This window comes from Streptomyces sp. NPDC051677 (assembly GCF_044453465.1).
Classification (GTDB): Bacteria; Actinomycetota; Actinomycetes; order Streptomycetales; family Streptomycetaceae; genus Streptomyces.
In genome coordinates this window covers 1-57,671 of the sequence record NZ_JBITCT010000050.1, presented here as the reverse complement: position 1 = coordinate 57,671, position 57,671 = coordinate 1, and the positions used below count along the sequence as shown (strand labels likewise).

20 protein-coding genes and 5 pseudogenes (1 of these 25 running past the window's edge) are annotated in these 57,671 nt (G+C 71.2%); 7 read left to right on the top strand and 18 right to left on the bottom strand.

The genetic code is table 11. The features are described 5' to 3' along the window. The 3 genes and pseudogenes from ACIBAF_RS39955 to ACIBAF_RS39945 all read left to right on the top strand — a co-directional run. Positions 1-511, top strand: partial view of an SDR family NAD(P)-dependent oxidoreductase gene (locus ACIBAF_RS39955; protein ID WP_399470076.1) — the final stretch only. It extends 6,995 nt beyond the left edge of the window; only the last 511 of its 7,506 coding nucleotides appear in the window; its start codon lies beyond the left edge, outside the window; the stop codon is at positions 509-511. A 225-nt stretch (positions 512-736) separates the two neighbouring features. Continuing rightward, positions 737-10,879: pseudogene (locus ACIBAF_RS39950) on the top strand (type I polyketide synthase); the annotation flags it as partial. A 73-nt stretch (positions 10,880-10,952) separates the two neighbouring features. Continuing rightward, positions 10,953-15,788 (top strand): annotated as a pseudogene (locus ACIBAF_RS39945) (type I polyketide synthase); the annotation flags it as partial. A 545-nt stretch (positions 15,789-16,333) separates the two neighbouring features. On the opposite strand, the gene ACIBAF_RS39940 reads toward ACIBAF_RS39945, so the two are convergent. The 16 genes from ACIBAF_RS39940 to aroA all read right to left on the bottom strand — a co-directional run bounded on the left by ACIBAF_RS39940 (position 16,334) and on the right by aroA (position 51,646). Beyond that, positions 16,334-16,909 (bottom strand): transposase, encoded by a 576-nt coding sequence (locus tag ACIBAF_RS39940; RefSeq protein ID WP_399470092.1) that lies wholly within the window; start codon positions 16,907-16,909, stop codon positions 16,334-16,336. A 305-nt stretch (positions 16,910-17,214) separates the two neighbouring features. Then, on the bottom strand, positions 17,215-18,318 hold the full coding sequence (locus ACIBAF_RS39935; RefSeq protein WP_399470074.1) for a hypothetical protein: 1,104 nt from the start codon (positions 18,316-18,318) through the stop codon (positions 17,215-17,217). A 140-nt stretch (positions 18,319-18,458) separates the two neighbouring features. Then, positions 18,459-20,549, bottom strand: coding sequence for an amino acid adenylation domain-containing protein (locus ACIBAF_RS39930; protein ID WP_399470072.1), 2,091 nt, complete (start codon positions 20,547-20,549; stop codon positions 18,459-18,461). Continuing rightward, positions 20,546-21,691 carry an acyl-CoA dehydrogenase family protein gene (locus ACIBAF_RS39925; protein WP_399470070.1) on the bottom strand — a complete coding sequence of 382 codons (1,146 nt, stop codon included), beginning with the start codon at positions 21,689-21,691 and terminating at the stop codon, positions 20,546-20,548. The genes ACIBAF_RS39930 and ACIBAF_RS39925 overlap by 4 nt, the downstream gene beginning before the upstream one ends. 34 nt (positions 21,692-21,725) lie before the next feature. Next, positions 21,726-21,992 carry an acyl carrier protein gene (locus ACIBAF_RS39920; RefSeq protein ID WP_399470068.1) on the bottom strand — a complete coding sequence of 89 codons (267 nt, stop codon included), beginning with the start codon at positions 21,990-21,992 and terminating at the stop codon, positions 21,726-21,728. Positions 21,993-21,994: 2 nt separating this feature from the next. Next, on the bottom strand, positions 21,995-22,888 hold the full coding sequence (locus ACIBAF_RS39915) for a 3-hydroxyacyl-CoA dehydrogenase family protein (protein WP_399470066.1): 894 nt from the start codon (positions 22,886-22,888) through the stop codon (positions 21,995-21,997). Between the two features lie 40 nt (positions 22,889-22,928). Beyond that, complete coding sequence (locus tag ACIBAF_RS39910) at positions 22,929-28,325, bottom strand: type I polyketide synthase (protein ID WP_399470064.1); 5,397 nt, start codon at positions 28,323-28,325, stop codon at positions 22,929-22,931. Between the two features lie 71 nt (positions 28,326-28,396). After that, the gene (locus ACIBAF_RS39905) at positions 28,397-33,262 is read right to left on the bottom strand and encodes a type I polyketide synthase (protein ID WP_399470062.1); all 4,866 of its coding nucleotides are present in this window, start codon (positions 33,260-33,262) and stop codon (positions 28,397-28,399) included. A gap of 73 nt (positions 33,263-33,335) precedes the next feature. Next, positions 33,336-39,032, bottom strand: a complete 5,697-nt coding sequence (locus ACIBAF_RS39900) for an SDR family NAD(P)-dependent oxidoreductase (protein WP_399470060.1) — start codon at positions 39,030-39,032, stop codon at positions 33,336-33,338. Positions 39,033-39,034: 2 nt separating this feature from the next. Next, positions 39,035-42,325 (bottom strand): type I polyketide synthase, encoded by a 3,291-nt coding sequence (locus tag ACIBAF_RS39895; RefSeq protein ID WP_399470058.1) that lies wholly within the window; start codon positions 42,323-42,325, stop codon positions 39,035-39,037. A 52-nt stretch (positions 42,326-42,377) separates the two neighbouring features. After that, positions 42,378-43,031 (bottom strand): NAD(P)H-binding protein, encoded by a 654-nt coding sequence (locus ACIBAF_RS39890; protein ID WP_399470056.1) that lies wholly within the window; start codon positions 43,029-43,031, stop codon positions 42,378-42,380. Between the two features lie 2 nt (positions 43,032-43,033). Next, positions 43,034-44,278, bottom strand: coding sequence for an MFS transporter (locus tag ACIBAF_RS39885; protein ID WP_399470054.1), 1,245 nt, complete (start codon positions 44,276-44,278; stop codon positions 43,034-43,036). Positions 44,279-44,477: 199 nt separating this feature from the next. Further along, positions 44,478-46,571, bottom strand: coding sequence for an FAD-dependent oxidoreductase (locus tag ACIBAF_RS39880; protein ID WP_399470052.1), 2,094 nt, complete (start codon positions 46,569-46,571; stop codon positions 44,478-44,480). A 17-nt stretch (positions 46,572-46,588) separates the two neighbouring features. Further along, a complete protein-coding gene (locus ACIBAF_RS39875) occupies positions 46,589-47,383 on the bottom strand; it encodes an SDR family oxidoreductase (protein WP_399470050.1) in 795 nt (264 codons plus the stop codon). A gap of 47 nt (positions 47,384-47,430) precedes the next feature. After that, the gene (locus tag ACIBAF_RS39870) at positions 47,431-48,594 is read right to left on the bottom strand and encodes an acyl-CoA dehydrogenase family protein (protein WP_399470048.1); all 1,164 of its coding nucleotides are present in this window, start codon (positions 48,592-48,594) and stop codon (positions 47,431-47,433) included. 43 nt (positions 48,595-48,637) lie between these two features. Then, a complete protein-coding gene (gene aroA / locus ACIBAF_RS39865; protein WP_399470046.1) occupies positions 48,638-51,646 on the bottom strand; it encodes a 3-phosphoshikimate 1-carboxyvinyltransferase in 3,009 nt (1,002 codons plus the stop codon). Positions 51,647-52,246: 600 nt separating this feature from the next. Here aroA and ACIBAF_RS39860 point away from each other — a divergent pair. From ACIBAF_RS39860 to ACIBAF_RS39845, 4 genes and pseudogenes are all read left to right on the top strand, one after another. Then, positions 52,247-53,575 carry a 3-deoxy-7-phosphoheptulonate synthase gene (locus ACIBAF_RS39860; protein ID WP_399470090.1) on the top strand — a complete coding sequence of 443 codons (1,329 nt, stop codon included), beginning with the start codon at positions 52,247-52,249 and terminating at the stop codon, positions 53,573-53,575. Positions 53,576-53,595: 20 nt separating this feature from the next. Continuing rightward, on the top strand, positions 53,596-54,375 hold the full coding sequence (locus ACIBAF_RS39855; protein WP_399470044.1) for a thioesterase II family protein: 780 nt from the start codon (positions 53,596-53,598) through the stop codon (positions 54,373-54,375). A 410-nt stretch (positions 54,376-54,785) separates the two neighbouring features. Further along, a pseudogene (locus ACIBAF_RS39850) lies at positions 54,786-55,024 on the top strand (radical SAM protein); the annotation flags it as partial. 216 nt (positions 55,025-55,240) lie between these two features. Further along, positions 55,241-55,932: pseudogene (locus ACIBAF_RS39845) on the top strand (alpha/beta fold hydrolase); the annotation flags it as partial. Between the two features lie 778 nt (positions 55,933-56,710). On the opposite strand, the gene ACIBAF_RS39840 reads toward ACIBAF_RS39845, so the two are convergent. Together ACIBAF_RS39840 and ACIBAF_RS39835 are read right to left on the bottom strand one after the other, a co-directional pair. Further along, the gene (locus ACIBAF_RS39840; RefSeq protein ID WP_399470042.1) at positions 56,711-56,842 is read right to left on the bottom strand and encodes a hypothetical protein; all 132 of its coding nucleotides are present in this window, start codon (positions 56,840-56,842) and stop codon (positions 56,711-56,713) included. Between the two features lie 245 nt (positions 56,843-57,087). Then, positions 57,088-57,576 (bottom strand): annotated as a pseudogene (locus ACIBAF_RS39835) (zinc-binding dehydrogenase); the annotation flags it as partial. Positions 57,577-57,671: the final 95 nt, after the last annotated feature.

Genomic DNA, 57,671 nt, shown 5'->3' with positions numbered 1-57,671 from the left:
GGGGACGGCTGGACCGTCACTGGCCGAGCGGCTCGTGGGGCTGCCCTCCCCCGACCGGGAGCGCGTGCTCCAGGACCTGGTGCGGACGCACGTCGCCGAGGTGCTCGGCCACGGCAACGACGGCGTCGAGACCGGACGGAGCTTCCAGGACCTGGGCTTCGACTCGCTCACCGCCGTCGAACTGCGCAACCGCCTCACCACCGCGACCGGACTGCGCCTGCCCGCCACACTCGTCTTCGACCACCCCAGCCCGGCAGCTCTCGCCACGCACCTGCACACGCGGTTCGCGGACGAGCTGTCGCCCGCCGGACCGGTGATCGCGGAGCTCGAGCGGCTCAGGACGGTCATCCCCTTGGTGGCCGCGGACCGCGGCGCGCAGCAGGAGATCACCGCGCGGTTGCATGATCTCCTCGACCTCCTCGGAGAGGCTGGCCGTGCCGCCGGACCCGACGACGACCTCGAATCGGCCAGCGACGAAGACCTGTTCGCCCTGGTCGACGAACTCGACTGACGACCGGCAGCGGACACCCACTCGTTCCCTCCGACCAACCCGGCCGGCAACGGACACCGGCTTGCCGCTGTCAACCAACCCGACCGACGACCGGCGGCGGGGACCGCTCGTTCCTCCGAACCCACCCCGACCACACGCACGCCCGCATCAGGGCACGCACTTCATCCCTGGGAGCTGACCCACGTGGCTGACGAGAAAGAACTCCGTGTATATCTCAAGCGGGCCATCGCCGACGCGCGTGACGCGCGCAGACGCCTGCGTGAGGTCGAGGCGAGGGCGCAGGAGCCGGTCGCGATCGTCGGCATGGCCTGCCGTTACCCGGGCGGCGTGGCCTCCCCCGAGGACCTGTGGCGGCTGGTCGCCGACGAAGTGGACGCCATCAGCGAGTTCCCCGACAACCGCGGCTGGGACCTGGACAAGCTCTACGATCCCGACCCCGACCAGCCGGGAACGTCGTACACCCGGCACGGAGGATTCCTCCACGACGCCGACCGGTTCGACCCCGGCTTCTTCGGCATGTCACCGCGCGAGGCCCTCGCCTCCGACGCCCAGCAGCGGCTGCTGCTGGAGACCGCCTGGGAAACCTTCGAGAACGCCGGGCTCAACCCCACCGTGTACCGGGGGAGCCGGACCGGGGTCTTCACCGGGCTGATGTACACCGACTACGGTTCCCGCCCGAATCTTCCGGTGGAGGGCCTGGAAGGCTACCTTTACAGCGGCAGCGCGGGCAGCATCGCGGCGGGTCGGCTGGCCTACACCTTCGGGCTGGAAGGCCCGGCCGTGAGTGTCGACACGGCCTGCTCCTCCTCCCTCGTGGCCCTGCACCTCGCGGTCAACGCCCTGCGCCAGGGCGAGTGCGACCTCGCTCTGGCCGGCGGTGCGGCGGTGATGTCCACCCCTGTCGGCTTCGTGGAGTTCTCCCGTCAGCGCGGGCTGGCGCCCGACGGCCGGATCAAGTCGTTCGCCGCAGCGGCGGACGGGACGGCCTGGTCGGAGGGCGTGGGACTGCTGCTGGTGGAACGGCTGTCGGATGCGCGGAGGGCGGGCCATCGGGTGCTGGCGGTGGTGCGGGGCAGCGCGGTGAACCAGGACGGGGCGTCCAACGGGCTGACGGCACCGAACGGTCCGTCGCAGGAGCGGGTGATCCGGCAGGCACTGGCGAACGCCGGGCTGAAGACTTCGGACGTGGACACTGTGGAGGCGCACGGAACCGGTACCCGGTTGGGGGATCCGATCGAGGTGCAGGCCCTGCAGGCCACGTACGGGCATCAGCGCACGGCTGAACAGCCGCTCTACCTGGGGTCGTTGAAGTCGAACATCGGGCACGCCCAGGCTGCCGCCGGGGTCGGCGGTGTGATCAAGATGGTGCAGGCGATGCGGTACGGGATGTTGCCGCGGACCCTGCACGTGGACGCTCCGACCCCCCTGGTGGACTGGGAGTCCGGTGAGGTGCAATTGCTGACCGAGGCCCGGGAGTGGCCCGCGGTGGAAGGGCGGCCGCGGCGGGCGGCCGTGTCGTCGTTCGGCCTGGGCGGCACGAACGCCCATGTCATCGTGGAGGAGGACACACAGGAGCAGCCCGCCGAAGAGTCCCGCGCCGTCGGAACGCCGCCGGTTGTGCCGTGGGTGCTGTCGGCGGCGACGCGGCAGGCACTGGCCGGGCAGGCGGGCCGGCTGCTGCAGCACCTGGAGCAGAACCCCGGACAGACGTCGCTGGACGTGGCGTACTCACTGGCCACCACACGGGCGGCGCTCGACCGGCGTGCCGTGATCGTGGCTCCCGACCGGGAGGAGGCACTGGAGCGGCTACGCGTCCTCGCCGACGGTGGTCATGGGGCCGGGCTGATCGAGGACGGCGCCGTAGCACCGTCGAGGACCGCGTTCGTGTTTCCCGGGCAGGGCTCCCAGTGGGCCGGCATGGGCGCGGAACTCCTGGACGCCTCCCCCGTGTTCGCGGAACGTATCGCCGCCTGCTCAGAAGCGTTCGCGCCCTTCGTGGACTGGTCCCTGGAGGACGTCCTGCGCCGCGCCGACGGCGCCCCGTCCCTGGACCGTGTCGACGTCGTCCAGCCCGTCCTGTTCGCCGTGATGGTGTCCCTCGCCGCGCTGTGGCAGTCGTACGGCGTACGCCCGGAAGGGGTGGTGGGCCACTCGCAGGGCGAGATCGCAGCGGCCTTCACGGCCGGTATCCTCACGCTGGAGGACGCCGCCCGTGTGGTGACGCTGCGCAGCCAGGCCATCAGGCGGGTGCTGGCGGGACTGGGCGGCATGGCGTCGGTGGCCCTGACCGCCGAACAGGTCCGCGAGCGCATCACCCCCTGGGGGGACGGCCTCCAGATCGCAGCCGTCAACGCCCCGTCCTCGGTAGTCGTATCGGGCGAGGCCGCGCCGCTCGAAGAGCTCCTGGAAACCCTGGCCGGCCAGGATGTACGGGCCAGGCGGATCCCTGTCGACTACGCCTCGCACTCGGCGCACGTGCAGCTCGTCGAGGACGAATTGAACGAGCTGCTGGCTCCGGTACGCCCCCGGGAGGCGAAGATCCCCTTCCTGTCCACCGTCACAGGTGAGTGGATGAAGGGCCCTGAACTCGACGCCTCCTACTGGTACCGCAACCTGCGGCAGACAGTGGAACTGCACGATGCGGTGCGCAGGCTCCTGGACGACGGGTTCGGGACGTTCGTGGAGCCCAGCGCCCACCCCGTGCTGACGGTCGCCGTGCAGGAGACCGCCGAGGCCGCCGGTGCGGACATCACCGTCCTGGGCTCGCTGCGCCGCGACGAGGGCGGTCCGCACCGCATGTGGACCTCCGTCGGACAGGCCTGGGCCCGAGGTGTCGGCCTGGACTGGGACGCCCTCTTCGAGGCAATGGGTGCCCGGCGGACCGATCTGCCGACGTACGCCTTCCAGCGGGCGCGGTACTGGCTGGAGGGCACGTTCGCTCCCCGTGACGCGTCGGGTCTCGGGCTGGTGACCGCGGATCATCCCCTGCTCCGCGCGGCCTTGGGTATCGCCGACCGCGACGAGACCGTGTTCACCGGGCGTATCTCCCTGAACTCCCACCCCTGGCTCGCCGCCCACCGAGTCTTCGACGCGGTGCTGCTGCCGGCCACGGGCTTCGTCGACCTGGTGCTTCGCGCCGGAGACCAGGTGGACTGCGACTGCGTGCAGGATCTGACAATCGCCACTCCCCTGGTGATGCCCGAGCGGGGTGACGTGCTGCTTCAGGTCGTGGTCGGCGAGTCCGACGGTTCGGGCCGCCGCACGTTCGGCGTGTACGCGCGACCGGACGAGGACGGTTCGGCCTGGACCCTGCACGCGAGCGGGGTGCTCGCCCCCGCCGGCGGGGACGAGGACGGCCCCGTCGGCCTCACGGTGTGGCCGCCGGCCGGCGCAGAGGAAGTCCCGGTCCCGGACGACCTCTACGACCGTCTCGCCCATCACGGCTACGGCTACGGCGGCGCCTTTCGCGGGCTGCGGCGCGTCTGGCGGGCGGACGGCGATCTCCACGCCGAGGTGTCGCTCGGTGAGGAGGAACGCGCGGACGCGGCCTCGTTCGTCGTGCACCCCGCCCTGCTGGACGCGGCGCTGCACCCGCTGCTGCCGGGCGTGACCGGTGCGGACGGCCCCGCGCTGCTGCCGTTCGCATGGTCCGGTGTACGGGTGTACGCCACCGGTGCCACCGAGTTGCGCGTCCGGCTGACGGCCAGGGACGCGCAGACCGTGAGCCTGATCGTCACCGACGCGGCGGGCGTCCCGGTCGCCACGGTGGAGAACCTGGATCTGCGACCGCTCACCCAGGACGCGCGGCCCGGATCCGGCAGGGGCGCACGGGGAAGCCTGCTCCGTGTGGAGTGGACGCCGCGCCACGCCGACGGGACGGCGGGAGCCATCGGCACCTGGGCCGTCCTGGGTGGCACACAACCCTTCACGGCCGCCGGTGTCGTCCACGCATACGCCAGTCTTGCCGAACTCGTACGCGCGGTGGAGAACGGCGATCCCGCACCGGACACGGTCCTGTTGCCGTTGTCACCCGAAGGCAACGGCGACGAGAGGACCGGTGCCCGCGCCCGCGCGGCGGTGCAGACCCTGCTGGAGACTGTCCGGACCTGGTCGCAGGACGAGCGGTTCGCCTCATCCCGGCTGGTGGTGGTCACCCGCGGGGCCGTGGGGGTGGACGACGACGTGCCGGACCTCGTGCACGCCGGTGTGTGGGGCCTGGTGCGTTCGGCGGTCGCGGAGAACCCGGGCCGTTTCGCTCTCGTGGACATCGACGCCGTGGGACATGAAGCGGGGCCGGTCGCGGCGGCGCTGGACGCCGGCGAGACCCAGCTGGCGCTGCGCGCCGGCCGGCTCCTGACACCGCGCCTGACCCGCACGACACCAACCGGCGCCGAGGAGGGCGTGCCGCGCTGGGACCACGGCACGATCCTGATCACCGGTGCCACCGGCACTCTGGGCGGCCTGCTGGCCCGGCACCTGGTCGAACGGCACGGCGCGCGGCATCTGTTGCTGCTCGGCCGGCGCGGGAACCAGACACCGGGCGCCGCCGAACTCGCCGCGGAGCTCACCGGGGCCGGTGCCGAGGTCACCTTCGCGTCCTGCGACGCCGCTGATCGGGACGCTCTCGGCCGGGTCCTGGCCGACATCCCCGCGGACCGTCCGCTCACCGCCGTGGTGCACGCCGCCGGTGTCGTGGACGACGGGGTTCTCCCGGCCCTCACACCTGAGCGGCTCGACACCGTCCTGCGGCCCAAGACCGACGCGGCCTGGAACCTGCACGACCTCACCCGCGATCTCGGCCTGGAAGCCTTCGTCGTCTACTCCTCCCTCGCCGGCCTCCTGGGCACGGCAGGACAGGCGAACTACGCCGCGGGCAACTCTTTCCTCGACGCGCTCGCCCACCACCGCCGTGCCCAGGGGCTGCCCGCCGTCTCCATCGCCTGGGGACTGTGGCGGGAGGCGAGCACCAGCACCAGTCACCTGGACGAGACCGACCTCAGAAGGATGGCCCGCTCCGGCCTGCCGCCGCTGTCCGCCGAAGACGGCGCCGCGCTGTTCGACGCCGCGCAGTGCGCCGGGGAGGCCGTACTGGCGGCGACCCGGGTGGACACCGTCGCTCTGTCGCGGCCCGGCGCCGAACCCCACGCGCTGCTGCGCGGCCTGGCACCCCGCGTACGGCGGCGCGCCGGCTCCGGCGACGGCGGTTCGGGGTCCGGCGGATCGTCGTGGGCTCAGCGGCTCGCGGAGCTGCCCGCCGCCGACCGGGAACGCGCGCTCCTCGACCTGGTGCGCACGCACGTCACCGAGGTGCTCGGATACTCGGGCGGCTCGGACGTCGACGACGACAGCGCGTTCAAGGCCCTCGGCTTCGACTCGCTCACCGCCGTCGAACTGCGCAACCGCCTCAACGCCGCGACCGGACTGCGCCTGCCTGCCACGCTCGTCTTCGACCATCCCAGCCCGGCGGCCCTCGCCGCGCACCTGTCGGCGGAGATCCGGGGTGCAGGGGACCACCGTGCGGGCGTCCCGGGCGTCCCGGGCGTTGCGGCCGACGCGGACACCAGCACCGAACCCATCGCGATCGTCGGCATGGCGTGCCGGTTCCCCGGCGGGGTGACCTCCCCTGAGGAGCTGTGGCGGCTGGTGGCCGACGGGGCGGACGCCATCACCGGGTTCCCCTCCGACCGCGGCTGGAACCTGGCCGGCCTCTACCACCCCGACCCGGACCGGGTCGGCAGGAGTTACGTGCGCGAGGGCGGGTTCATCGACGACCCCGCCGGATTCGACGCGGACTTCTTCGGCATTCCACCGCGCGAGGCACTGGCGATGGATCCCCAGCAGCGGATCTTCCTGGAGACCTCGTGGGAGGCCGTCGAACACGCCGGCATTGATCCGCAGTCGCTGCGCGGCAGCCGTACCGGCGTGTTCGCCGGAACGATGTACAACGACTACTACACCCGGCTGAACGGCATCCCGGACGGCCTCGAAGGCATCCTCGGCATCGCCAACAGCAACAGTGTCATGTCCGGCCGGCTCTCCTACCTGCTCGGCCTCGTGGGCCCAGCGGTCACAGTGGACACCGCCTGCTCGTCCTCGCTGGTCACGCTGCACCTCGCCTGCCAGGCGCTGCGGCAGGGGGAGTGCGACCTCGCGCTGGCGGGCGGGGCCACCGTGATGGCGTCGCCCAACATCTTCATCGAGTTCAGCCGCCAGGGCGGGCTGGCCCGGGACGGCCGCTCCAAGCCGTTCTCCGCCGACGCGGACGGCACCGGCTGGTCGGAGGGTGTCGGTGTGCTCCTCGTGGAGCGGCTCTCCGACGCCCGGCGTCTCGGGCACGAAGTGCTGGCCGTCGTACGCGGTTCCGCCGTCAATCAGGACGGCGCGTCCAACGGCCTGACCTCGCCGAACGGGCCTTCACAGCAGCGGGTCATCGAGGCCGCTCTCGGTCAGGCGCGTGTCCCGGCGTCCGCCGTCGACGCCGTCGAGGCGCACGGCACCGGTACCCGGCTCGGCGACCCGATCGAAGCCCAGGCGCTCATCGCCGTGTACGGCCGCGAACGCGAGCGGGACAGGCCGCTGTACTTGGGCTCGCTCAAGTCGAACCTGGGGCACTCCCAGGCGGCGGCCGGCGTGGGGGGTGTGATCAAGATGGTGCAGGCGATGCGGCACGAGGTGCTGCCGCGGACCCTGCACGCGGACACCCCGTCGCACGAGGTCGACTGGTCGGCGGGCACGGTGGCGCTGCTGACCGAGGAGCGGCCCTGGCCGCGCGGGCGGCGTCCGCGCCTGGCGGGGGTGTCCTCGTTCGGCATCAGCGGCACCAACGCGCACGTGATCCTGGAGGAAGGCAATCCGCTGCGCGGAACCGGACTCCCGTCCGACGCTAACACCAGGGCCCCATCCAGCCAGGATGAGCCGGGTGCGGACGCCGGGCACCTCCCGTTCGTCCTCTCGGCCAGGACCGCGGACGGCCTGCCTGCGCAGGCGCGGGCACTGCACGCGCACCTGCTGGCCAGTCCCGGACTAGCCCCGTCCGATGTGGCCTGGTCGCTCGCGTCGGCCCGTTCCGCTTTCGACCACCGTGCCGTGGTGGTCGCCGCGGACCGGGAGAAGCTGCTGTCCGGGCTCGAAGCGCTCGGCACCGCGGACGCCATCCGCCCTGCGTCGGTGGTCACCGACACGGTGCGGCGTGGCCGAGTGGTGCTGATGTTCCCGGGACAGGGTTCGCAGTGGCTCGGCATGGGCCGCCGCCTGCTCGCCGAGTCGGATGTGTTCGCCGCCGCGGTGCGGGAGTGCGAGCAGGCGCTGGCACCTCATATCGACTGGTCCCTGTCGGAGGTCCTGCGCGGCACGGACAGCGCGATTCCCGAGACCGTGGACGTGGTTCAGCCCGCCTTGTTCGGCGTCATGGTGTCCCTGGCCAGGATGTGGCAGCACTGGGGCGTTCCGGTGGAGGCCGTGGTGGGCCACTCGCAGGGGGAGATCGCCGCCGCCTGCGTCTCCGGTGCGCTGTCGCTGGCCGACGGGGCACGGGTGGTCACCACTCGGTCTCGGCTGCTGGGCGACCTCTCCGGGACCGGGGGAATGGTGTTCGTGGGCCTGTCCGCGCAGGAGGTGCGGGACCGGCTGGACGACCGGCTGTCGGTCGCCGCGGTGAACGGGCACCGGTCCGTGGTGGTGTCGGGTCCGGACGACGCGCTCGGAGAACTGATCGAGTCCGCGAGGGCGGACGGCGTCCAGGTCCGCCGGGTCGACGTGGACTACGCCTCGCACTCGCCGGCGGTGGAGGCGGTCCGCGAGCGGCTGCTGGCCGAGCTGGAGGGCATCGCCCCGCGGGCCGGCACCGTACCGCTGTACTCGACGGTGACCGGCACCCGGTTGTCGGGATCCGAACTGGACGCGGAGTACTGGTACCGCAACCTGCGGGAGACGGTGCTGCTGCAGAGCGCGGTCGAGGCTCTGACCGCCGACGGGTTCGCGTTCTTCGTCGAGTGCAGCCCGCACCCGGTGCTCGCGGTCGGCGTACGGGAGACGCTGGACTCGCTGGATGGCGGCGGTGTGGTGTGCGGCTCGCTGCGCCGGGACCACGGAGGCATGGACCGCATGTTCCTGTCGCTGGCCGAGGGGTACACACGCGGGCTCCCCGTGGACTGGGCCCGTGTGCTCCCGGCGGGCCGCCGCGCGGACCTGCCCACCTACGCGTTCCGGCACCGCCGCTTCTGGCTCGACGCCTCCGAAGGACGGCCGGTGTCGCACGGATCCGATACGGACGCCTGGTTCTGGGACGCGGTCGAGCGCGGGGACCTGGCAAAGCTGTCCGGTGGGATCGGCCGTGCGGAGGGGCTCGCCGAGGTGGTGCCAGCGCTCGCCGACTGGCGCCGCAGAAGCAGGCGGCGGTCCGATCTGGACTCCTGGCACTACGAGATCGCCTGGCGTGACTGCCCACTCGACGACGGCACTGCGCCCTTGGGCCGATGGCTGCTGCTGACGCCCGGTACGGCCGCGTCCGAGCGACTGCGGGCCCTGCTGGTGGAGCGGGGGCTGGACCTGGTCACTGTGACGATGGGGGCGGACGACGCCGACCGTACGGTGGTGGGCTCCAGGGTCGCGGCAGCGGACGACGATCAGCCGCGGGAGTACGAGGGCGTCCTGTCCCTGCTGGGTCTGGACGAACGGCCGCACCCGTCGTTGCCGGGGCTGCCCACGGGGCTCGCGCTGACCGTCACCGCGGTCCAGGCCCTGGGCGACCTGGGTATTGACGCTCCTTTGTGGGCGGTCACAAGCGGTGCCGTGGGAGCCGGAGAAGTTCCGCGCAGCCCGGAGCAGAGCCAAGTGTGGGGTCTGGGCCGAGTCGTGGGCCTGGAACACCCCAGGCGCTGGGGAGGCCTGGTGGACCTTCCCGCGGACCCCGACACGAGTACCGCCGCGGCACTGCTGCGGGTGCTGGCCGGGGGCCACGGAGAGGATCAGTTGGCGATACGGGCCTCGGGCACCCGGGTACGCCGGCTCGTCCGGCACGAGCCGCCGGTCCTGGCGGCGGACCGCGGGTGGCAGCCCTCGGGGACCGTGCTGATCACCGGCGCCGGCGGATCGCTGGGACCGCATCTCGCCCGGTGGGCGGCCGAGCGCGGAGCGAAGCACCTGGCCCTGCTGAGCCGGCGCGGACCGCAGTCGCCCGGCATGCTGGAACTCGTCGCCGAGCTCGGCGAAGCGGGGTGCACCGCGACCGTTTTCTCCTGTGACGTACGGGACCGGGAACGGCTGGACGGGGTACTGCGCGAACTGGAGGAGGTCGGGCATCCAGTGACCACCGCCCTGCATGCCGCCGCCCACCTGGACATCGCGCCCCTGGAGTCGGCCCCCTTGTCGCACTTCTCCGAGGTGGTGGACGCGAAGGTGGCGGGCGCGGTGAACCTGGCCGAGCTGCTCGACCCCGCACACCTGCGCGAGCTCGTCCTGTACTCGTCCATCGCCGGGGTCTGGGGCAGCGGCGACCACGGCGCCTACGGTGCGGCCAACGCACATCTCGACGCGTACGCCGAACGCTGCCGCGCGCAGGGGCTCCCGGTGACGTCGCTGGCCTGGAGCATCTGGGACGAGGAGGTGACCAAGGACCGCGCGGACGTCGAACGCGTCGTCCGCCAGGGCCTGCCGTTCCTCGACCCGTCCACCGCCTTCGAGGGCCTGTACCGGACCCTGTCCTCCGAGCGGGCGTTCGAGGTGATCGCCGACGTGGACTGGGCTCGGTTCGTCCCGGTGTTCACCTCGGTACGCAGCAGCCCCCTGATCGAGGACTTCGTCGAGGCGGTCTCCGAACGGCAGGACGCCGACGCCCCCGCCGGGGGCACCGATGCCGGTTTCCGGGAGCGGCTGGCTGCGATGACACCCACGGACCGCGAGCGCGCTCTGTTGGAACTGGTCCGGACGAACGGCGCGGTGGTGCTGGGACGCGGCGCGGACGACCAGCTGCCGTCGGACCAGGAGTTCCAGCAGGCTGGTTTCGACTCGCTGCTCTCGGTCGATCTACGCAACCGGCTCGGCCGGGCCACGGGCCTCACCCTGCCGCCGACGCTGCTTTTCGACCACACAACCCCGGCCCGCCTCGCGAAACACCTGCTCACCGAACTCTTCGACGAGGAAGCCCCCACGGCCGAGACGGTCATCGGCCGGCTCGACCGGATCGAGGCGGACTTCCAGGCCCTGGTGGCCGACGACTCGGTCCGGCTGCGGCTGGCGGCCCGTGTCGAGTCCCTCCTCGGGGCCGTACGCGGCACCGGCAGCACGGCGGACCAGACGCCGAGCCTGGAATCCGTCGGCAGCACCGACGAGTTGCTGGAGTTGCTCGACAACCGGTTCGGCGAGTCGTGAACGGCACCTGCCACCAGGCCGTGTCTCCCACAGGACCAGGGCGGAACGAGAAGTGACGGACATGAAACAGACCACCGAAGAACGGCTCGCGCGGCACCTGCGCACCATGGACAACGAGCTGCGCACCGCACGGAACCGCAACCGCGAGTTGGAGGACCGGCAGCGCGAGCCCGTCGCCGTCGTGGGCATCGGCTGCCGCTACCCCGGCGGCGCGGACAGCGCGGACGGCCTGTGGCGACTCGTCCGGGACGGTCAGGAAGCGACTGGCGGCCTGCCCGTCAACCGCGGCTGGGATCTCGCAGGCCTGTACAGCCCGGACCCGGACGCCCCGGGGCGCAGTTACAGCACGGCGGGCGGTTTCCTGCACGACGCGGACCGCTTCGACGCGGAGTTCTTCGGCATTTCGCCGCGCGAGGCGGCGACCATGGACCCGCAGCAGCGACTGCTGCTGGAGACCTCCTGGGAGGCCGTGGAGAACGCGGGAATCGACCCGCGTTCCCTCCGCGACAGCCAGACGGGGGTGTTCGCGGGGTCGAACTCCCAGGACTATGCCGACGTGCTCGCCGACGCCCCCGAGGCCGCCGAGGGGTATGTCGTCACCGGCACCACCGGCGGCATGGTGTCTGGGCGGATCTCCTACACCCTGGGACTGTGCGGGCCGTCTTTGACGGTCGACACCGCCTGCTCGTCCTCCCTGGTGACCCTGCATCTCGCCGTGCAGGCGCTGCGCAACCGGGAGTGCGTCGCCGCGCTCGCGGGCGGTGTCGCCGTTCTCACCACCACCCGCGGGCTGAGCGAGTTCAGCCGACAGCGCGCGCTGTCGGCGGACGGCCGCTGCAAGGCGTTCGGGGCGGGCGCCGACGGATTCGGCTTCGGGGAGGGCGCGGGGATGCTGTTCCTGGAGCGGCTCTCCGACGCGCGTCGGCACGGTCACCCGGTGCTCGCCGTGATCCGCGGCTCCGCAGTCAACCAGGACGGCGCGTCCAACGGCATCACCGCCCCCAACGGTTCCTCCCAGGAGCGTGTCATCCGGGACGCGCTGGGCGCGTCCGGGGTTCCTGCGGGCGAAGTCCATCTCGTCGAGGCACACGGCACCGGAACCAAGCTGGGTGACCCTATCGAGGCCCGGGCCCTGATGGCGGTGTACGGATCGGTACGGGACGCCGGTTCGCCGCTGTGGATCGGCTCGGTCAAGTCCAACATCGGACACACGCAGGCCGCGGCCGGTGTCGCCGGGGTCATCAAGGCCGTGATGGCGCTGCGGCACCGGACGCTGCCGCCCACCCTGCACGCCGAGGTGCCGTCCCCGGAGATCGACTGGTCCACGGGCGCCGTCCTGCCCCTCACCGAAGCCCTGGACTGGCCTGCCGGGGCGTACCCGCGCCGCGTCGGGGTCTCCGCCTTCGGTATCAGCGGCACCAACGCTCACCTGATCGTGGAGGAGGCGCCCGCGGACGCGGCGCAGACAGCGGGCGGAACCGTTCCGCCCGCGGCCTCGGAAGCGGATCCGAGCCCTCTTCCCTGGCTGCTGTCGGCCCGGTCGGCCGACGCGCTGCGGGCGCAGGCGGGCAGCCTGCTCGACTGGACCGCCGGCCGGCCCGACGCCGGTTGCGGTGCCGTCGCCCGGGCACTCGCGCACGGCCGCAGCCGGTTCGAACACCGCGCGGTCGTGCTGGCCGACGATGCCGCCGGATCACGCACGGCACTCGCCGCTCTCGCCGCGGGCAAGGAGAGCCCCGACCTGGTCCGCGGCGAGACCTCGGCACCGGGGCGGCTGGCGTTCCTCTTCTCCGGGCAGGGCAGCCAGCGCCCGGGAATGGGCCGGGAGCTGTACGACGCCTTTCCCGCCTTCCGCGCGGCCTTCGACTCGGTCTGCGCGGAATTCGACGAGCGTCTGCCCCGACCTCTGCGCCCGGTCGTCTTCGCCGAGGCGGGAACGCCCGAAGCGGCGCCGCTGGACCGCACCGAGTTCGCACAGCCCGCGATCTTCGCCGTCGAGGTGGCCCTGTTCTCGTTGCTCGGCTCCTGGGGCGTGCGGCCCGAGCGGCTGCTCGGACACTCCATCGGCGAACTCGTCGCCGCCCATGTCTCGGGCGTGCTGTCCCTGCCCGACGCCTGTGCCGTGGTCGTCGCCCGGGGCCGCCTCATGCAGGCTCTCCCCGCCGGGGGTGCGATGGCCGCGGTGCAGGCCACCGAGGAGGAGGTCCTGCCGCTGCTGGAGGGCCGTGCGGACCGGGTCGGCGTCGCGGCGGTCAACGGACCGCGGGCGGTCGTGGTCTCCGGTGACGAGGAGGCCGTGGCCGACATCACCGCTCACTGGCGGGACCAGGGCAGACGCGTCAAGCGGCTCAACGTCAGCCACGCGTTCCACTCCCCCCGGATGGACGCCATGCTCGACGACTTCCTCGCCGTCACCTCGTCGGTTTCCTACCGCGAACCATCCATTCCGATCGTCTCCGACGTGACCGGCAAACCGGCCGACGCGGACGAACTGGCCGACCCTCGCTACTGGGTGGAGCACGTGCGCCGCACCGTCCGCTTCCAGGAGGGAGTCGAAGCACTGCGGGCGGATGGGGTCACCGCGTTCATCGAGCTGGGCGCCGACGGCTCGCTCACCGGCATGGCGGAGGACTGCCTGGACGACCGGGCCTCGCTGTGTCTCGCGAGCCTGCGTCGCGGCATGCCCGAGACCCGGTCGGTGCTGACCGCCGTGGCCCGGCTCCACTGCCACGGCACCGACGTGGACTGGGCGGCGCTGCTTCCCGGCCGCGGGCCGCACCTCGACCTGCCGACCTATCCCTTCCAGCGGGAACGGCACTGGGTGGACGCGGAACACCGTCCGGGCTCGGTGGAGGACCGTCATTTCTGGTCCCTCGTCTCCGGCGCGGACCCGTCCACCGTGGCCGGCGAACTCGGTGTCGCGCCGGACGCCGACCTCTCCGTAGTCCTGCCCGCGCTCACGCGCTGGCGTGAGCGCGCCGCGCGGCAGGGCGACACGAACGGGTGGCGGTACTCGATCGCCTGGCGCACCCTGCCGCACGCTGACAGCCGGACGCTGACGGGCACCTGGCTCGTGATCGGTGACGACGAGCGGATCGGGGCGATCCTCACCGGACTGGGAGCCGAGGTGGAGCACGTACCAGTCGCGGAAACGACCGACCGGGCGGAGCTCGCCCGGCTGCTGGCCGGGGTGCCGGAACCGGCGGGCGTCGTCTCGACCCTGGCCCTGAGTCCCGCGAACCCTCACAACGATGTGACACGGGGCGTGCAGGCGACCCTCGCACTACTGCAGGCGCTGGGAGACGCGGGCGTCCGGGCTCCGCTGTGGTGCCTGACCCGTGGCGCGGTCGCCGTCGGGGACGAGTCCGCCGACATGGCCTCCGCCGGGGTCTGGGGGCTGGGCCGGGTCGCGGCCCTGGAACATCCCGACAGGTGGGGTGGCCTGGTCGATCTGCCGCCCGCCGCGCCGGACAGCTTGGAGCGGCTGATCGCGACAGCACTCACCGCGGGCGAGGACCAGGTGGCGATCCGGGGTGAGACGGTCCTGGCCCGGCGCCTGGTCTCCTCGCCCGCCCGGCCCGGCACCACGCTGGAACTGCCCGGAACGGTCCTGGTCACAGGTGGGACGGGGGCCCTTGGCGCCCGGATCGCCGTCTCGCTCGCCACACGGGGGACACCGCGTCTGCTGCTGCTCAGCCGTCGGGGCCCCGACTCGCCCGGCGCGGCGCTGCTGCGCGAGGAGCTGGAGAAACTGGGCACCGCCGTAACGATCAGGACGTGCGACGTGTCGGACCGGGCGGACCTCGCCCGCGCGCTGGCCGGGGTGCCGGACGAGCATCCGCTGAGCGCCGTGGTCCACACGTCGGGCGTTCTCGACGACGGCCTGCTGGACACCCGGACGCCGGAAAGCACCGGCGAGGTACTGGCGGCGAAGTCCGTGGCGGCGCGACACCTGCACGAGTTGACCGTCCATGAGGACCTGCGCGCGTTCGTCCTTTTCTCTTCCTTGTCCGGTGTCCTCGGCAACGCGGGACAGGGCAGCTACGCCGCGGCCAACGCCCAGTTGGACGCCCTGGCCGAGCACCGCCACGCCCTGGGGCTGCCAGCGACCTCGGTGGCGTGGGGTCCATGGGCCGACGACGGCATGGCCAACGGCCTCGCCGCCGACCGGCTGCACGAGAGCGGGCTGCGGCCCATGGCACCCGACCAGGCTGTCGCGGCCCTGTGGCAGGCGATCGGCGAAGGGACGCCGGCCGTGGCGGTCGCCGATGTGGACTGGGACGCCTTCGCGGGCCGGACCGCGGCCTTCCGTCCGAGTCGGCAGCTCGCCGAGCTGGTCACGACTCCGGCGGCGGCGCCGTCCGGGGAGGCGGCGTCGGCCCTCGACCTGGTCCGGTTGTCGCCGGCCGAGCGACACGACCGGCTGTCCGACCTGGTGCACCGGCAGGCGGGCCTCACTCTCCGGCACGGCGCCCAGTGGCGACTGGAGGCCGGTCGGCCGCTGCAGAGCCTCGGTTTCGACTCCCTCACAGCCGTCGAACTGCGCAACCGTCTTGAGGCTGCCACCGGCCTGAAACTGCCCAGCACCCTGGTCTTCGACCACCCCACCCTCGACGCGCTCGTCGCGTTCCTGGAGGCCGAGATGTTCGGCGGGGGCGCGCGGGCAACGCAAGCGGCACTCGCCGAGATCGACCGGCTGGAAAGCACACTCGGTGCCGTGGCACTCGACGACGCCTCGTGCGCGGCGGTCGAAGGGCGGCTTCGAGGTCTGCTCAGGAGCTGGTCCGCGGAGCGTGACCCGGGGGGAGCCGCCGCGCTGACCGAGGCGTCGGCAAGTGAGGTCATCGACTTCATCACCGGGGAACTGGGCATCAGGCCGGCGGACAACCTCGCCGTTGAGGGGCCGTGAGGCCCGCGGGGGCCGGGGACCGGTGACCTTGTGAGTTCCCTGAGTCAACCTCGCTGCCGCCAGGGTCGCCTTGGGAGTCTGTTTGATCTTGTTGTTGGCTTGGTGGGTGTCGGGGTCGTAGCAGGTTCCGTCGCACCGGCAGGCCCACATCACGCGCAGCCAGGCGCAGGCGAGTATGCGGGCGGCATGGGGATGTCGTCTCTTCGCGGCGCGGGCGTCGTCGTAGATCTTCGCGGCCCGGTCGCCGGCATGCCGGCTGTTGTCGGCGTAGGTGACAATGGCCGGGCGGGCTCGCCGGTTGGTCGCGTAGAACGTCACCGCACGGGACGTGCCGGACGCCCGGGTGACCGGGACGATGCCGGTCTCGGTGGTGGCGAACAGCAGCGCGCAGGGGTGGGTGTCCACCGCGTCGGCGATGGCCTTGTCCAGGGCCCGGATCGTCGTGCGGATGGCCCCCACGAGCTGGACCTGGACGCGCACGAGTTGTTCGACGACGGTCTCGCTGAGGCGGGAGGCCGGCTTCGGCGCGGAGCGCAGGCGCTCAATCAGGACGCTGCCGGGCCGTTTGCCGGTGTAGCTGCGGCACATCCGCCGCCGGTCTCCAGCCGTTCGGCGGTGAGCCTGGCGGCGGAGGCCGGGGTGGGGTAGCGCTCCAGGAACGCCAGAGCGATGTCGCTGTCGAGACCGGCGAAGACGGCCTTGCCGCCGGCCAGTGCATGTCGAGCAGCGCGGCGAGCCGGTTGCCAGCGGCGATACGGGCCTCGACGTGGTCGGCGCGCTGCCGGGTGAGGGCCTGAAGGTCCATGGTGGCGCGCTCGGTGGGCTCCAGGCTGGGCAGGAAGTGACCGGTAGTCGGCGAGTTTGAGGCTGTCCCCGGCGTCGGTCTTGGCTTTGGAGGCGCCCCAGCGCGGGCGCATCGCGTGGAAGGCGTTCGGATGCACCGCCACCACCGGGTGCCCGGCGGTCGGCAGCCGGTCGACGACCAGGCCGCGGGTGGTCTCGATGGCCACCGGCAGATCCGCCGGATCACGGTACGTCGCCAGCTTGGCCAGCGTCCTGGCGATGCCCTCCTCGGTGTGCGCGAACTCCCGATGGGGCACCCGCGTGGCGGAGTTGTCCATGACCGTCACGTCGTGGGTCTCGGTCGCCCAGTCCCTCCGATGAACACGAAAGAAGTACTCCTGTGTCGTGCGCGGGGCACCTGCCCGGTGGTCAGGACGTCTGCCGGGAGCTCATTGATCGGCCCTCTGCGGGGCGTGCCCTGAAGCCGATCAGACGGCCTCGGCCCGGCGGGGCCGGCACAACTCACAGGGAGAAGAGGGCCGCAGAAGGGATGGTCCTCTCATGACCGCCACTGAAGACAGGGGCCGGGCGTCCAGCGCCCCGCCCCTGTCTTCGGCACGTCCCAGGGCAGCTCAAACGTGCGTCACAGGGACCAGCGCTCGCCGCCCAGCGCCATCGAGGCGACCCGGAACGACGGACCCCCGCCGGCCGTCACGGAGATGGTGGAGAAGTACATGCGGTCCGTCCTGTTCGCCACCCAGGACGCGGAGAGTTCCGCCATCACGGTGTCCACGGCGTCCTCCGCTACGATCGCCCGGTTGCCCAGGGTGGACCGCAGGAACGCCGACTCGGCCGAGAGAGGCTCGTAGTCGCACGGGATGACGGTGAGGGACCACTCCCGGTCCACGCTCAGCTTCCGCAACCACTCGGCGTCCAGGCCCGAGGCGTTGCCGGGAATCATGGAATTCGCCACCAGCCTGCCCCCCGCCGCCAGGGGGGCGCGCCGCAGCACGCTCTCCAGGAGCCGGGATCCGTCGGAGCCACCGTCGCCCGTCCACGGCAGGTCGAGGACGCCGAACGTGGGCATCATCGGCACATTGACGCCGATCGTGTCGAAATCCCCGTCGAAAGCGAGCTCACGCGCATCGCCCCAACGCGACTGCACCCTGGTGCCGCACTGGTTGACAGCCAGGTTGACCTCGAAGAGCGGAGCCAGCTTCTCGTCGATCTCGACGGCCTGCACGCTCGTTGCCGTGGCGGCCATCAGAACGGCCTGGCAGCCGGTGGACGATCCGATGTCGAGGCACCTGCCCCGGGCGCCGACAAGGTGCTGCCCGATCCCGATCGAATCACGACCGTACCAGCCGTATCCGGTGTTGTTGGCGGTGCTGACGAAGAGCAGGCGGCCGAAATGCTCGATGAGGCGGACCCGTGAGAGTTCGACGGTCTCCCCGGATTCCGACGCAGCCCCCATGCCGACGAGCCGGTCGAGCAGCGGCTCGGTCAGAAGACGTACGGCTTCACCGCGCGGCACGGCCTGGGAGAGACAGAGGAAGTCGACGGCGTCCCGCAGGTACGGGGTGAGCGACGGCCGGTCCCGGACGAGCGCCAACTTGCGCGTTCCACTCGTCCGGTAGGCGCGCAGCAGGGCGGCCAGGCCTGTTTCCTCGACCCGCTCCGTGAACTCCCTTGCCGCCGCGTTCAACACGGAGTCGGAGTCGGTGGTGCTGCTGTGAACTGATGACACGGTTCTCGTGACCTCTCTCTGGCTGTTCGGCCGGCCCCCGCACCCGCGCCACCGCCCGTCATGCCGTACGACGAGCTGTGGCGCGGAGTCCCGTTCGCACGGGGTGGTGGCGGTCCGCAACGCGTCGCACACCGGTGATGTCAGTTCGGCCCGTGGGCCAGTTGGGCCACTGCCTTCCTGTCGAGCTTTCCGCTGCTCGTGCGCGGCAGTCGTTCCAGACGGTGGTAGACGACGGGCACCATGTACTCCGGCAGCCACCGGGCCGCGTGCTCGCGCAGGGCGGCCTCCGTCAGACCGGCGACCCCGGACACCGCGGCGTGCAGCCGCGGCCGACTCGGGTCCGCGCTCTCCAGCACCGCCACACACTCGGTGACGCCGGACGACTGAAGCAGGACGTTCTCGATCTCACCCAGGTCGATGCGGATGCCGCGGATCTTGATCTGGTTGTCGGTGCGGCCCAGGTACTCCAGGTCCCCGGAGGGCAGCCAGCGCCCGATGTCACCGGTGTCGTACATCCGGCCGTCCGGACGGCCGTACTCGGGTACGAAACGGCCCGCCGTCAGCTCGGGATCGCCCAGGTAACCGCGCGCGACACCCGCGCCCGCCAGGAACAGCGTGCCGTAGACACCGACCGGCATGGGCCTGCCGTGGCGGAGCACGTACACCCGGGTGTTGTCGATGGGCCGACCGATGGGGACGACGCCCGTGAACGCCGTCGCGGGACAGTCGTAGCCCGTGACGTCCACCGTCGCCTCCGTGGGACCGTAGAGGTTCACCAGCCTGGTGCCCTGGGCGGCGAAGAGCTCACCGAACGTGGTCACCTGACCGGCCAGCAGGCTCTCCCCACTGGAGAAGCACCAGCGCAGCGAGGCGAGCGCCGAGAGGTCACCGCCGCCGTCCTTGAGATATTCCAGGAATATCCCCAGCATCGACGGGACGAAATGCAGCACGCTCACCCGCTGCTTTCGCACGGTCTTGGAGATGGCCAGCGGGAAACGCTCCATCCCGGGGGCGAGCAGATGCATGCGCGCGCCGGCGAAGAACCACCAGAACAGCTCCCAGACCGACACGTCGAAGATCACCGGGGTTTTCTGCAGCAGCGTGTCCGACTCGGTCAACGGGTAACGCCGCTGCATCCAGTTGAGCCGGTTGACGACCGACTCGTGCTCCACTTCGACGCCCTTGGGCCGGCCCGTGGAACCGGAGGTGTAGATGACGTAGGCCAGGTCGCGGGGGCCACTGTGGGACTGGAAACCGGGATCCGGGCCGGCGTACAGTTCCGGGTCGTCCAGCGGCACCGACGGCACCGGGATGCTTTCGGGTGCCGCCAGGCCGGGTTGCATCAGTACCAGCGGGGCGCCGCTCTGTGCCACCAGGCCGACGAGCCGCTCCGGCGGCGCGTCGGGGGCGAGCGGCAGGTAGGCGCCACCGGCCTTGAGGATGCCGATGACTGCCACCGGCAGGTCGAGGCAGCGCTCCATCAACACCGCCACGACCGTGCCAGCGGTGACACCGCGCCCGACGAGGTACCGGGCCAACCGGTCGGTGCGCTCGTCGAGTTCGCGATAGGTGAGCGACTCGTGGTCGGCGCTCACCGCCACGGCGTCCGGGGTGCGCAGCGCCTGCACATGGAAGACGCCGTGCAGTGTGCGCTCCGGCGGCAGCGGATGGGCTGTCTCATTGAAGTCCAGCAGTACTCGGCGCCGTTCAAGGCCGTGTAGCAGTTCATAGGTAGCCACGGGACGTTCGGGGTCGGCGAGCATACGCGGCAGCAGGGTCAGGTACACCGACACCAGCGTCTCCGCGTCCAGCACGGCGCCCGGAGCGCCGTTGTGCGTGCAGGACACCCGCCCGCCGTCCACCGCCAGGGTGAGCCGGAAGGCCCCCTCCACGGTGGTGTCCCCGCCGGGCTCCAGGGGCTCCGGCGGGTCCGGGCGCGTGCCTAACAGGATTGCATGCTGGGCTTCCTCGCCGGTGTCCGGCGCGTCGTTCACACCGGTGGCCACGGCCTCGCCGCTGTCGTCCGGGTCCACCGTGAACGCGGCCGTACGGGCCGGGCCCGTTCCGTGGACCACCCGGACGACCGGGCTGTCGTCGTGCGTCATGTAGGACAGCGCCAGCACGGCGGCGGCGAGCTGGAAGGACTCGGCCTCTCGGGAGGGCAGGTCGCCCAGCGCTTTGGTCGCCACCGTGTCCAGGAGGCCCTCGGCGGAGGTGTGCGTGGTGGTCATGAGGCCGCCTCCACCGCGTTGACCAGTGTCGGAGCCAGCGAGCGCTCGAGAATCTGCTCGGTGCCCTCGATGATCGTGAGTACCTTGGCGTCCCGGTAGGCCCGTGCGGTCACCGACTGCTCGGAGACACCCGAGGAGCCGAGGAGCTGCACCGCGGAGGCGGTGTGCTTCTGAGCCACCCGGCACACGAAGTACTTGGCCAGCAGGATCCGCTCGGTGGCTGCCGGGTCCTTGGCGCCCATCGCCCGTGAGGCGGAGACGCACAGGTGGCGGGCGGCTTCCAGATCGGCGCCCATCCTGGTGACGAGCGTCTGGATCTGGCCGTGGTCGATCAGTGTCCGGTCGAAGGCCCTGCGGGTGCGGACGAACCGCGCGCACTCCGCGAAGCATGCTTCGAGCATGCCGAGCGCCATCCAGGCGACCGCGTGCCGCCCGTGCTCCAAGGCGGTCGGAATCAGCACCGGCAGTGCGAAGCCGGGCTTTCCGACCACCGCCTCCAGTGCGATCTCGCAGTCGGAGAAGGTGATGCGGGCCAGTCCCGCCGCGCGCAGCCCGAGTAAGTCGCCCATGGGCTCGATACGGACGCCGGGGTTGTCGCTCCGCACCAGACACGCTTCGGACCGACCCTCACGCTGCACGAACACCAGCAGGTCGTCGGCGCGGCGGCCGAAGGTGATGAAGACCTTCGTTCCGTTGACCAGCAGCCGGTCGTCCTTCTCCACCAGGCTGGTGGATATCGCGGCCAGGTCGCTTCCGGCATGCGGTTCGGTCATGCAGATCGCGGCGACACGGCTGCCTTCGCCGAGGGCTGGCATGACGTGTTCGCGCTGCCAGGCGGTGCCCCAGCGGGCCAGGGTCTGCGCCATCATGCCGTGCACGTTCACCAGCGAGGCCAGCGAGACGCTCACCCGGCCCAGCGCCTCATACATGAGCCCCGCCTCGATGGGCGACCAGCCACGGCCGCCGACGGCCGACGGTAGCGCGGCGCCGAGGAGTCCCTCCTCGCTGCACCACCGGACCACCTCCTCGGGCAGGATCTCACCGCGCTCCCATGTGTGGGCGCTTTGCGCCCAGCGGCCCGTGACCAGCCGCAGCATCCGGTCGTGATGCTCGCGCTCCTCCGGGTCAAGCAGGTGTTCCATGACGATCAGCCTGTTCTTCCTGTCCCGGTGGTGATCAGACCGACTGCGCTTCGAGCTGCTTGCGCTGCACGAAGTCGGTGATCTTGGCGATACTGGCGAAGTTGGCCAGGTTGAGGTCGTCCACGTCGACCTCGATCTCGAAGGTCCGCTCGACGAAGCTCATCAGCTGAATCGCGAACAGCGAGTTGACCCGGCCGGACTGGAACAGGTCCTCGTCGCGCCCGGGGGCGGGCGAGGTGTCCCGCGTGGCCAGGAACTCCCTTACGACGTCATCGATCTCGTTGGTGGTGCGGGCGGTCATGGTCATTCTCCTGTCGTGGTCGCCACGGCCGTCGCGCCGTGGTAGCGGTGGAAACCCTGGCCGGACTTGCGTCCGAGCCGCCCGGAGGCGACCATCTCGCGCAGCAGCGCGCAGCCCTCGTAGCGGTCGTCGTCGTAGCTGTCGCGGAGGTTTTCCAGGGTGAGCAGTACAGTGTCGAGGCCGATCAGGTCCGCGGTCTCCAGCGGCCCCATCGTGTGGCCGAAGCACTTCTTGAAGATGCCGTCGACCGTCGCGGGGTCGACGCCCTGGTCCTGTACGACCCTGATCGCCTCATTGAAGAACAGATGCGAGATCCGGTTGCTGACGAAGCCCGGGAAGTCCCCGACCACGACGGCCTGCTTGTCCAGCTGGGCGAGCAGTTCGCGTACCTGGTCGAGGCACTTCTGCGAGGTGTCGTCGCCCCGCATGACCTCCACCGCGTCCTTCAGGTAGGAGGGGTTCATGAAATGGATGCCGACAACCATGTCGGGACGGCGAGTCCTGGCCGCCAGCCGGCCGATCGGGATGCTCGACGTGTTGACGCCGATACCAACCCCGTAGGGCAGCACCTTGTCCAGATCGTGGTAGACGTCCCGCTTGGTCTCCCACTTCTCGCTGACGTTCTCCACCACGAACTCGCACTTGGCGAGCGCGGCCAGGTCGGTGGTGGTGACGAGCCGTTCCTGCGCCTCGGCGGCGTCCAGGCGGGGCAGGCCGGGGCGTACGGCGGGCAGGAACCGGTTCACGTCACGCAGCAATTCCCGAGCCGCGGCCAGCGAGGACTCTTCCTGGTCGACGGCGACGACACGGAATCCGTGGACGACGAAGTCGACGCAGACGGTGCTGCCGATGTTGCCGACGCCTAGCACGCCGACGGTGCGTAGGGCTTGGGTCATGGGTCCTCTTCCGGTGTGTGTCAGTTGGGCGTGTCAGTGGTCAGCGCTGTTCTTCCAGCCATGTGTGCACCTCGGCGGCGACGGCCTCGGCGTGTTCGGCGACGATGGTGCAGTGGTCGCCGGGGACGACCGTCTCGCGATGCGGGAGCGGCCAGTGCGCGCGCCAGTCTTCGGTCATCGGCGGTGCTGCCGGGTCGCCGGGGATGCAGTCCTCCGGGCGGACGAACAGCGTGGGGGTGGCCGCGGGCTCGGGCACCCATCCGCGGAAAAGCCTGCGGTACGCGCCGAGGGCCGTCAGCGTCGTGAAGTTCATCGTGGTGAACCTGGAGCGCCGCTCGTTGACCTCGTACGTCATCGCCTGACGCATGCTCAGCGACATGCTGTCGGGCAGATAGGTGTCGAGGAGTACCAGGCCCTGGGCGGGCTCTTCCCGCTCCTCCAGCCGCGCCGCGACCGAGTGTGCCAGCCAGCCGCTGGACGAGTATCCGAGCAGCGCGAACGGCCTGCCGCCGCCGCAGCGCATCGTCTCGCGGGCCAGCGCCTCGACCAGCGCTTCACGCGTCGCGGCGATCGGTTCGTCGGGCAGGAACCCGGGCACGAAGACCATCGACAGGTCGCGCCGGCCTCGGAAGAACATGGAAAGCCGGGCGAACTGCAGAGACTGCTCGACCGGGGCGAACGGCGGGAAGCAGATGACTGCCGGCCCATCGCCACCGGTGGCCAGCCGGACGAAGCCGGGTCCGCCCTCGACCTGCGAGGGGTCCGTGAACCTGCTGCGCAGCCCGGCCGCACCGGTCAGGAGCGCCTCGACCTCGGTCATCCGGCCGCGGATCGCGACCTGACGGTAGATGGCCGCGAACGACTCCCCAGACTCCACGACCGGACCAGCCGTATGCGGGCCCGCTGGTGCTCCGTCGGCAAGCGTGGTGTGGAGGAACTCTCCTATGGCGACCACCGTCGGATGCTCGAAGACCAGCATCGCCGGGAGGGCTAGGCCGGTGGCGACATTGAGCCTATTGCGGACCTCCACGGCGGACATGGAGTCGAAGCCCATCTCCACGAAGGGCCGCTCGGCGTCGACGGACGCGGCATCCGCGTGGCCCAGTACATCGGCCACCGTGGCGCTCACCAGGTCCCTCAGCGCGATCCGCCGCTCCTGTGGCGCCAGACCCGCGAGCGTGCGGCGGATGTCGCCCTGGCTCGCCGGAGCCGCGGCGGGGCGTTCGCCGAGCAGGTCGCGGGCCTGGGGCAGTTCCTCGACCAGTGGCCGCCGACGGGCGGCAGTGTACCCGACGAGGAATGTCTCCCAGTCGACGTCGGCGACGGTGACCCTGGTCTCGTCGTCGTCCAGGGCACGCCCGAGCGCCGCCACGCAGTCCTCCGGCGGCATGGGCACCAGGCCTCGGCGGAGCAGGTGCCGCTCGCCGTCCGGTCCCACCATCCCCGACTCCGCCCAGACACCCCACGCCACCGCGGTGGCGGGCAGTCCGCGGGCACGGCGCCGTTCGGCCAGCGCGTCCAGGTATGCGTTGCCCGCGGCGTAGGCCGCGTAGCGCCCGCTGCCCCAGACGCCAGATACCGAGGAGAACAGCACGAAGGCGTCCAGTTCGTCGTCGGCGAAGAGTTCGTCGAGGACCCGCGCTCCGTCGGTCTTGCTGGACGAGACCGCCCGGAACTCGTCGAGACCCATGTCGGCGATGGCGGTGTTCTGGCCCACGCCCGCCGCGTGAAAGACGGCGCGTACCGGTCCCTCGTCGGCGGCGACCTCTGCGACCAGGGCGGCCATGCTCTCCCGGTCCGTGACGTCGGCGGCGGCCAGCCGCACGCGCGCTCCCCGTCCTTGAAGTTCCTTCCGCAGGTCGCCGGCCCCCGGCGTTTCAGCGCCGCGCCGCGAGACCAGAACGAGAGAGCAGGGGCCCTGGGCCGTCAGCCAACGGGCGACGTGCGCACCGATCGAGCCGATTCCGCCCGTGACGAGGACCGTGCCGCCGGGACGCCAGGTACTGCGCGGCTCCGCGGCGGTGGGCGCGGGCACGAGCCTGCGCCGCAGCACGCCGCCGACGCGGATGGCGAGTTGGTCCTCCTCACCGTCGCCGGCGAGGACACCTGCGAGCCAGCCGGTGGAGCGGTCGTCGAGACGTCCCGGAAGATCGATCAGTCCGCCCCAGCGCCCCGGATGTTCGAGACCGGCGACCAGACCGACGCCCCAGCAGGCGGCGGAGAGCGGGTCGGGTGCCTCGCCCTCGGTCGTGGCCACAGCGCCCCTGGTCAGACACCACAGCCGCGCCCCCGCCCCGATATCACCGAGGGCCTGGACCAGGACGAGAAGGTTTTCCGGCCGGCCGGGCAGGCAGATCACGCCGGACAGCAGCGGCACACCTTTGACCGCCATGGCCAGCGCCTCGGCGGTCGCCCGCCGGTCCGCTTCCCGTCCCAGCTCGACCGTCACGACGTCCGCCAGCACCCGGGTCAGGGAGCGGAGCACGTCCGGGTCGCCCCCGCCGTGCGGCAGCACGACCAGCCAGGAGCCCGGTGCCTGGGAGGCGGGGGCCCATTCCACCGGGTTCCAGACGACCCGGTACCGCCAGGAATCCATGGTCCGCCGGCGCGTGTTGTCCCGGTGCCACCGCGCGAGTGCCGGCACCGCAGGCTCCAGTTCGGCCGGGACGCCGAGCGTCTCGGCGAGCGTGGAGAAGTCCTCCTTCTCGACGGCGGCCCAGAAGGCCTGGTCGCCGCTCGCGTCCCGGCCGTGCCCAGCGGTCCGGGCCGGAGTGAGCCAGAACCTCTGGTGCTGGAAGGCATAGGCGGGAAGCCGGACGGCCCGTGCCTCCGGAAGGACGGCCGTCCAGTCGACGGCGGCGCCGTGGGTGTGGGCGTGGCCGAGCGCCTGGAGGACGGTCTGGGTTTCGGGCCGTCCCTTGCGGCAGGTGGGCGCGGTGGGGTGCGTGTCGGTGGTGAGAGGGGTGAGGGCGGCGTCGGGGCCGATCTCGACGAGGACGTGGGTGCGCGGAATCGCGTCGACGGCCTTGGCGAAGTGCACGGCGTTGCGGACGTGGTCGATCCAGTAGTCGGGGGTGTCGATGGGATGGGAGGTGTCGGCCGCGGGGTGCACGAGGAGGGTGGGCGGGCGGAAGGTGATCTGGTTCAGGACGGCGCGGAACTCCTCCAGTACGGGGTCCATGAGGGGGGAGTGGAAGGCGTGGCTGACATTGAGGCGGGCCACGCGGGTGCCGCGCTGACGCCAGTGGTCGGCGAGCCGGCCGATGTGTTCCTCGCCACCGGAGACGACGACGGAGTCCGGTCCGTTGACGGCGGCGACCACGACCTCGGGGGTACCGGCCAGGACCGTGGTGACCTCTGTATCCGAGGCGTTGACGGCGAGCATGGCGCCACCGGGGGGAAGTTGCTGCATGAGACGACCGCGGGTGACCACCAGGCGCGCGGCGTCCTCGAGGGTGAGAACACCGGCGGTGACGGCGGCGGCGATCTCACCGACGGAGTGACCGGTGACGGCGCCGAACCGCACGCCCCAGGACTGCCAGAGGCGGGCGAGCGCCAGTTCGAAGGCGAACAGGGCAGGTTGAGCGTACTCGGTGCGGGCGAGTGTCTGTTCGGCGTCGTCCGCGTCGGACCACATCACCTCGCGCAGACCTCGCCCGAGAAACGGATCGACAACCGAGCAGATCTCGTCGAGTGCCCAATTAAAGGCAGGGAAGGCCCGGCTGAGTTCGCGTCCCATGCCGACGCGTTGGGCCCCCTGGCCGGTGAACACGGCGGTCAGCGGCGCGTCGCCGGCGGCGGGCGTGGTGGGTGCGGCGACGGCCAGCTGGTCCAGTTCGGTGAGGAGTTGGGTACGGTCGCCGACCAGTACGGCTCGGTGGCTGAACAGGGACCGGGTGGTCACCAGTGACCGGGCGACCTCGGCGAGGCCGGTCCCGGGACGCGCGTTGAGGAAATCGCGCAGTGCCGCGGCCTGCCCCGACAGGGCCTGGCCGGACTTGGCGGACAGCACCAGCGGCACCACGTCCGAGGGAGCGCCCGCCGCTGGGCCGCGCTCCCCCGGTCCGGAGTTGAACTCCTCCAGCACCACATGCGCGTTTGTCCCGCTGATGCCGAACGAGGAGACGCCGGCCCGGCGCGGCCCGGCTCCGCGGCTCCACTCCCGCTCCTGCGTCAGCAGTTCGACGCCGTTGCCCTCCCACGCCACCTCGCTCGTGGGCTTCTCCACGTGGAGGCTCGGCGGCATCGACCCGTACCGCATCGCCTGCACCATCTTGATGATGCCGCCGACGCCCGCGGCGGCCTGGGCGTGGCCGATGTTCGATTTCAACGACCCCAGGTACAGCGGCGTCGTGTCGGCGTGGGCCCGGCCGTAAGTGGCGATCAACGCCTGCGCCTCGATCGGGTCGCCCAGCCGGGTACCCGTGCCGTGTCCCTCCACGAGGTCGACGTCGGCCGGAGTCAGTCCGCCGCTGGCCAGCGAGTCCAGGATGACCCGCTGTTGTGCCTGGCCGTTCGGCGCGGTGAGGCCGTTGGACGCGCCGTCCTGGTTCACCGCGGAGCCGCGGACGACGGCCAGCACCTCGTGGCCGGACCGCAGGGCGTCCGAGAGCCGCTCGACCACGAGCATGCCCACGCCTTCGGACCAGCCGGTCCCGTCGGCGTCGTCGGAGAACGACTTGCACCGGCCGTCCGGTGCCAGCCCGCCCTGCCGGCTGAACTCGATGAAGCCGCTGGGCGCCGCCATCACGGTCACGCCTCCCGCCAGGGCGAGGTCGCACTCGCCCCGGCTCAGCGCCTGGCAGGCCAGATGCAGCGCCACCAACGAGGAGGAGCACGCGGTGTCGATGGTCAGCGCGGCACCCTCCAGTCCCAGGGTGTAGGCGATCCGCCCGGACAACAGTGAGGTGGACACACCGGTGATGCCGTAGCCCTCCAGGCCCACACCGGCACTCTGCGCGTCGAACCCGTAGCCCTGGGGCGCCGCGCCCACGTAGACCGCGGTGCGGCTGCCACGCAGGCCCGCCGGATCGATCGCGGCGTACTCCAGCGCCTCCCAGGACGTCTCCAGCAGCAGCCGCTGCTGTGGGTCCATGCCGGTCGCCTCACGTGGCGAGATGCCGAAGAATCCGGCGTCGAACTCCGCCGCACCGTACAGGAAGCCGCCCTCACGGGTGAGGGTGGTGCCGGGCCGGTCGCCGTTCGGGTCGTAGATCCGCTCGGTGTCCCAGCCTCGGTCCGAGGGGAACAGTGAGACGGCGTCGGTGCCGGTGGCGACCAGGTTCCAGAGCTCGTCGGGGTTGCGTACGCCGCCGGGAAAACGGCAGCTCATGCCGACGATGACGATCGGGTCGGCCTTGTCCCGGACTTCGTACTGGTGCAGCTGCTGCCGGGCGAGCCGCAGATCGGCGCTGATCTGCTTGAGGAAATGCCTCATCCGGTGCTGCGTCGACGCCGGGCCGTCTGATGCGGGAGCGGACATGGTGGACCTTTCGGGAGGATGCCGCGTCAGGAGATGTCGAATTCACTGCCGAGCATGGCCAGCAGTTCCTCGTCGGTGGCGTCGTCGAGTCGCCCTCCGGGCACGTCGGCGTCGGCCGGGATGGGCGCGGCCTCCTCTCCCGCTTTCCAGCGTGTGAGGAGATTGGCCAGACGCATCGAGATCCGGGACCGGCCCACCGAGTCCAGCTTGAATGCGGCCAGTGCGGCCTCCAGCCGGTCGAACTCCTCGTCGGCGGTCCCCGTTCCGGACGCGCCTTCGACGGTGAGCAGCTGCTGCAGGAAGGCCGCGATGGCCGTGGGCGAGGGATGGTCGAAGGCGAGCGTCACCGGGGTGTCCACCCCGAGCCTGCTGTTGAGCCGTTTGCGCAGCCCGACGGAGGCCAGGGAGTCCAGCCCGAGGTCGCGGAACGAACGCCCGGGTTCCACCTGAGCCGGGTCCGGGTAGGCCAGCTCGGCAGCCACCTCGTTCCGTACCAGATCGAGCAACGCGGTCTGCATGGCGGCCGGTTCGAGCGCGGACAGCTCCCTACGGAAGGCTTCGGCCGCCGTGTCGCGCGTCTCCGGGACGGCCGTCTGCGCCGCCCGCACCTGGGGCAGGTCCTCGATCAGCGGACGTCGCCTCACGGCTGTGTAACTGGCGGTGAACGGCACCCAGTCCACGTCGGCGACGGTGACATCGGCCTCGTCGTCCTCGAGCGTCCGCTGCAGCGAGGCGATCGCTTGGGCGGGCTTCAGCGCGCCGACACCGATGCGGCGCAGCTGCTGCGCGGTGTCCCTGTCCACCATCCCCGCGTCCGCCCAAATGCCCCAGGCCACCGAGGTGCCGGCCGCTCCGCGTGCCCGGCGTTGCGCGACCAGGGCGTCGAGGTAGGCGTTCCCGGCGGCGTAGGCCCCGCTGAAAGAGCTGCCCCAGACCGCCGAGATCGAGGAGAACACCACGAACGCGTCCAGTTCGGTGCCGTCGAGGAGTTCGTCCAGGATCCGGGCTCCATCGATTTTCGCCGAGACCACGTCGGCGAACTCCCGCGGGCTCATCTCGGCGAGGGAGGTGCTCTGCCCGACACCTGCCGCGTGGAAGACCGACCGGACCGGCGCGCCGTCGTCGGCCAGTTGCCGAAGCAGGGTGGCGACCGCGTCCCGGTCGGCCACGTCGGCCGCGACGGCCCTGGCCGGAGTGCCGGTGGCGTGCAGTTCGGCGAGCAGTTCTGCCGCGCCGGGGGCTTCGGCGCCGCGCCGGGAGAGCAGCACGATCGAGCAGTCTCCGTGGGCGGCGAGCCATCGGGCGACGTGTCCGCCGACCGCACCGGTGCCGCCGGTGACCAGAACGGTGCCCGAGGGCCGCCACGGCCGCGTGCCCTGGACGCCCTCGTGGGCCCTCATCAGCCGGCGGGCCCACACGCCGTCGGGGCGCACGGCGAGCTGGTCCTCGGCACCGCCCGCGCCGAGAACCCCCCCGAGCAGGGCGACCTCCCGCTCGCCCAGCACGCCCGGGAGGTCGATCAGACCGCCCCAGCGTTCCGGGTGTTCCAGGCTGACGACCCTTCCCAGACCCCACACGGCGGCGCCCTGCGGGCTGCGCAGCGCATCGGCCGAGCCCGTGCTGACCGCCTGGCGGGTGACGCACCACAGCGGCGCGGTGATCCCGATGTCGCCGAGGGTCTGGACGAGCGCCAGCACATGCTCGGCGTGGTCGGACCGGCACAGCACACCGTCCAGCGCCCCCACCGCGGCCAGGGCGGTGGCCAGCGAGAAGCGGTCGGCGCCCTCCAGCGGCAGTCGCACCACTTCCTCGAACAGCCTTTCAAGGCCATGCTCGTCGGCGCTTATGGACCCGGCGACGAGCCAGCGGCCGGGGAGTCTAGGGACCTCCTGCGGTCGTGCCACCGGGATCCACCCGATGCGGTAGCGCCACTCGTCCAGTTCGGAGCGCAGCCGGTTGCGCCGCCGCCAGCGCGCGAGCGCCGGTACGACAGCGCGGAGCCCGTCCTCCGTGCCCAGTTCGGCGCTGAGCCGTTCGATGTCCTCGCGTTCCACCGCGTCCCAGAACCCGGTGTCCGCCTCCTTGCCCGGAGCCACAGGGACGGGCGGCACGAGCCAGTAGTGCTCGTGCCGGAAGGCGTACGTCGGCAGCGGCAGGCGTTCGCCGGGGGCCAGCACCCGGGACCAGTCCACCGGCAGGCCGGCGACATGCGCCTCCAACAGCGACAGCAGCGCACGGTCCAGCCCGCCGATGTCACGGCGCAGTGTGCCGACGGGCACGCCGGGTGCGCGCACCGCCTCAAGGGTCTGCTGCACTCCGACCGCGAGCAGCGGGTGCGGGCTCGCCTCCACGAAGAACCTGAACCCGTCCGAGGCCAGCGCCTCGACCGCGTCCTGGAACAGCACGGTCTGCCGCAAGTTCCGGTACCAGTAGCCGGCGTCCAGCTCGTGCCCGGCGAGCCGGGTGCCGGTCACCGTCGAGTACAGCGGTACCGTGCCGTCTACCGGCTCGATCCCGGCGATGGCGGCGAGCAGTTCGTCGCGTATCTCTTCCACGGCCGCGGAGTGGGAGGCGAAGTCCACCTCGATCCACCAGGCCCAAACGCCGTCGGCCTTGCACTTGGCGGCGAAGCCGCGCAACGCCTCGGACGCGCCGGAGACCACCACGGAGTCCGGACCGTTGACCGCGGCGAGCGACAGCTCGTCTCCCCAGGGCGCGAGACGCTCCAAGGCATGGGGTGCCGAAAGCCCGACGGAGAGGGCCCGGCCTTTCCCGGAGAGTTCGACGATGAGCCGGGAGCGGGTCACCGCGACGCGCGCCGCGTCCTTGAGAGTGAGCGCGCCCGACACACAGGCGGCCGCGATCTCGCCCTGCGAGTGCCCGACGACCGCGTCGACCCGCACGCCCCACGACTGCCACAGCCGGGCCAGCGAGACCATGACGGCGAACAGCGCGGGCTGGACCACGTCGATGCGGTCGAGCAGATGCCCGTCCGTACCGGCCACGACATCCTGCAGACGCCAGTCGACGAGTTCATCCATCACCTCCGCGCATGCGCGCAGGGAGTCGGCGAAGACCGGTGACTCGGCCATCAGATCGCGGGCCATGCCCGCCCACTGACCGCCCTGCCCGGGGAACATCAGCGCCATGCCGCCCTCGGCCGCGACGTCGGAGACCACTCCGAGCGGCAGCCTCTCACCGGTCGCCAGGACGTCCAGACCGTCCAGCAGGGTGTCGCGATCGGCAGCCAGCACCGCGGCCCGGTGGTGGAAGAGAGACCGGGTGGTCGCCAGCGACCAGGCCACGTCGGCCGGCTGGGCCTGCGGCCGGGCTCGGAGGAAGGAGCGCAACCGGTCGGCCTGGGCGCTGAGCGCGGCAGGGGATTTGGCCGACAGCACGACCGGTACCGCTGACGGCTTTCCGGAGCCGGCCGTGGCCGTCTGCGGCGCCGGGTCCCTGCTGTCCGGCGGGGCACCGGCCGCCGACCGCACCTCGGGCGCCGTGGTCCGGGCGTCGTGTTGCAGGACGACGTGCGCGTTGGTGCCGCTCATGCCGAAGGCCGACACTGCGGCCCGGCGCGGCCGGTCTCCCTCCGGCCAAGGCATCGCCTCAGTGAGCAGCCGGACCTGTCCCTCTCCCCAGTCGACCTCCCGAGTCGGCGCATCGACGTGCAGCGTTCTGGGCATCACGCCGTGCCGCAGGGCGAGGACGGCCTTGATGATCCCGCCGACTCCCGCCGCGGCCTGTGCGTGGCCGATGTTGGACTTCAGCGATCCGAACCACAGGGGACGCTCGGGATCGCGGTCGCGGCCGTAGACGTCGACCAGTGTCTGAGCCTCGATGGGGTCGCCGAGCGGGGTCGCGGTGCCGTGCGCCTCGACCATGTCGACCTGGCCGGGTGCGACCTGGGCGGCGCTCAGCGCGGCCTCTATCACCCGGTGCTGGGAGGGCCCGTGCGGCGCGGTGAGGCCGTTGGATGCGCCGTCCTGGTTGAGTGCGGAGCCGCGTATCACGGCGAGCACCTCGTGGCCGTTGCGGCGTGCGTCCGACAGCCGTTCCAGGACCAGCATGCCGGCGCCCTCGGACCAGCTGGTGCCGTCGGCGTCGTCGGAGAACGACTTGCACCGGCCGTCGGGGGCGAGCGCGCGCTGCCTGCTGTACTCGCTGAACACCGTCGGGCTGGCGATCACGGCGGCGGCACCGGTCAGCGCGAGGTTCGTCTCGCCCCGGCGCAGCGACTCGCACGCCAGGTGCAGTGATACGAGGGCCGACGAGCAGGCGGTATCCACGGTCATCGCCGGGCCCTCCAGACCCAAGGTGTACGCGATGCGGCCGGAGGCGACGGCGGGGGCGACGCCGGTCACGACATGCCCCTCCACCTCCGAGGGGATCGTGGGCGACCCGGAGCCGTAGCTGTGCGCGGACATGCCGACGAACACGCAGGTGCTGCTGCCGCGCAGTGTTTCCGGGATGATGCCCGCCCGTTCCACGGCTTCCCAGGAGGTCTCCAGCAGCAGCCTCTGCTGGGGGTCCATCGCGAGGGCCTCCCGAGGGGAGATGCCGAAGAACGGGGCGTCAAACTCGGCGGCACCGCCCAGGAATCCGCTCTCGGTGACATAGCTTCTGCCCGGCGTGTCGGGGTCGGGGTCGTACAGGGTGTCCAGGGGCCAGCCACGGTCGGTGGGCAGTGGCCCGATCGCGTCGCCGTCGCCGAGGACGAGGTCCCACAGCTGCTCCGGTGAGTCGACGCCGCCGGGGAAACGGCAGCTCATGCCGATGATGGCGATGGGTTCGGTGGCGCGGTCGCGGACCTCCTTCAGGTTCTGTTTCGTGCTGCGCAGGTCGGCGGTGACGCGTTTGAGATAGTCGCGGTACTTGTCTTCGTTTGACATGGGAGCGGGCTCCAGAGTTCTGTGCTATCCCGTACGGAGGGCGAGAGGGGCGGGGGAGAGCGGAGACGAGAAGTCAGTCCGTGCCGAGCTCCTGGTCGACCAGGGCGAAGATGTCTTCGTCGCTCTCACCCTCGAAGACGGTCTCGAGGTCCTGCGCGGGAGGCTGCCCGGACGTATCCGTGTGGCCGTCTGCCCAGGCCCACAACAGTGCTTCCAACCGCGCGGTGACGCGGCGCCGCTCGGCGTCGTCCGGCTGCTGCGCCGCCAGCGTCTCGGCCAGTCGGTCGATCTCGGCGTGCAGGGGTGAGACGGGTGCGGGCGGCTCCAGCAGCACCAGCAGACGGTCCGCGAGCGCGGCCGGTGTCGGGAAGTCGAACACCAGCGTCGCCGGCAGGGTCAGGCCCGTCGCTGAGGTCAACCGGCTGCGCAGCTCAACCGCGCCCAGGGAGTCCAGGCCCAGTTCGGTGAACGTCTGGCCGGCGGCGACGGCCGTGGCCGAGCCGTAGCCGAGCACCACCGCGGCCAGTTGCCGCACCAGCGTCAGCAGCCGGCCTCGTCGGTCAACCTCCGCAAGGCCTGCGAGTTCCGTCTTGAGCGTGCTCGCGGAGTCGTCGTCGTGACCGCGGTCCTGGACACCGGCCAGCCGGCGCAGAAGTGTGGGCAGGCCGGGATCGGCCGCCCGGGTCCACAGGGTGCGCCGGTCGAAGGGAGCGGCCACCAGCAGCGCGTCGCCGTCGCCGGTGGTCGCCGCGTCGAACAGGGCGAGCCCCAGCCGGGTGGGCAGCGCGCCGAGCCCGGCCCGCGCCATCCGCCCCACATCGGCGTCCGTGACATCCCGGGTCAGCTCGGTGGCCTCCTGCCACAACCCCCACGCGAGGGACACTGCGGGCAGCCCCGACGCCCGGCGGCGCTGGGCCAGCGCGTCCAGGAACGCGTTGGCCGCGGCGTAGTTGCCCTGTCCGGGCGCGCCGATCACACCGGCCGCCGAGGAGAACAGCACGAAGGCGGCGAGGTCGAGATCCCGGGTCGCCTCGTGCAGCGCCCAGGCGGCCTCGGCCTTGGGGGCCAGCACCGTCGCCAGACGCTGCGGGGTCAGCCCAGTCAGGACACCGTCGTCGATCACGCCGGCGGCGTGTACCACGGCGGTCAGCGGGTGTTCGGACGGCACCGAGGCGAGCGCGGCCGTGATGGTCACTGGGTCGGTGAGGTCCCCGGCGTGGACCCGGACATCGGCGCCGAGCGCGGCGAGTTCCCGCAGCGCCCGCTCGGCGCCGGGGGTGCCGGTCCCTCGCCGACTGAGCAGCAGCAGTCGGCGCGCCCCGCGTGCCTCCACCAGGTGGCGGGCGACCCGCAGGCCGAGTCCTCCGGTGCCACCGGTGATCAACACGGTGCCGAGCGGGTCCCAGGCCGGTGCGGTCGTACACACCCGGGAACCGGACAGCGCCTCCTCCTCGCCGGCCGCGGGGCGTGGCAGCTCCCGCAGTTCGTCGAGGGCTTCTGGCAGGGGGCCGGTCCCGAGGTCCCGTACGGCGGCGAACCGCGTGTCGTCGGCCGTGAGCCGGCGGATGGCCCGTGCGGCCGGTTCTTCGGCGGAGTCGTCCTCCCCGGGGAGGTTGAGGACCAGTCCAACCGGTCGGTCGCGAAGGGCCGGAGCGAAGACATGAACGGCCTCCTCCGTGCGCGAGGACGCGAGGTGGCCGGCGTCCAGGCCGACGGCACGCAGCAGCGCCCGGGGGGCGGGTGCCGCGGTGGCGAAGACCTCCAGGCCCCGGTGCTGGGCCAGCTCGACGACGGCGTGGTCCACCAGTGTGGTCACGTCGTGCACCAGGACCGGCCGGTCCTGCGGTGCCAGCGCGAGCACCCCGGCGGCACGCAGATACGCGGCGGCCGACGCCGCGCGCGGATACGACCAGCCGGCGGGCACGGCACGCAGTGTCCGCGTGTCGACCAGGACCGTGCGCTCGTCGGTGACCCGCTCGCCGGTCAGTACCCGGTCGCCGGGAGCGACATCGGTGACAGCCGGACCGACGGCGAGCACCGAACCGGCCGCGCCGCCGCCGGACACCGCCCTCAGCGCGACGAGCACCTGGCCCTCTTCCGGGGTCTCCGGCTCGGCCGCCGATGGCATGGACAGGTCCGCCGGGACGAGGCGAGGCACGAGCACCTCGCCGTCGCGGACGGCGTATTGCGCCTCCCTGTGCGCCAGCACGGCCGACAGCCGGGCGGACGAGGACTCCTTGCCGTCGAGGTCCACCAGGACGAACCTGCTGGGGTGCTCGGACTGCGCCGACCGCAGCAGCCCCCATACGGCGGCCTGCGCGGGATCGGGCCGTTCCAGCGGGGCGGCGGCCACCGCGCCGCGGGTCAGGACGACGAGCCGGCTGTCACCGGTGCGCTCGTCGGCGAGCCAGTCCTGCACCAGACCGAGCGCGCGGCGGGTCTCCTCGGCCACCGCGGCCCCGGGGTCCGGCTCAGCGCTCGACCACCAGACCAGGACGGCCTCACCGGGATCCTCGTCACCGTCGAGCACGGCACGCAGCGAAGCGGCGGTACGCAGGGCCGGCACGGCGTCGTGCCAGCGGGCCGGGGTGTCGGTGCCGCCGACCGTCGTCCACCGCCGGTGGTCCCGCTCGGGTGCCGGGCCCGCGTCGGCCCATGTCACTCGGAACAGGTTGTCCCGGGCGGCGTCGTCCTGGGCTGAGGCGGCGGAGCCGAGCGGGCGCACTGTCAGCCCGGTGACCGTGGCGACGGGCGCTCCGTCGCCGTCCGCCAGGTCGAGTGTGACAACGCCGTCCGCGCCTCCGCGCAGTCGTGCCCAGAGCTCGGTGGTGCCGGTGGCGTGCAGGGTGACGCCCTGCCACAGGAAGGGCAGCAGGCCCGTGCCCTCGTCTTCTGAGCGCAGGGCCAGTGTGTGCAGCGCCGCGTCGGACAGGGCCGGGTGCAGACCGAACCGCCGTGCCTGGCCGTGTGCCTCGTCGGGCAGCCGCACCTTCGCGTAGAGGTCCTCGCCGTCGGACCATGCCTGCGACAGCCCTCGGAAACGCGGTCCGTAGTCGAGCCCGGCGGCCGACAGACGGTCGTACAGTCCGGTGACGTCCAGCTGCTTTGCACCGGCAGGCGGCCAGGCGGACCGGGCGGCCGGGGGCGCCTCCGTCCTGGAGAGGGTGCCGGTGGCATGCCGGATCCAGACGTCGTTCTCCCCTTCCTCATCCGCTGTTCCCTCTTTGCGGGAGTACACCGAGATCTCCCGCCAGCCCTTGTCGTCCGGTCCGCCGACCTCGGCCCGCAGCAGCCGCGCGCCTTCGTGCGCCAGCACCAGCGGGCTCTCCAGCACGAGTTCGTCGAGCCCGGGGCAGCCGGTCACACGGCCCAGGTGCAGGGCGAGTTCGACGTAGGCGGTGCCGGGCAGAAAGACCTGGCCCCCGACGACGTGGTCGCCCAGCCAGGCATGGGCCGACAGCGACAGCCGGCCGAACGCGGAAACCCCCTCGCCGTCGACAGTCGTGGTGAGGGCGCCGAGCAGCGGGTGCCCGGCGGGTTGCAGACCGGCCGTCGCCACATCGGCGGCGGACGGCTCGTCCGGCCAGAACCGGGTGTGCTGGAAGGGGTACGGAGGCGGCACGGCCGGCCGTGCCGCTGTCCGGGGGAAGACCCGGCTCCAGTCCACGGGCACCCCGCTCTCCCACAGCCGGGCGAGCTCGACGAGGACCTCCGTCCTGCCCCACCGGGTGTGCGGTCCGAAGCCGGTCTCCAGCGTGAGGCCCTCGCCCTCGGTGAAGGCCTCCGGCACCTCGGCCTCCACGTCGTCGAGTGCTTCACCGAGGGTGCGGTCCCCGCCGAGGTAGGCGGCGGCGCGGGCGGCGTCGCCCCACCCTGCGACGGGCTGTACGCCGAGGTGACGCCACATCCTCAGCAGCGCGAGCCAGCCGGTCAGTGAAACCAACCGCCCGTCCAGATCCTTCTCGATCGCGGCCGGCACATCCTCACCGGTGGCCGCGGTGACTTCGGCGGCGGCCTGCTCCAGCGCGTCGGCGAAGGGCGGGAAGGCGTCGCGCAGGTCCCGGATGTCGGCGGCGCCGGCCGGTTCACCGGTCAGTCGCAGGGTGACCGCGGCCGGTTCCACGGCCTCGGCGGCGACCGGCGCGTTCATCAGTCGCGCGACGAGCGTCCCTGTGTCCTCGCCCACCAGGGCGGCGCGGTGGGTGAACCGGGTGGCGCGTCCCGCCAGTGCGGTGGCCACCTCGACGGCCGATGCTCCGGCGACGGTACCGGTGGACACCGCGGCGGCGATCCGAGCGCACTGGTCCTGCAGCGCCGCGCGGGTGCGGGCCGAGACCATCCAGACGACCGGTCCGGCGGCCGGCTCGGGCGGTGTGCCGTCGGGCTCCGGCGGGGCTTCTTCGATGATCACGTGCGAGTTGGTACCGCTGATGCCGAACGAGGAGATGCCGGCGCGGCGCGTGCGCTGCCCGGCGGGCCAGGGCTGCGCCTCGGTCAGCAGTCGGACGGCGCCGTCACTCCAGTCGACATGGGGGGTCGGGCGGTCGATGTGCAGGGTGCGCGGCAGCAACTCGTGGCGCAGCGCCTGCACCATCTTAATGAGAGCGGCCATGCCGGCGGCGGCCTGTGTGTGACCCAGGTTGGACTTCAGCGATCCCAACCACAGCGGCTGCTCCGCCGGTCGCTGACCGTAAGTGGCCTGGAGTGCCTGCGCCTCGATCGGGTCGCCGAGCACGGTTCCCGTCCCGTGCGCCTCCACGGCGTCGATCTGGCCGGGGGAGAGCCCCGCGTCGGCCAGGGCCTGCCGGATGACCCGCTGCTGCGCAGGTCCGTTCGGGGCGGTGAGGCCGTTGGACGCCCCGTCGGAGTTGACAGCCGAACCGCGGATCAGCGCCAGGACCGGGTGCCCGTTACGGCGGGCGTCGGACAGCCGTTCGACGGCTATCAGTCCTATGCCCTCGGCCCATCCCGTGCCGTCGGCGGACGCGGAGAACGGCTTGCAGCGTCCGTCGGGGGCCAGCCCGCGCTGACGGCTGAACTCGACGAACACCAGCGGGCTACTGATCACCGTGGCTCCGCCGGCCAGGGCGAGCGAGCACTCGCCGCTACGCAGCGACTGCATGGCCAGGTGCAGTGCGACCAGGGATGACGAACACGCCGTGTCCACCGTAAGGCTGGGACCCTCCAGCCCGAACAGGTAGGAGATCCGCCCGGAGGCCACGGACAGGGCGTTGCCCGTCGCGAGATGGCCCCGCACATCCTCGGCCGACTGGGTCGCAGCGCTGATGTAGCCCTGAGTCCCGACGCCGACGAACACCCCGGTGCGCGATCCGGTCAGGCCAGCGGGGTCGGCGCCGAGTCCCTCGAACAGCTCCCAGGACGTCTCCAGCAGCAACCGCTGCTGCGGGTCCATCGCCAGCGCCTCACGCGGCGACAGGCCGAAGAACTCCGCGTCGAAGCCGGCCGCGTCGGTGAGGAATCCACCGCTGCGCACGTACGACGTGTCCGGCCGGGCGGGGTCGGGGTCGTAGAGCGCCTCGACGTCCCAGCCCCGGTCGGCGGGGAAGTCACCGATGACGTCCCGTCCTTCCGCGACCACCTGCCACAGGTCCTCGGCGCTCGCCACCCCGCCGGGAAACCGGCAGGCCATGCCGACGACGGCGATCGGTTCTGTCGCCTTCTCCTCGGCGACCCGCTGGCGCTCGCGGGTCTCGTGCAGCTCCGCGGTCACCTTTTTCAGATAGCCGAGCAGTTCGCTCTCGCTGGCCATGGTCACTCCGCTTCCGGTTCGGCACCAATGCCGAGTTGGTTGGTGATGAAGGCGAGGACCGAGTCGGCGTCGGCGTTCGCCAGTTCGACCGGCGGGCTGTCGCCCGTCGGAGCGGGCGACAGCGCCCTGGTCAATTCCCGCAGCCGGGCGACGACCGCCGCGCTGGCCTGCTCATCGAGGGAGAGGCCGGCAAGGAGTTCATCCAGCCGGTCGATCTCGGCCAGGACCGGCTCCGGTCCCGCCACAGGACCGTCGGGCAGTGCGGTCCGCCGGGGCGGCGCCGGGGCCGGAGGTGCTGGCCGGTCGAGGACCGAGGTGGCCGGCAGAGCCGTTCCTGTGTCGGTGTACGGGCGGTCACGCCACCGGGCCAGGGCGGGCAGCAGCTCCGGGAGGCCGACGTGCTCCCCCACACCGAGTTCGGCGGCGACCGCCGCGGTGTCGGCCCGGGAGACGAGCCGCCACAAGCGCGCGTCGTCGCCGGTTGTCGCCCGTGGTGCGGCGTCGAGCCAGTGCCGTTCCCGCTGGAAGGAGTAGGTCGGCAGGTCGACGTGGGCACCACGGCCTGGCAGCAGCGGGGCCAGGTCGACCGGGACGCCCTGGCAGTGCAGCCGGGCCAGGGCGGTCAGAGCCGACCGGGCCTCGGGCCGGTCCCGGTGGAGCACCGCCACCCTCAGCGCGTCCCTGTCGCCCAGGCTGTCGGCGGCCATGCCGGTCAGTACCCTGTCGGGGCCCACTTCGACGAATGTGGTGACGCCCTCCTCCGCTACGAGGGTGCGCACACCGTCGGCGAAGCGGACGGTGCCGCGCACGTGGTCCACCCAGTAGCGGGGGTCGGACAGCTGGGTGGCGGAGGCCGGCTCGCCGGTGGCGTTGGAGACCACCGGGACGGAGGGCGCGTGGTACTCGACCGACGAGGTGACCTGAAGGAAGTCGTCGAGCATGCCGTCCATGCGCGGCGAGTGGAAGGCGTGACTGACGTTCAGCCGGCTGGCCAGTCTGCCCCGGGCCTGCCAGCGCTCGATCAGTTCCATCACCGTGTCCTCGTCGCCTGACACGACCACGGACCGCGGGCCGTTGACCGCGGCGATGCCCACCTGGTCCTCGCGTTCCCGCAGCAGGTCGACGATCTCGGACTCGTACGCCTGCAGCGCCGCCATGGCGCCACCCGACGGCAAGGCCTGCATCAGACGTGCCCGGGCGGTCACCACAGCGCAGGCGTCGGCGAGCGAGAGCACCCCGGAGACATAGGCGGCGACGACTTCGCCGATGGAGTGACCGAGCAGCAGGTCGGGGCGCACGCCCCACGAGTCCAGCAGCGCGAACAGCGCGGCCTCGACGGCGAACAGGCCGGGCTGGGCGAACTCGGTGGTGTCCAGCAGCGCCGCCTCCGCCGTACCGGCGTCGGCGAAAACGATCTCCCTGAGCGGCCTTCGCAGATGCCGGTCCAGCTCGGCGCAGATCGCGTCGAACTCCGTCGCGTAGGCGGGGAAGGTCTCGTACAACTCGGTGCCCATGCGGGGTCGTTGGCTGCCCTGACCGGAGAACAGGAAAGCGATCCGGCCGGTCGCGCGTACCTCGCCGGTCACGGCGTCCGGATGTTCGTCTCCCCCGGCCAGCGCGGCGAGCGCCGGGCGCAACCCGGCGAGATCCGGGCCGAGGAGGACCGCGCGGTGCTCGAACCGGCTGCGGGTGGTTGCGAGCGCACGCGCCACGTGCAACGGGTCGGCCTGCGGCTGGCGGGCCGACCAGTCGAGCAGCGCCGCCGCCTGCGCGGCCAGCGCCTGTGCCGATCGCCCGGAGAGCAGCCAGGGCAGCAGCAAAGACCCGGACTTCTCACGCCCGGGCCCGGAGCCCTGGGCCGTGATCACCTCCGCGGCCCCACTCGCCGCCCCGGCCGACGGCTGTCCGGGGGCCTCCTCCAGCAGCAGATGTGCGTTGGTCCCGCCGAGTCCGAAGGCCGACACGCCGACCCGCCGGGCATACCCGCCGTCGCTCCACGGCTGCGCCCGGGTCACCGGCCGAACCGTGCCCGCCGACCAGTCGGCCTCGGGTGTGACCTCGTCGGCGTGCAGGGTGGGCGGCAGCGTGCGGTTCCGGAGCGCCATCACTGCTTTGATCACTCCGGCGACGCCGGCGGCGGCCTGTGTGTGACCGACGTTGGACTTCACCGAACCGATCGCCAGCGGATCGCCCGCCTTGCGTGCCGTGCCGTAGACCGCGGTCAGTGCCTCGGCCTCGATCGCGTCGCCCAGCCGGGTGCCCGCGCCGTGTGCCTCGACCAGGTCCACCTCACCGGCCGGCACACCGGCCGCGGCCAACGCGTCACGTATCACCCGCTCCTGCGCCGCCCTGGCCGAAGTCGCCCAGGATGTCGGACCGTCCGGTGTGGTGATGCCTTCCAGTGCGGTGATGCCGTCCGGTGCTTCGCACGCGCCCACGGAGTTGACCGCTGTTCCGCGGATCAGCGCGAGCACCGGGTGCCCTTGCCGGCGCGCGTCCGAGAGTCGTTCGAGCAACAGGACGCCGACGCCCTCGCCGAGGCCGAAGCCGTCCGCGTCGGCGCCGAACGCCTTGCACCGGCCGTCGGCGGCCAGCAGCCCGCGGGTATCGAAATCGACAAGGGTGCTCGGCGTCGACATCACGGTCACCCCGCCCGCGAGGGCGGCCACGCACTCTCCGTCGCGCAGCGACCGCACGGCCAGATGCAGGGCGACCAACGAGGATGAACAGGCGGTGTCGACGGTCTGGGACGGTCCGCGCAGCCCCATCGTGCCGCAGACGCGTCCGGAGAGCGGCGCGCCCCTAGTCCCCGTGACGAGGTGGCCTGAGGCGGCCTCACCCGCCGCGGCGTGCACGACCGAGTAGTCGAGGATGGTGGATCCGAGGAACACCCCGATCCGGCGGTCGCGCAGCGAGCGGGGATCGATGCCGGCGTTCTCCACGGCTTCCCACGAGACCTCCAGCGTCAGCCGCTGCTGGGGGTCGAGGGCCGCGGCCTCCTGCCGGGAGATCCCGAAGAACGCCGCATCGAACTGGTCGGCGTCGTGCAGGAAGCCGCCGGCACGGCCGCGCCCCGGGGAGTCGGGATCCGGATCGTACCGACCCGCCACATCCCAGCCGCGGTTGACGGGCGGAGCCGAGACCGCGTCCCGGCTCTCGACGACGACGCGCCACAGGTCGTCGGCGTCGCTCACCCCACCGGGATAGCGGCAGCCCACACCGACCACGGCGATCGGCTCCCGGCGAGCACCTTCCCGCTCGGGGGTCGTCGCGTCGGCCTTGTCATTGAACACTGTTCTTTCCACCGTTCATTCCCGACAAAAAAGGCGAGATCCGGATATTCGGCTATTCAGTGTCACCCAAGGCTGCTCGGATCCCCCGGGTGCCGGAGGAGACGGCCAGCACCTTGTGCACCGCCTCCGGCGCGGTGACCACCTCCACGATGGTCATGGCCATGTCGGCCCGCCCGATGGGCCCGTCGGGCCGCGGATCGGGACCGGAGCGCAGCCGGACCCGTCCGGTGGGCGGAGAATCATCCAGTTCCCCGGGGCGCAGCACGCACCAGTCCAGGTCCCGCTCCCGCACGGCGTGTTCCGCCCGCTCCTTCTCCCGCAGATACGCCGGCAGATCGTCGCCGAGCGCCGCGCGGTCGCTCTCGCTCGGCAGCATGGCGCTCACCAGCACGAAGCGGCGGACGCCGGCTCGCTCGGCCGAGAGGGCCAGCAAGGCGGCCGGGGACACGGCCGCGGAGGTGCCGGATCCGAGCCCGGTGCCCGCGGCCAGCACCACCGCGCCCGCTCCGGCCATGGCGGCCACGACCTTCTCCGCCGCCCGGCCGCTGTCGGCGCCGAGCACTAACGGTTCGACGCCGGCCTCCCGTAACCGGGGCGCGTGCTCGGCCCCGCGGATCAGTCCCACCGGTGTCACGCCGTGAGCGAGCAGGGTTTCCGACAGCCGGGTGCCGAGACGCGTCGTGGCGCCCAGGATCACTACACGCATCCTCAGTTCACCTCTGCGGCCGGCACGGCGGCCTCGGGCCGGACGGGCTTCGGCAGGCTGACGGCCAGGGCCGCGGAGACCAGCGCGGCGACCGCGCCGAGGGCGATCGACGCCGACGGTCCCCGCTTGTCGAGCAGCCAGCCCACCATGGGCATGATCAGGGCGACTCCACCAGTGGTCGCCGTGGCCAGCCAACCGAACGCCTCGGCGCGGCGCTCGGGCGGCGCGAGATCGCCGATCCGGGCGTTGCTCGCCCCGAGGCTCGGGGCGACCGCCGTCCCCGTCAGGGCCGTCGCCACGGCGAGCGCCCACACCGGGGTCTGCTCCGAGAGCGGCGGCAGCAGCACCGCCAGCATGGTCAGGCCCACCACGAGGACCCCTATGCTGCGCTCGCTGTTCTGCTGGCGGCCACGTCCGACGACAGCCAGTCCGCCGATGGCGGAACCCAGGCTGAACAGGGCGATCAGCACTCCCGCCGTGGTCGCTTCGTCGTGGTCGCGGCCCCAGGCCACGAGTGAGAGGTTCAACGAGAACAGGGCCGCCATCAGGAAGAAGGCCACGAGCACCGCGCGCCGGAAGACCGGATCACGCAGCAGTGAGCTCCGCTTCGCCCGTTCGCGTGGCTCCGCCTGGCCGCGCGGCTCGACTCGCTCCAGTGCAGCCGCCCGCAGTACCAGCGCGAAGGCCATCGCCCCTCCCGTGGCCAGTACGGCACAGACGGCCACGGCGGCCATGCCGCCCCCCAACGTCACGGCTGTCGTGGCCAGGAGAGGTCCCGCCATAGCGACCAGCTCGTACCCGGTGGAGTCCAGTGTGTAGAGGGCGTCCCGCTGCTCGTCCTCGACCAGCCGCGGCCACACCGACCGGGAGATCTGGGAGACGGGCGGCAGGGCCAGCCCCGTGCAGAAGGCGATCACCACGGCGACCGGCCACAGGCTCACCGGTGCCAACGCGGCCACGGCGATCAGCAGACCGAGCCCCAGAGCGTAAGCGACACCCGTGGTGAACAGGACACCGGTCACGGAGTCACGGTCGGCGATCCGTCCTCGCACCGGACCGGCCACCGCCTGTCCGACCGCCATCCCGCCGGACAGCAGACCTACGCTGGCGTACGAACCGGTCCAGTCGGCGATCAGGAACGACAGCGCAACCGGCAGGGCGCTGAGGTGGGTTCGGGCGAGCAACGACAGCGGCAGAAGCCGACGCACATGCCGTTCTCCCCAGAGCGTGCGCAGCGAACGGAACATGTTTTGTTTTCCCTTGGGTCGGTGCCGGGTGCATACATGCCTGCGAGGTGTGCGTGCGGGGCGCCCGGAGCACGGTCCGGAAGTCATCGCCCGGCGGGGCCGTGCACCACGGCCGTCCTGTCGGAAGGGTCCGCCGAGCCGTCCGCCCCACCGAAGGCATGGATGATTTTCCGCTTCGATCCGACAGGGTCTCCATCCCCTATCCGCCCCTGTTCTCGCTCGGCACACGCGCGATGCGGTGTGCGGCCCGCAGTCCTTGCGCGGTGGCTCGTACGGCGTTCAGGCCCTCGGTGCCGGCGGCGCCGCCGGCGACGGCGAACGGCACGCCGGCGGCGCGCAACAAGGCAACGAGGTCCGTCACCGGCCGCTGGCCCACGGCAAGGACGACATGGTCGGCGGCAACGAGCCGCTCCCCTTCGGCATCACGGACCACCACCCCGTCAGGGGTGATCTCCTGGCACGTCACGCCGGTCAGCATGCGGACACCGGCGGATCGCAGTTCCCCCATGACGACCCAGCGTGTGCTGGGGCCGATGCCGTGGCCGATCGTCCTTCCCCGACGCATCAGTGTGACCTCACGGCCACGCCGGGCGGACCGGGAGTGCCCGGGACGCGCCCAGACCGTCGCCGCGCCCGCCTTGCCCACGGCGTACCGCTTGAGGAAGTCCTCCGGTGTGGACTTGGCACCGGGCTCGGCGGTGAGCCGGTGCGCCAGGTCGACCGCTATGCCGCCACCCCCGATGACAGCGATCCTGGGTCCGAGCGACAGGGAGTCCTCGAACGCCTGGGTGTAGTCCAGGACATGGGGCAGCGTCACGCCCGGAAGGGCGGGTCGCGCGGGAACCACGTCCGTGGCGAGCACGACCCCCTCGAACGCCTGCAGCACGGTGACGTCCTCGGGACCGACCCTGCGGCCGGTGTTCAGGGTCACGCCCAGTTCCCGCAGTTCGCGGACATGGTGCCGGACGGTCTCCGCGAAGTCGGCTTTGCCGGGTACCTGCGCGGCCAGCCGGAACTGGCCGCCGGGCTCGGCGGCCGCCTCGTACACCTCCACGTGGTGGCCCAGTTTCCCGAGGGCACGCGCCGCCTCCAGGCCGGCGATCCCCGCGCCGATCACCGCATAGCGGCCGCGCCGCGGCCGGCCGCCCCCGCGCCCCGGACCGGACGGGAACTCCGTCTCGTGCCCGGCCCTGGGGTTGACCAGGCAGGACACCCGGTCGGAGCCAAACGAGCGATCGATGCACGCCTCGTTGCAGGCGATGCAGAGATTCACGGTGTCGGAGCGGCCGACGGCTGCCTTGGCGACGATCTCCGGATCGGCGAGGAAGGGCCGGGCCATGGCCACGAAGTCGATCTCGCCGTCGGCCAGCGCCTCCTCGGCCTGCGCGAGACGGTTGAAGCGATTGGACGCGATCACCGCGACGGAGCCCAAGCCGTCCGCCCGCAACGCTCGCTTCACCGCTTGGGCACAGTACGCCCAGGTGCCCGCCGGGACCTGGGCCTGCACGGTGGGCACCGGCGACTCATGCCATCCCGTGCCAACCGAGAGCGCGTCCGCGCCAGCCTTCGCCAGTGCCACAGCGAGCGCGCCCACATCCTCCGCGGGGGTACCGCCGTCGACCAGATCCGCCCCGGAGATCCTGAACAGCACCGGGAAGTCCGTGCCGACGGCGGCGCGGACCGCGCGCAGCACTTCCACGGGGAACCGGCGCCGCCTTTCGCTGTCGCCGCCCCACTCGTCGTCGCGGCGGTTCGTCAGCGGAGCGGTGAACTGATTGATCAGGTAGCCCTCGGAACCCATCACCTCAACCGCGTCGAACCCGAGTTCACGCGCGGCAGCCGCGCCCGAGGCGAAGTCACCGATCGTCGCGACGATGTCCTCGGGCGTCATCGCGCGCGGGGTGCTGTGCGAGAAGCGGCAGTGGACCGCAGAGGGGGCGAGCGAGGGGCTCTCACCGGCGCCCAGGAGCGCGTACCGCCCTGCATGGAAGAGCTGGAGGGCGATCCGTCCGCCGCGGTCGTGCACCGCACGCACGGCGGCCGACAGTGCCGCCATGTGCGTACGGTTGCCGATCAGTCCGTACCCGTGGCCGCCCACGCCGACGGAACTGACCGCGGTGCCACCCGTGACGATCAGGGCCGCACCGCCCTCCGCGCGCTCCGCGTAGAAGGCGGCGAGTGCCTCGCCCCCGTCGTCGACGGTCTCCAGGTTGAGGTGCATGGCACCCATGACGATGCGGTGCGCGAGCCCGAGCGTGCCGATGGCACCGGGCCGGAAGACATGGTCGTACACGCTGCGCCCCTTGCCGCTCAGGTGTCCCGCGTCGGGCGGGGCGGCAGTCGGAGCTCGTCGCCGGCGTCGGCGAAGAACGGCGGCGCGACCACGCTCAGGCCTCCGTCCACCACCAGCGTCTGGCCCGTGATGTACCCGGCCCCGTCGCCCAGCAGAAAGGCGATGGTGTCGGCCATCTCCTGGGCGGTGCCGCGGCGCCGGGCGGGAATGCGGTCGAGCACTCCGCCGATGTCCGGCATGCCCTTGACGTTGTAGAAGTACGCCAGTGAGTCCGATTGGATCAGACCGCCATTCACCGCGTTGACGTTGATGCCGTACGGCGCGAATTCCACTGCCATGTACCGCACCCATGCCTCGATCGCGGCCTTCATCGCGCCCAGCGTGGCGTAGGTCGGGTAGGCGCGGATTGAGCCGTAGGACGAGAGGGCGACGATCCGCCCGCCGTTGTCCATCAACCGGACGGCTTCCTGCGCTCCGAGGACGAAGGGTCGCACATTCATCGCGTACGAACGGTCAAGGTGGTGCGGACCCAGGTCGACGATGTTCTTGAAGGCGCTGGCCGCGGCGTTCGACACGAAGTGGTCCAAACGCCCGCAGCAGCGCGCCACCTCGTCGAAGAGTGCGCGGACGCCCTCCGTGGTCTCCACGTCCGCCTGAACGGCGAGTCCCCGGCCGCCGGCCTCCTCGATGTCGGCGACGGTCTTCTCCGCCAGGTCGGCGTTCTTCTTGTAGTTGACCACCACGGTGTGGCCCTGGCGACCGAGGGTGAGCGCCAGCGCCCGGCCGATGCCGCGCGAGGCACCTGTGATCAAAGAGACTGGAGCTGTCCCGGTTTCCGGTGTCCTGCTGCTGTCCTGGGTCAACGCTCCACCTCTCCGGAGACGGCGCCCTGCCGCAGCAGTTCGCGGAACACGACGGCCTTCTGCACCTCGTTGGTGCCTTCCTCGAAGCGCTGGGCGCGGGCGTCGCGGTAGACGCGCTCGATCTTCTGTGACTTCCAGTAGCCGAGCCCGCCATGGATCTGCAAGGCCTTGTCGGTGACGGTGGTCAGCATCGTCACCGCGTGCATCTTCGCCATCGAGGACTGCATCGACGCGTCGTGGGCACCCGCCTCGAAGCGGCGTGCGGCGTGCAGCACCAGTTGTCTGGCCGCCTCGATGGCGGTGGCGTTCTCGGCGAGCATGAACTGGATCGCCTGACGCTCGGTCAGGGACTTGCCGAAGGTCACCCGGGTACGCGCGTGGTCAAAGGCCAGTTGCTGGGCTCGCCGGGCCAGTCCGACGCAGCTCATGGCGACCGAGATCCGCGAGGGCGTGAGGAATCCTCCGAGGAAGACCTCCAGCCCCTCGCCCTCCTCGCCGAGGCGGTGGTCCACCGGCACGGGCGTGCGGTCGAAGTCGAGGGACGCGTGGTCGGTGCCGGTGACACCCATGGTGTCGGAGATGTCCTCGGCCCTTACCCCAGGCGCGTCGCGGGGCACCAGCAGGGCGACCGTGCCCTCGTGTCCGGTGGTGCCCGCCAGGCGTGCGGCCAGCAGATAGTAGTCGCAGCGCATCCCGAACGTGATCAGGTGCTTTCGGCCGGACAGGTAATAGGTGTCGCCCTCACGGGTCACCGAGGCGGTGATGTCCGCACCGGTTCCGTTACCGGGTTCGGTCAGCGTGAACGCGATCTTGATCTCACCCATGACCGAGGGGACGACGAACCGCTTCCGCTGCTCGTCCGAGGCGTGCCCGTCCATGGAGCGCCAGATGCCATTGACGACATGCACGATCATGCGGATGGACCCGTGGGAGCGGGAGAAGATCTCCATCAGTTCCATCCACTGGGCGAAACCGAGCCCTTGCCCGCCGTACTCGACCGGGGCGGCCATCCGCAGGAACCCCAGTCCGTTCAGCTCAGCCCACAGCGCCTCCGGGACCTCGCCCGTCTCCTCGATGCGCTCAGCCCAGCGTTCGCCCGACCCCCGCACCCATTGCTCGACCTCGCCTCGGACGCGGTGGAACCGCTCTTCGTCCATCATCTGCTCTGCCTCTCCTTACTTCTTGTCACGGGGTGACTGAGGATCACGAGGAGGGTTCACCGTCGGCCTCGTCGTGCGGCCTCAGACCGCGGGCCCTGGCTCGCAGTTCGAACTTCTGCACCTTGCCGACCGGGTTGCGTGGCAGGGCGGCCACCCGTTCAAACCGTTCCGGCCAGTACTGCTTCGCCACCTGGCGTCGGTCTAGGTACCGGCGCATGTCGTCGAAGCCGAGCTCTGCGCCGGGCTTCAGCACCACGAAGGCACACGCGCGCTCGCCGAGGCGGCCGTCGGGCATGGCGACGATCGCGACATCGTCGACCGACGGATGCCCGAACAGCAGTTGTTCCACTTCCGCGACCGGGACCTTCTCGCCACCGCGGTTGATCACGTCCTTGACTCGCCCGGTGATCCGTACGAAGCCGTTCTCGTCGATCACCGCCAGGTCACCGGTGCGATACCAGTCGTCCCGGGTGAAGGCCTCCGCCGTCAGGTCGGGCCGGTCCAGATAACCGGAGAAGACCGTGGGCGAACGTATCTCGAAGTTGCCCTCGGCCCCCGAGGGAAGGACACGGCCCTCGTCGTCGGTGACCCGCAGCCGGATACCGCCGAACGCACGGCCGTCGGTGCCCCAACACTGCTCCGGCGTATCGGCCGGCGCGGACAGCGCTCCGAGGCAGGTCTCGGTGGTGCCGAACGCTCCGCACACCGTGGTACCGAGCACCAGACTCGCGCGTTCCGCCAGACCACGCGGCACGGTGGCCCCGGTGGCCACGAACATCCGCAGGTAACGCGGTACCTCCCGGGTGTCCTCGACAGCCTTCACAAGATCGGACAGGAAGGGTGTGGCGGCCTGCACGAAGGTCGCCCTGTGCGTGTTCAGCGAGACCACGGCGCGCTTCGGGTCCCACTCGGACTGCAGGATCTGCGGCACGCCGAGCACGATCGCCAGCACCATCCCGTACAGGAACCCCGTCTGGTGGGCGAGCGGTGAGGGCACCCACACGGTGTCGGCGTCGCCGAGGCCGAGATGCCTGATCTCCATGGCGGCGGCCCGGACCAGGTTGGCGGAGGACTGCGTGACACCCTTGGGTTCGCCCGTGGTGCCCGAGGTGAAGAGCAGTTGCGCCGTCATCTCCGCCATCGGCAGGAACGCGTCGAGCGCCGACCGGTCGATAGCCGTCGCCTCCAGGGCGGCCGCCCAGTCGTGTACCGAGATTCCGTCCACGGACACCTGCGGCAATCGGGCGGAGGCCGACCGGCTCACCACGATGACATGCTCGAGATGCGCGGACTGCAGGGCGGCGAGTGACAGGACCTCCTGAGCGGGGCGCCGCGAACGGTGCTCGTCCATGACCACCAGGACGCGTGCCTTGGACCGCTGAAGTACGAACGCCAGCTCACGCTCACGGTAGAACGGCATGACCGGGCAGCAGACCGCGCCGATCCGCAGGGCCGCCAGCGACAGCACCACGAACTCCAGGCGGTTCGGCAACTGGTACGCCACGTTGTCCCCGGGCCGCACGCCGAGCCCCAGCAGCAGCGCCGCGGCCCGCTCCACCCGGTCCGCCAGCTCACGCCAGGTGATGACGAGGTCTCCATCCTGCCTCACGTCCACGACGGCGGTGTCCTCCGGAAAGGACGTGGCATGACGGTCCAGCCGTGCCGGCAGGGTGACCTGTGCTGCTGTCTCCGGGGTCGTCGCCGTCGGTGCGCGTCGCCGACCGGGACTGGAGGCGGTGCGCTCGGTGCCCTGTTCCACCGTCATCGGCACGCCGATGGTGTTCATCGCGTCGAGGAACCCCGGGTACGAGATGCGGTACGCGTTGGGGTAGGTCAGCATGGAGTGGCCGCGTACCCGTGAGGAGGCGACAGCCAGCGACATCAGCACGCGGTGGTCGTTGTACGACGAGAGCCGCGCCCCCGCCAGGTCTCCCACTCCGCGCACTGTCAGGGTGTCGTCGGTCAGCTCCAGTTTGCCGCCCATGGAGTTGAGCTGGAGCATCGCGGCGGCCCGGTCGGACTCCTTCAGTCGGGTGTGCGCGATGTTGTGGAAGACCGACTCCCCGTGCGCGAAGGTGGCGAGGGTGGCCAGGATCGGCAGCATGTCCGGTACGTCGCGGCAGTCCACCTCGACGGCCTTGAGCAATGGTGTGGCCTGCCGGATGCGCAGGCCACCAGTCGTCTCATCCTTCTCGAGCGGCACGCCCATGGCACGGGCGATGTCGAGCAAGTGGAATTCGGGGTGGTCGGCCGGCCCGCCGTCAAGGCTCGCGATACCGCCCAGCAGCACGTCGGAAGGGTGCAGCGCGGCGGTGGCGATACCGAAGGCCGCCGAGCCGATGTCCGGCGGCAGAGTCAGCTCGACGGCCCGCGCCATCTGGTCCGGAGCCACCTCGAAGCGCCGCCAGTCCGGCGACACCACCACGCCGAGACCGAACTGCCGCATCATCGCGACCGTCAGTTCCAGGTAAGTGCGTTCGTTGAGGTCCCCTTCCACCTCGATGGTGGTGGGCCCGGTGGCAAAGGGCGCAAGCATCAGCAGCCCGGATATCCACTGGGACAGTGTGCCCGGAATGGTCACGTGTCCCCCGGTCGGCCTGCGGCACTCGACGTGGACGGGCGGGCAGCCGTCCGCCGAGCGCAGCTGGACGCCCATCTTTTCGAGTGCCTGCAGCAGCGGCCCCACCGGACGACGCCGGAAGTACTTCTGTCCCGTGATCGCGACCGGGCGGTCCGACAGGGACGCAAGCCCGATCATGAAGTAGAGCGTGGTGCCGGAGCTTCCGGCCGAGACCTCTGCTCGACGGGGCCGGTACCGGCCGCCGAGCCCCTGCACCACAAAGGTGTCGCCCTGGCGGGTGATGTGCACCCCGAGCCCGCGCAGCATCCTCACGGTGTACTCGACATGCCGGGCATCGGTAAGCCCGTGGATACGGCTCTCTCCGTCGGCCAGGGAAGCGAGGATCAGGGCACGGTGCGCGTGGTACTTGGAATTCGGTACGAGGATCTCACCGGTCACCCGGTGCTGGATCCCCCTGACGAGAAGATGCATAAGACTGACTGCTCCTAGTCGTTGACAGCGCTCCGGAAAATCGAAGAACGACCGGAGTTCTCGCTGCGCTCCCACGAGACGGGCCACGACCAGCCGCAATTCAAGCGTGCTGCGCCCCGAAGGACTTGCGCCGGTCAGCAAGGCTTCGCAATTCATGCTCCACGGGAACAGGGAAATGCATCAGCCCCTAGCATCCCCTAAAGGTGGATGACGTCAACTGACACAGACACAGCAGGCATGGCAGCGTCGTGGAGGGCGGCAGGGTTCGACGATCGACACGGCCTCGCACCATGTCCGTCCAGCGGCCCGGCTTCGGCACGGCGGCGGGAGAAGCAGCGGCGTCTAGGGGGTTGCCGATCCAGGGATTCCTCCGGTCGAACCATAGCCACACGCTGACAAGCCGCTTTCGTGCGAATGAAGCCGCGCCAGCACGTCGCATGTCCTGGGCGGCCCCCCCCTCCCAGGCATCCCCCTATTTTTTGTCCCGCTCCCCCCTGAGGCAGTCGAGCCGCATTGAGCACGCCTCCCTCCGCCTCCTATCGTCTGTATCCGGTCACGAATTCCACGAAGGTCCGCCATGAGTTGTTCGTGACGGCTGGCATGGACTGTGTTTTCCGACCGATATACGACCTGGAGACCGTCTTGAGGCGAAGCCCTGTTCCACAGACACACAGACCGGCCGACCAGCAACCCGACTGGCCGGACAGAGCACTTGCTGATCGAGCACGGGCGGTCCTGGCCGGCCGTCCGCCACTGGTCCGGCTCGAGGACGTCCTCAGGTTTCGCTCACTGCTGGCGAGAGTGGCCCAGGGTGAAGTACTGGTGATTCAGGCCGGCGACTGCGCCGAGAACCCGGACGAGTGCACAGCCGAGCATGTCTGGCGCAAATCCGCCCTGCTCGACCTCCTCACCGCCGCCCTCAAACTCGACACCGGCAAACCGGTGCTGCGCGTAGGCCGCATTGCAGGCCAGTTCGCCAAGCCTCGTTCCCGTCCCGTGGAGGACGTGGCGGGCCGTGAACTGCCTGTCTACCGCGGTCACATGATCAACTCCCCGCTGCCCGAACCCGACAGCCGCCGCCACGACCCGCTGCGCCTGCTCGCCGCCTACATGACCGCGGGCGATGTCATGGAGCACCTGGGATGGCGTGGGTCTTCCGCCGGCCTCCAGGCCTGCGGTGCACCCGATGCCGAATCCGCCGTCTGGACCAGCCATGAAGCCCTCGTGCTGGACTACGAACACCCTTTGATGCGTCGACTCGACGACCGACAACACCTGCTCGGGTCCACGCACTGGCCCTGGATCGGCGACCGCACGCGCCGGCTCGACGGCGCCCACGTCGAGCTGATCAGGAACGTCGTCAACCCCGTCGCCGTCAAGGTCGGCCCCACGATGACCGAGAACGAGATCACCGCCCTGTGCACCCGCCTCGATCCCGGCCACGAACCCGGACGCCTCACGCTCATCGCCCGGATAGGCGCCGACGCCGTCGGGCATCGTCTGGCCCCGCTCGTCCGGGCCGTTGCTCGCGCCGGCCACCCGGTCATCTGGCTGTGCGACCCCATGCACGGCAACACCGTCACCGGCCCTGGCGGTCACAAGACCCGCCTGCTGCCCACGATGGCTCACGAGATCCGGGAATTCCGCCGTGCCGTCGGCTCCGGAGGTGGCCTCGCCGGCGGACTTCACCTGGAGACCACCCCGGACGACGTCCTCGAATGCGTGGATGACATCCGCGCTTTGGAAGGCGCCGTCGGCCGCCGCACCACGCTGTGCGACCCCCGCGCCAACCCCGAGCAAGCCATCGGTCTCGTATCCGCCTGGACAGACGCCCGCCACGCCGCGCCCGCTTTCCGTCACGCGCCGAACGGACGAGCCCCGGAGAATGCCACCGCTTTCCGGAAAGCGGCATCCATCACAAACCCTTAAGCGGATAACAAGGAATCGCGATGAAGGAAACGAAGAGCACTTCACAACATGCAGCGAGCCTGTGGCTTCGCTGTTACCGCACCGGACCGCCCGAAGCAATGCGGCTTGTGGTATTTCCGCACGCCGGCGGCTCCGCGAGCTATTACCGCGAATTCTGTGCGACCTTGTCCGACCGTTTCAACACGTTCGCCATGCAATACCCGGGCCGCCAGGACCGGCGCCATGAACCCTCCCCGACCGACCTCCACACCTTGTCCGACCAGCTGTTCGACGAGCTCAAGGGGTTCATCGACCGTCCGATGGCGTTCTTCGGTCACAGCATGGGCGCCGTGCTCGCCTTCGAAGTGGCCAGACGTTTCGAGCAGCGCCTGAGCCATCCCCTGGAAATGCTCTTCGTTTCCGGGCGCCGAGCGTCGACGCAGCCTCGCGACGAGGCCATCGACCCAGCCAACGACGACGATCTGCTCGCCGAGATCCAGAAACTGAGCGGCACCGACCCGCGCCTGCTGGGCTACGAGGACATGCTTCACATGATCCTTGAACCCCTCCGCGCCGACTATCTGGCCCTGAATTCCTACACCTCCGCTCCCACCCCCGTCCTCCGCACCCCGATCACCGCCCTCACGGGTGCCGCCGACCCTCGTACCACCAAGGCCGAGGCCAACGCCTGGCGCGACCGCACCACCGGCCCCTTCGATCTGTGCGTCTTCCCGGGTGGGCACTTCTTCGTGAGAGAGCACCATGAAGCGGTGACAACGTTCGTCGCCGAAAAGCTGTCCTCCCTTCAGAGCGCTCCCTGAAGTCGGCCCCCCATCAATCGACAATCCACGAAGCGGCCCTCTGTCGCGTAATCGGTGGAGACGAAGGATGGCGGCTGCCGTTGGCATGGTGTGCGCGATGTCAACGAGCTTGTGGGCGTGGCACTTTCGGGACTGTCGGCCCTCGCGCCGAAGGCGTGACGGACAAGGGCGAGGTCGTCCGGGTATCGGCGCGGACCCGCGGGCGCGTGCTCGCGGACGTGCCGGTGGACGGACGGCGGTCGTGGCGTCGGTGCGGGTCCGGCGCCTGGTCTGCCCGGTGCTCGGCTGCCCGCGGCAGACGTTCCGTGCGCTACCAGCTCCGCACCAACCGCCTGCCTCTGTGTCTCACCGCGGTCGCGGCCTACCTCCAGCGCCAGGACTTCGATGGTCACCCCGCTTGTGCTGCATCTAAGCACCATCCGTATCTGCTGCGCGGCTACGAACGGCTGTACGCCGACGGCTCCTACGCCCCAAAGTGGTACCAGCGGCGGATCACCCGCCAGGTGCACGAGCTGGCCCAGGAGTACGGCATCGGCCCGGCGCAGGCGGGCATGCCCCGTCGGATCCGGCCGCCGGAGCGGGGGAGGAGCAGACGGCGCCGGGGCCGACCCAGCTGACCCTGATCTGCCCCGATCCGACACCGATCTGATCCCGCGATCCGACCGTGTTCGACGGCGTCCCAGCCGGTTTGACGCGGACGCGTTCGAGGGCATCCGGCGGCCCAATCGGGTCATCTATCGCAAGAACGAGTATTTACGGACGATCTTTCCGGGACGATGCCGCGAGGGCCGTGAGCCACGCGGTCCGGCCATCCGCGGCCGTCGAAGGCCTCACGCAGCCCCCGTTCTGGGAGGACTGACTCCGCATGAACTCACGCGCAGCCGCGCTGTGCGCCGTCGCCGCCGTCGTAGCGGCGACCGTCACGGCCGGGCCGGCCGGTGCGGACCCGGTGCCCGCCGCTGCCACCCCCTCGGGGCTCACCTGGCAGAAGTGCGCGACCGCCGACCACCCGACACTGCAGTGCGCCTCCCTGAAGGTGCCGCTCGACCACGACGACCCCGGCGGCCGGCAGATCACCCTGGCGCTCTCCCGGGTCCCGCACACCGCGACGACGTACCAGGGGCCGCTGCTGGTCAATCCCGGCAGTCCCGGGGACCGGGGGCTGGCCCTGGCCCCGTTCGTCGCGTCGGCGCTGCCGCAGGAGTGGCCTCGCAGTACGACGTCATCGGCTTCGACCCGCGTGGGGTGGGCCGCAGCGAGCCCTCTCTGGACTGCGCGCCGGGGCACTTCGCCCCCGTGCGGCCGGACTCGGTGCCGTCCGACGCGGCGGTCGAGCGGGCCAACCTGGAGCGGGCACGGGGCTTCGCGAAGGCGTGCGGCACGAAGTACGCGCGCGTGCTGCCGTACATCGACACCGTCAGCGCCGCATGTGACTTGGACGCGATCCGCGCGGCGACGGGCGCGCCGAAGCTCAGCTACTTCGGCTATTCGTACGGCACCTACCTGGGCGCGGTCTACGCCAAGCTGTATCCGCAGCGGGTACGGCGGCTGGACCTTCCCCTTGATCGTGGACACCTGGAGACTGGGATCTGAGGTTCCAGAGGAAGTAGCACCAGGTGGGAAGCAAGTACACGAAGCAGTACACCGAAGAGTTCAAGCGGGACGCGATCGCGCTCGTCGACTCCTCGGGCAAGACGGTTACGGCGGTCGCCCGGGAACTCGGCATCCTTAGATTCAACCGGTCAGAGCAACAGTGCTGGTTGAGGACGGGTTACGTGGCGCGAGGGCCAGGCCGCCCGCCGCGCCCGCCAGGCCGCCGACGACGCGCTCGCGCACGAGATCACGGTGCTGCACGTCGCCTCCCGCCGTACCTACGGCTCTTGCGGTTCTCGGCCCCGGTGCGCTGCCGGGTGCGTATCACCGAGGCGTCCAGCACCGTCCCGCCACCCGTTCGAGCGATCTTCTTCAGCGCCCGGTCCAGCGCGGGGCGCGGGCGGCCAGCAAGCCGACGACCTCCCGCACCCACCGTGACACGGTGGTACGTGCACCCCGTTTCCGCAGACCAGATCGCGGGGCCGCTGGTCACAGCGCAGCACCGCCAGCACGATGCCGGCGATCTTCCCTGCGGGCAGGGCCCGCCACCTGGAGCCGATCTTCCTGCAGTGGCCGCGTATCAGGTCGGCGAGATAGTTCAAAGTGGCACTCGACAGCGGCGTCCGGGCAGCGCAGACAAGGCCGTCAGGGCCCTCGACGGGATGGTCGTTTTTCTTTTCACAAACTCAACTGCCGCCGGGGCCCCGCCGGTTACGCCCCGGCCGCCACCAGTCCCGCGCGTCTACCGGCGCGCGGTGAACTTCCCGTCGGGCCGTTTGTACAGCCAGCCATGATCGGCGAGCTTGGTCATCTTCGCCCGCAGCGGCTCCAGCTTCCTGCGCACCCCGACCTCAAGCCCCAGCTCCTCACCCACCGCCTTGATCTGCACCGGGCCGTCGGCGGCCGCACGATCTGAAGGATCCGGCGGTAATCGGAGGGCAGCGCGGCCTCGTCGCCCGTCTCAGCTTGACTCTGTCGGGGATCTTGGAGTTTCGCAGTGCGGCAGCATGATCAACGGGCATGCTCGGGTCGTTCCGATGACCGATGCAGTTGTCGAGGTGCCCGTTGTCCCTCCGTCCCCGTTCCGGTGAGCAAGTCCCGCCTCTGACTGCGCGGATCGCGTACCGCCTCGACCGGGTCCGTCTTCCGCGAGTTGACGGTGTGCGTGGCGCCCAGCGACGCCGCGGCGGCGAGCTTGCGGTCGTCGACGTCCACGGCGATGATCTTGGCGGCGCCGGCCAGCCGGGAGCCGAGCACCGCCGCGTCGCCGACGCCGCCGCAGCCGATGACGGCCACGCAGTCGCCGCGGCCGACCGCGCCGGTGTTGATCGCCGCGCCGATGCCCGCCATCACGCCACAGCCGAGCAGGCCGGCCGCGGCCGGTGACGCGGCCGGGTCGACCTTGGTGCACTGGCCGGCTGCGACCAGCGTCTTCTCGGCGAAGGCGCCGATCCCCAGGGCGGGTGACAGCTCGGTGCCGTCCAGCAAGGTCATCTTCTGCCGGGCGTTGTGCGTGGCGAAGCAGTACCAGGGCCGGCCTCGGAGGCAGGCCCGGCACTGACCGCACACGGCACGCCAGTTGAGAACGACGAAGTCGCCGGGGGAAACGAGCAATGCTCAGGACTTGTGGATCAGCTCCTCTGGAGGACGCGCGAGGGGCGTACCTTCCCGAGTGAGTGATCGTCAAGTCACCGAGTAGGCCC

Excerpts from the sequence above, each read along its gene's own strand:
- ACIBAF_RS39940 (WP_399470092.1), bottom strand. The coding sequence starts at position 16,909 with ATGGACAACTCCGCCACGCGGGTGCCCCATCGGGAGTTCGCGCACACC.
- ACIBAF_RS39925 (WP_399470070.1), bottom strand. The coding sequence starts at position 21,691 with ATGGAACACCTGCTTGACCCGGAGGAGCGCGAGCATCACGACCGGATG.
- ACIBAF_RS39930 (WP_399470072.1), bottom strand. The coding sequence starts at position 20,549 with ATGACCACCACGCACACCTCCGCCGAGGGCCTCCTGGACACGGTGGCG.
- ACIBAF_RS39855 (WP_399470044.1), top strand. The coding sequence starts at position 53,596 with ATGAAGGAAACGAAGAGCACTTCACAACATGCAGCGAGCCTGTGGCTT.
- ACIBAF_RS39870 (WP_399470048.1), bottom strand. The coding sequence starts at position 48,594 with ATGATGGACGAAGAGCGGTTCCACCGCGTCCGAGGCGAGGTCGAGCAA.
- ACIBAF_RS39915 (WP_399470066.1), bottom strand. The coding sequence starts at position 22,888 with ATGACCCAAGCCCTACGCACCGTCGGCGTGCTAGGCGTCGGCAACATC.
- ACIBAF_RS39905 (WP_399470062.1), bottom strand. The coding sequence starts at position 33,262 with ATGTCAAACGAAGACAAGTACCGCGACTATCTCAAACGCGTCACCGCC.
- ACIBAF_RS39890 (WP_399470056.1), bottom strand. The coding sequence starts at position 43,031 with ATGCGTGTAGTGATCCTGGGCGCCACGACGCGTCTCGGCACCCGGCTG.
- ACIBAF_RS39900 (WP_399470060.1), bottom strand. The coding sequence starts at position 39,032 with ATGGCCAGCGAGAGCGAACTGCTCGGCTATCTGAAAAAGGTGACCGCG.
- ACIBAF_RS39860 (WP_399470090.1), top strand. The coding sequence starts at position 52,247 with ATGGACTGTGTTTTCCGACCGATATACGACCTGGAGACCGTCTTGAGG.
- ACIBAF_RS39910 (WP_399470064.1), bottom strand. The coding sequence starts at position 28,325 with ATGAGGCATTTCCTCAAGCAGATCAGCGCCGATCTGCGGCTCGCCCGG.
- aroA (WP_399470046.1), bottom strand. The coding sequence starts at position 51,646 with ATGCATCTTCTCGTCAGGGGGATCCAGCACCGGGTGACCGGTGAGATC.
- ACIBAF_RS39920 (WP_399470068.1), bottom strand. The coding sequence starts at position 21,992 with ATGACCGCCCGCACCACCAACGAGATCGATGACGTCGTAAGGGAGTTC.
- ACIBAF_RS39885 (WP_399470054.1), bottom strand. The coding sequence starts at position 44,278 with ATGTTCCGTTCGCTGCGCACGCTCTGGGGAGAACGGCATGTGCGTCGG.